We start from the raw sequence: 57,671 nt of genomic DNA on the forward strand, positions 1-57,671 counted from the left end.
TCAGCAGTTGAATTTAGAGACCGAATGTTTAAGGAATATCAGCGATTCTGGAATACTAACAGAAAAGAAAAGGCAACTACACTTGGATTAAATCCTAATGAAGTAAGTATCGTAGCATCTATTGTTCAAAAGGAAACAGCTAAGTCTGACGAAAGGCCTCGGGTTGCAGGAGTGTACTTAAACCGGTTAAAAGATAAATGGAAATTAGAAGCCGATCCTACGGTTATTTATGCAATTAAACACACAACAAAAAAATGGGATACGGTAATAAAACGGGTTTTGTTTAAAGACCTAGAACTAGATAGTCCTTATAATACATATAAATATATGGGGTTACCACCGGGTCTTATCAGTATGCCGGATATTTCTTCGATTGATGCGGTCCTTAATAAAGAAAACCATGATTACTACTTCTTTGTAGCAGATGTACAAAACTTCGGGTACCACAAATTCGCTAAAAACTTACGACAACATAACAATAACCGGAAAGAATACATTCAATGGATTAACCAGCAAAGAATCCGAAGGTAAAAAGAATTTTATTTGCTTATCTAAAAAATTTCAGGTTATGGTTTGCTTTTTCGCAACCATATAGAACTCAACTTAGTGTAACATATTAGCTTATTTTAAAGTCAATAATAAGTACAAAATAAGTAAGTATGACGTAATCACTACGACTAAAATCATACCTAAAATTAAAGAAAAAGGTATTTTATTTTATAAAGTACCTAGAAATCATTAAAAGGTACAAAATTTGTTCATTTGAAGTAAAAGTATGGTTTTTTTAACAAAATAATTAATTGTAGGAAAGTTTAAGAAAAATCTTACAAATTGTTTAGATGAAAAAGATTTAAAATTCTATATAAGTTAGATTTTTATCTTTAAAATACACAAAAATTGTTTTAAAATGTGAATAAGGGCAAAAGGGTAATCATTAGAACGTAATTAAAATTTTCTTATAATTTATTATAAACAATTGATAATTAGAATTTTAATAATTTTACGTTTTTGTCTTCTACATTAAAAAAAACCTTGTATCTTTGCAAATCCAAATTTAGAGTAGTGGGGAACATTCATTTGAATGACTACTTAAAATTTTTTATATGAAGAAAAAGTTGATCGGAATATCTGTGATTCTTACAACAGCAGGAATTATAGCAACGGGTTTTACCACAAAGAAACAACCGAATTACAGTTCTTATAGCACAGCTGGTTTGGATCTTTATTACCTGGCTCCTAATTTTAATGAAGTAGATGATTCTGAAACCAATACGTTTGTCACACCGGTATTAGGTAAAACATTCGATGGGTTTAAGGAAGCATTAGCTTTTAAAGAATCAAGGGGTAGTTATAAGGTGATTAATCAATTTGGTTATATGGGTAAATACCAATTTAGTAAAGGAACACTGGCACTAGTTGGAATTAAGAGTACACGGGAGTTTATGGCAAATCCTGAGTTGCAGGAAAAGGCATTCTATGCGTATGTATCCAGAAACAAATGGGTGCTTCGGAAGTATATCGAAAAGTATTCCGGTAAAATGATGAATGGTATTAAAGTGACAGAATCTGGGATTTTAGCTGCGGCACATCTGGCAGGGCCGGGTGCAGTCAAGGATTATTTAAAAAGCGGAGGAGTTGCTGGTTTTGAAGATGCCTACGGCACAACTATTCGTTATTATATGAAACGTTTTGGTGGATATGACACTTCTATCATTGTTCCAAATAGAAAAGCTAAAGCAAAAGTAAAAATCATATCTAAGGAAATTGTTTAATAATCCCTTTGTATAATAAAAATAGTCGGTCGCTTATGGAGTTCAATGGTCTCCATCTTCCAGTCTTCAATAGTTTTAGTAGCAATAAATTCGGTAGTCAGGGTGATATCGCTAGCAATGCATAACCTGGTATTTACATTAAGGTAGGTTATCAAATCCGTAACCATTTTATCGTTACGGTAAGGAGTTTCAATAAAAATCTGAGCTTGGTTTTTATCTAACGAAAGCTTTTCCAAAGCCTTAATTTTATTTTTCCTATCGTTTTTATCGATGGGTAAATATCCGTTAAAGGCAAAATTTTGACCGTTCATACCACTGCTCATCAACGCCAAAAAAATTGAAGAAGGTCCTACTAACGGTACTACTTTAATATCTTTTTCATGGGCTAGCTTTACGATCTCTGCTCCCGGATCTGCAATCCCCGGGCAACCGGCATCAGATAAGAGCCCAATAGATATTCCATTAAGACAAGGATTTAAATACTCAGGAATCTCTAGAGCATCGGTAAATTTATTTACCGTATGTACTATTAAAGAGCGTTGTGATTTACTAGGACTTACTTTTTTAATAAATCTTCTAGCGGGTTTTTCATTTTCTACGATGTAGTGATTTACCTGTTCTAATACTTTTTTTATTGAAATGGGCAACACTTCTAAAGGGACATCATCACCAAGCCGGGTAGGTATTAAGTATAATTTTCCTTTTGGGTCTAAAGGTTTGCTTTCCATAAAGTTATTCTATAACTATCTTTTTAGACAGTTTATTTTGCTCATAGTCTGTTAACTGAACAAAATATACACCTGAATTTAAATTGTCAATTATAAATTCGTTAGCCTTTTTATTTTTAAAATTCACCTTCTTTACTTGCTTACCCTGCACATCAAAAATAATAATATTTTTAATATTCTTTTCATAGGTAATACGAATTTGATCAGTCGCAGGATTAGGGTAAATTGAAAAATCGACAATATCCGGATTTTCAGATCCCAGCGTATTTTCATCAATAACCCGGTAAACTACTCCTCCGTAATCAATTATATAAAGTTCGTTTTTACTATCGATGCCAAAAGAAGAAATACCTCTGGTAATAGAAGAATTTACCCATGTAATCCCATCGTTCGTATTGTTACTATCAATGGTACCTATTTCATTAGTTAAATAATCACCAAAGATATACAATCCCTGTAAAGAAGGATATTGCGTACCTCTATACACATAACCTCCGGTAACAGACTTAGCCGAACCTACATGATTGTACGTGGCAATAGGATCAATTAAGGTTGTAAGATCGCTAGGACAGGCAGTGTCATCTCTTGTCGGATTAAACTTCTCACCACCTTCACGACAATCCCACCCAAAGTTTTGACCAGCTATATTACCCGGAGTTTTATTAATTTCTTCAAACGCATTTTGTCCTACATCAGCAATCCAAAGATCATTAGTTTGACTGTCAAATGAGAATCTCCAGGGATTACGAAGACCATAAGCCCAAATTTCATCAGCTCCTGCTTTATTAACAAAAGGATTATCTGATGGAATATAAGGAGCCGGAGCATCTACGTCTATTCGAAGAATTTTACCCAGGAGGTTATTTATATTTTGTGAATTTTCCATAGGGTCTCCGCCGCTACCTCCATCACCACTGGCAATGTAGAGTAGTCCATCTGTACCGAAGGTAATATCTCCTCCGTTGTGATTGCTAAAAGGTTGATTGAATTCTAATAGTATCAATTCAGAATTAGGGTCTGCCAGGTTCGGATTATTAGTATTTCTGGAAAATCTAGAAATACGAGTTGAAATTTGATTATTTGCTGAATGGGTATAGTTTACATAAAAAAAGCCGTTAGTAGCATACTCCGGATGAAAAGCTAGTCCCAATAAACCGGGTTCTCCACCTCTTCTTATAAAAAATACTCTGTCTTGGATATTTAAAAAATCAGCAATAGCGACCGTACCATTCTCTTCTATAATTTTGATAGCACCTTCCTGTTCAACTACAAATAATCTTTCGTCACCTGCATTTGTGACAAAAACAGGAAAGCTAAAACCATCTGCAACTAATTCAATATCAATATCTTGAGCGTATATAAAAGGAGATAAACATAACAGTATTATATAGATACAAGTTTTCATAGTGTTGTAAGTTTTAGAGATTGCAATTTTAAATATACTAAAACTTAAAGCTAAGCATGTTCTTTTTGGATTATATTATCAATATTGACCTGACTTCCAAAATTTTTGTTAAGATCTATAAAGCTAAATTCCAAACTTTATAAAAGGTTTATTCGGGTTTCTGTATATCTTCGGCAATCATATCGCAGGCCTGATTAATTATTTTAAAAACGTAGGTAAATCCCTGTTCTCCGCCATAATAAGGATCGGGAACTTCTTTTAAAGTTGGATCAGCAAGTACATCTAGTAATGAATGAACTTTATCTCTATCTTCCTGGGTTGAGGCTAAGGCTAGAACATTATGATAATTATCCTCGTCCATCGTATAAATCATATCATAAATTTCAAAATACTCAATTTTGAATTGATCTGCCTTTTGATTTGAAATATCAATATGATTAGCTTTGGCTACTTTAATAGACCTGGAATCCGGTGCTTTACCAACGTGGTAATTACCTGTTCCGCAGGAAGCCACTTTAAAGTTATCTGGATCCAGTTTAGATCGTAAGATACCTTCAGCTAGGGGAGAACGACAAATATTTCCTAAGCAAACCATTAAAATTTTAGTCTTCATAAAAAGAAATATTTAAGTCTTATCGATGATAAGACTAATACTTAAAGTTACTTTACCTGTATAAATTATAAAGTCAATTTTTTACCCAGGTCTTCTACGTATTTTTTAAACTGCTTATCTGTTGAAGATAGATTGTCTACGGTTTTACAGGCATGAAGTACCGTAGCATGATCACGTTTACCAATTTGAGTACCAATACTGGCAAGTGAAGCTTTGGTTAGTTTTTTTGCAAAAAACATGGCTAATTGGCGTGCCTGGACAATATGTCTTTTTCTTGTTTTGGATTGTAGGGTCTCTACATCCATTTGGAAATAATCACTTACTACTTTCTGAATATAATCAATAGATACTTCCCGTTTTGTGTTTTTTACGTAGTTATCTACAATAGCTTTAGCCAAATCAATAGTGATATCTTTTTTATTAAAAGAAGAGTGTGCGATTAACGAGATGATTGCCCCCTCTAACTCCCGGATGTTTGTTTTAATATTGTTAGCTAAAAATTCTACAATATTTTCGGGCATCTCTACACCATCCCGGTATAGTTTGTTTTTAATTATAGAAATTCGAGTATCAAAATCCGGTTGATGTAATTCTGCGGATAACCCCCATTTAAAACGAGAGAGTAAACGTTGCTCAATATCCTGCATATCTACCGGTGCTTTATCACTGGTTAGAATTACCTGTTTGCCATTTTGGTGCAAATGATTAAAAATATGAAAAAATACATCCTGAGTTCCAGCCTTACCTGATAATAATTGAATATCATCCACAATTAAAACATCAATGATCTGGTAGAAATGGATAAAGTCGTTTCTATTATTCTTTTTTACGGATTCAATATATTGCTGTGTAAATTTTTCAGCAGAAATATAAAGTACGGTTTTCTCCGGATAGTTATCTTTAATATTTACCCCAATAGCATGAGCTAAATGGGTTTTACCAAGTCCTACTCCTCCAAATATTAACAAGGGGTTGAAAGAAGTTCCGCCAGGTTTATTAGCAACCGCCATTCCGGCAGATCTTGCTAGCCGGTTGGAGTCTCCTTCCAGAAAGTTTTCAAAATTATAACTTGGATTGAGTTGCGACTCTACCTTTACATTTCTAATGCCTGGAATTACAAATGGATTACGTAATTCGGGATTTTTACTTTTGATAGGTACATCTACTTCCTGAGAACTTACGGCAGTACGATTTGCACTGGGTATCTTTTCAGTAAAAGGTTTTTTGTTACCGTAGGTGTTCTCCATTTTAATCACGTAAACCAATTTGGCCGTATCACCTAACTCACGGGTTAAAGAAACTTTTAAAAGATTTACATAATGTTCTTCCAACCATTCGTAAAAAAATTTACTGGGTACCTGAATACTCAATGCACACTCGGTAAGTTTAACTGCTTTTATAGGTTCAAACCAGGTTTTATATGCTTGTGGCGTAATATTATCTTCAATAAAAGACAGACAATTATCCCAGACTGATTGTGCAGTACTATTCATTGAAAGGTTGGATTATTTTTTAGGTATTAATATAAAAAGTCGGTTAATAACTTTTTCTCTTTCTGCCAGACAAATATGTGAACAAAAAATGTAAAAAAAAAACAAATTTAGGGTTGAATATTAATTATTTTTTTTGCATCATTGATCAAATTGCGAAACCATCAGGTAAATAATTTAATTCATAAAAATATGCAAATTAATTCGGAAACTCAAATAAAAGTTCGGTATTCTGAAACGGATCAGATGGGAGTGGTATATCACGGCAATTACGCACAGTACCTGGAATTAGCAAGAATTGATTGGTTAGCAAAGTTGGGTATCTCTTATAAAGAAATGGAAGCGGAAGGGATTATGTTACCAGTTTATGAAATTAGCTTTAAATTTAAAAAATCCGCTTTTTTTGATGACACATTAACAGTAAAAACGTACCTTAGGAAAATTCCTACTGTATCAATAATTTTTTCCTATGAAATCCTTAATCAACATGGCAAGTTATTAACAATTGCAACGACAACTTTGGTTTTTGTCAACAGTAAAACCCGTAAACCTATTACGTGTCCGGATTACATTTTAAAGGTTATTTCCGCAAAATTTAAGAATTTTTAAAGGATGTTTTTTAAAGTTAAATCCGTAAAAAACATTTTTAGATTAAAGAAGATAAACGAAGCGTTTGTTTTCTTTTAAGCTGGTTTTTTACAAGTAATCTTGTTTAATTTTGAAAATAAATTAAAAATAAGATCCAGATCTGATCGTAAAACTTCAATTTTAAAATTACATTCTTCCTCCATTTGCTTTTGAACGATCTTCAGACTATGCTTTTTTAAAATTCTCATTATCGTATTTAATTCTGAATAAGGAAAAATCAGAAGTAAAGAGCGGGTGATAGGTCTTTTTACTATAGAGCTTCCTTCAATAGCTAATTTTGCAGTCTTTTTATATGCTTGAATTAGTCCGCCAACCCCCAGTTTAGTTCCCCCGAAGTATCTGACTACGACTATGAAGATATTGGTAGTTTTACTAGCCTGTATCTGTCCATAGATGGGTAATCCTGCAGAATTAGAAGGTTCACCATCATCATTGACCCGAAAATAACTGTTTTCAATCCCTAACTGAAAAGCATAGCAGAAATGACCGGCATTTTTATGCTTCTTTTTTAATAACGCCAGATTAGTTTTTAAATCATCCTCGTTTTTTATAGGAAAGGTATACCCAAAGAACTTACTGGCTTTTTCTTTAAGAAGCACTTCCGGTCCTGGGGATGGTATGGTAAAGTAATAATCTATAGTTGTTTTTATTTTATAGCTAAAGCTACTAATAGAATACTTATTATTGCTAATCCGATTCCTATCCAATTTTTTAAGTGTAGCTTTTCTTTAAAAAAAAGCATTCCCATGAGGGTGGAGGTAATAAGTATTCCGACATTATTGATAGTAAAAGTAGTTGAACTATCCATACCCTCAAAGCGTAAAGCCCGGATCAAACAGTAAATAGATCCGTAATTAACAATACCTAGTGTCATACCGGCAATGATATTCTTTAGTTTTATAACAAGTGTTTTTCGAACTGCTTTATACAATAGAATTAGTAAACCAATGAAAGCAGCAACTCCAAATATAGTAGCCGAAAATATAGAAACCTCATCCTGAGAAACGTATTTATATTCTAAGTATTTAAGGCTGGTATCTATAATTCCGCTTCCTAAAAATACGAGTAAGGGATACATTAAATTTTTTCGGCTTACCTGTACCGTATCCTTACTTTTCATGGCAGTTAAATAAACCGAAATCAAGGCAGTGATAATACCAAATATTTTAATCCATTCAGTACTTTCTTTATATAATAAAATACCTACGATTATAGGAATGGCTAAACTCATTTTTGAAGCAACTGCGGCTACGGACAATCCGTTTTTTTGAGTGGTAATTGCCATTAGGTTAAAAACCGTAATAAAGATAATACCCAAAAGAAAAGCTCCGGTAAACCAATCTCTATAGGGAAATTCCTGTAGCGAGATCACCGTATCAGTAGCTAACCAACCGGATAGGCATGCTATAAAATAATTAAATATAATAGCTTGTAAATTATCTACTTCAAACCGGTGGAAAAGCTTAAAAAGTATAAAAATAACCGTAGAAGCAGTGATACTTAAGGCCAGATATATCAACGTAATGTAGTTTTTACCTTAAACAAATCAATAATGTCATCAGTTCCGGGGCGTAAGTTCCAGGTTTGAATCCCTAGTTTTTTAGCAACATCCGTATTTTCTTTGGTATCGTCAATAAATAAAACTTCGGTGGCTTTTAGGTCTTGTTGGTCCAGTACATATTTATATATTGCAGTGTCGGGTTTTCTTAAATGAATTTCATAAGAAAGATAAAAAACATCAAAGTAGGACTTAAACTCTTCGAAGTAAGGCACCTTCTTTTTTACCCAATTAATATGAGCTTCATTCGTGTTGCTCAGTAGTATTAACTTATATTCTTTAATAGCGGCCAGTTGTTTTAAAAATTCCAATCGGTACAATGGGAAGTCTTTTAAAATTGCATTCCAGGCGGTGCTTATCTGATCCGAGGTAGCTTCCGGAAACAGTTGTCCCATTGCTTCATAAAATTCCGAAGTACTCATCTTTCCAACCTCATAAGATTCTGCCAGGGAATGGATTTGTTGGTAATTATCTGCATTGCCTAGTTTCAAAAATTCTCGTTCGGTCGCTGTTTTGTCCAGGTTAATAAATACGTCTCCAAAATCAAAAAGTAAAGTTTTAATCATTATAGTATATAGTTAAGTGATCACCGTGAATGGTGGCAGTGTTTATCTTTCTTCCATTTGATAATACCGGTGCTTTTACCCCGGAAAATAAATTGCTATTTCCCCTGAATATTCGAGCTTCATCCCATATTCCGGATTCGATAAAAGATTGTAAAGTACGTCGTCCACCTTCAATAATTACCGATTGTAAATTCCGCTTATAAAGTTTTTTACAAAGTTGCTCTACAAAGTTTTCTTGGGGCGGTAAATGTATATATTTTAAGTTATTTATTTCTTTATCTTCTTTATTTGTGAAAATGTAAGTAGTCGCCTGGTCATTTAGAATTTTTGCAGTATCAAGGATACGGTTATTTCGGTCAATAGTAATACGTACGGGATGAGCTCCTTTCCAGTTCCGGGCTGTAAGTTCCGGGTCGTCTTTAAGTACGGTATTGGTTCCTACGAAGATGCCTTGCTCTTGTGTTCGCCATTGATGCACAAGTTGGCGTGAATAGGGGTTTGAGATCCAAAAAGGTTTGCCGTCAGCTTGTTGATTGGGAGCTATAAAACCATCTGAGGTTTCTGCCCACTTCAATATAAGATAAGGTCTTTTTTTTTGATGAAAGGTAAAAAACCTTTTATTCAGGTCGTCACAGATTTCTTTAAGGACATCCGTAACTACTTCGCAACCGGCATCTTTTAATTTTTGGATTCCGCTTCCGGCAACTTTAGCAAAAGGGTCTGTAGTACCTATGACTACCTTTTTAATTTGGCTTGCAATAATTAAATCCGCACAGGGCGGGGTACGTCCGTAATGGCTACAAGGTTCCAGGCTTACGTATAAGGTTGCTTTTTTTAAAATGTTTTTATCGGTAACACTTTGGATAGCGTGTACTTCTGCATGAGGTTTTCCTGCTTTTTGATGCCAACCTTCTCCGACAATTTTTTGATCATATACTACAACCGCACCTACCATAGGATTAGGATACGTAGTACCTAGTCCCTGTCGGGCAAGTTGTAAACATCTTTGCATAAATTTAGGATTTACTTCCATAGAGAAGAGACTTGTATAAAAGTTAAAAGATGTTGATAATATCTATTTTATAAGGTTGTCCTATGTAACGAATAGCAGTATATTTCAAAATTAAAAAATAAGTATATTCATGGATGATTGCCGGTTGTAAACAAAAGTAAATAACCATATTTAGATAAAGGCAATTTTTAGTAATAATAAGCAATGATGGATAGAGATTCTGTAGTAATCAGGCCCGTACAACCAGAAGATAATAAAGTGCTGGCAAAAGTGCTTCGTAAAGTATTAGTAGAAATGGGAGTACCCAAAAAGGGAACGGCTTATGAAGATACGGCCTTGAATTGTATGTATGAAACTTACCAGCATCCGCGAATGGCATATTTTGTAGCAGTTGATAAAGGAGAAATTTTAGGTGGAGCCGGAATCGCACCCTTACCCAATGAGGAAGAAGGAATTTGTGAATTACAAAAGATGTATTTTTTACCGGAACTCCGGGGAAAGGGCATAGGTAGCCGGATGATGGAAACCTGTCTGGATTATGCAAAACAGCAAAAATTCGAGAAGTGTTATCTGGAAACCATGCCTACCATGACCGAAGCCAGAAAGTTATACAAAAGAACCGGTTTTACGGATATCACCGGACCGATGGGAAATACCGGACATTACAATTGTCAGGCCTGGATGCTAAAAACACTTTAAAGTTGAATGTAAGAGAACTACGAGAAGCCTTTATAAAGCAATTAATACCTATATACGGTATTGATGAGGCACAATCCTTTTTTTATCTGGCAAGCGAAAAATGGTTAAAAAAATCGCGTGTTCAAATTGTTATTGATAGTTCTGAAGAAATTGATTTACAAGAAGCATCTCTTTTTAAGGATGCTTTAGAACGACTTAAAAAAGAAGAACCTATTCAATATATCCTGGGAGAAGCTTTTTTTTATGATACTTATTTTAAAGTAAATAAAAATGTCCTAATTCCACGACCGGAAACCGAAGAACTGGTACGTTGGATTATACAAGATGTAAAATCTATAGGAAATTATAAAACGAACATCCTGGATATTGGTACAGGAAGCGGATGTATTGCTGTTACCTTAGCCAAAAAATTAAAACAAGCGAGTGTAAGTGCTATGGATATTTCAAAAGAAGCTTTACACATTGCAGTTAAAAATGCAGAAGCACAAGAACAAAGAATGCATTGGATCCAAAAAAATATTTTAACTACGGATCAGTTACCGGACACCTATCAGGTTATCGTTTCAAATCCCCCTTATGTGAGATGTATGGAAAAAGAACAGATGCAGGCAAACGTTCTTGCATATGAACCCGGGTTAGCACTATTTGTAGAAGATCATAATCCGTTGTTATTTTATCAAAAAATAGCCGAACTTGGTACAAAACATTTAGTAAAAGGCGGGCATCTTTATTTTGAAATCAACGAATACTTAGGATCGGAGACTATGAGGCTTTTAGAGAAAATAGGATATCAGGATATACAATTAAGAAAAGATATGTACGGAAAGCATCGATTTATTCGGGCAACTAATAAATAAACAATGAAACAATTCAAATCCATCTGTGTATTTTGCGGAAGTAGTGAAGGTAAAGACCCTGACATTCTTCAAGCTGCATATGAATTAGGAACCATATTGGCCGAGCGTAACATTGAACTGATTTATGGCGCGGCCAAAATTGGGGTTATGGCACGGGTGGCTAAGGGCGTTCAGGATCATCAAGGTAAAGTTACCGGGGTTATTCCTAAATTTCTAACCACCAAAGAAGTAGTTCACGAGGGGTTAGATGATTTAATAGTGACCACAACTATGCATGAACGTAAAACAAAAATGCATGAGCTCAGTGATGCTTTTATTACCTTGCCGGGAGGTTTTGGTACCTTAGAAGAGCTTTTTGAAATTATTACCTGGGCGCAACTAGGATTGCATCAAAAACCGATAGGATTGTTAAACATAAACGGATTTTACGATCCGCTGGTAAACATGTTATCTACTATGGTTTCCCAGAAATTCTTAAAACAAGAAAATATGGATTTACTCTTAGTTGCAGATACTAACAAAGAGTTATTCCGTAAAATAGAAGCGTATCAACCTACGGTAGTACCTAAATGGTTAAATTCTTTACCAAAAACCTAATAAATAGCATCAAGGGTTTATGAACATTCAAGAAAAAATACAATCGCTCAGGGAAGAGTTGCGTAAGCATAATTATCAATATTATATTTTAGACCAACCTACCTTAAGTGACTACGAATTTGACCTTAAATTAAAAGAACTACAGGATTTAGAGCGTGCACACCCTGAATTTTTTGATGAAAATTCGCCTACACAAAGGGTAGGGGGCAGTATTACTAAAAACTTTGAAACCGTAGTACATGAATACCGAATGTACTCTTTGGATAATTCATATTCTCTTGAAGATTTGTTGAATTGGGAAAAGCGTATAGAAAAGATTGTTGATGGTCAGATTACCTTTACCTGCGAACTAAAGTACGATGGTGCTTCTATTAGCTTGTTGTATGAAAATGGGAAATTAATGAATGCCGTGACTCGTGGTGACGGGATACAGGGAGATAACGTAACGGCTAATGTAAAAACCATCCCCTCCGTACCATTACAATTACAAGGCGACTATCCTAAGCGTTTCTATATCAGGGGAGAAATTGTACTTCCGTATGAAGGTTTTGCTACATTAAATAAAGAACGGATAGAAGCCGGAGAAGAGCCGTATGCAAACCCACGTAATACGGCTTCCGGAAGTTTAAAGTTGCAAGATAGTGCAGAAACTGCCAAGAGGCCGTTGGATTGCCTGTTATATAACATTAAAGGAGAGCGATTGTCAATTACTACACAATTTGAAAGTCTTCAAAAAGCCAAGGCATGGGGTTTTAAAGTTCCGGATACGGCAAAATTGGCAACCTCTGTTGAAGATATTATGAAATTTGTTGAATATTGGGATACGCATCGCTATGATTTACCTTATGAAACGGATGGAGTAGTGATTAAAGTAAATAATTTGTATCAGCAGGAAGAACTTGGTTTTACCGCTAAAGCTCCCAGATGGGCGATGGCCTATAAATTTAAAGCCGAACAGGCAACTGCAATCCTACGAGAAATAACTTACCAGGTAGGTAGGACCGGAGCCATCACCCCAGTGGCAAATTTGACTCCGGTACAATTGGCAGGAACTACGGTAAAGAGAGCTTCTCTGCATAATGCAGATCAGATTGAAAAGTTAGATATACGTGAAGGGGATTCGGTTTATGTAGAAAAAGGAGGTGAAATTATTCCGAAAATTGTAGGAGTTGACTTTACATCCAGACCAGCGGATTCACAGCCAACTCAATATATCCACCAGTGCCCGGAATGTGCTACGCTACTTATCAGAAAAGAAGGTGAAGCGCAACATTATTGCCCTAATTTTGAAGGTTGTCCGCCACAGATCATTGGGCGTATACAACATTTCATATCCAGAAAAGCCATGGATATTGACGGAATGGGAGCAGAAACAGTAACTCTTTTAGTCAAGGAAGGTCTAATTATTAACTACGCTGATCTTTACCAATTACAAAAAGAACAATTATTGCCCCTGGAAAGAATGGCAGAAAAGAGTGTGGATAACCTAATAAAAGGTATTGAAGCTTCTAAAAATATTCCTTTTGAAAGAGTCTTGTTTGCATTAGGTATTCGTTATGTAGGAGAAACCGTAGCTAAAAAACTGGCAAATCATTTTAAAAATATACATACTTTATCAATAGCTCTACCAGAAGAAATGGAACAGGTAAACGAAATCGGAAGTCGTATTGCAGAAAGTGTGTTTGAATTTTTCCAAAACCCGGAAAATCGTAAGACCGTTGATCGATTACAGTCTTACGAACTACAGTTAGCCATATCCGAAGAGACTCTAGCCAATCGATCCGATAAATTACAGGGTAAAACTTTTGTGATTTCAGGAGTGTTCAGTCAGGTTTCCAGGAATGAATTAAAAAAGATACTGGAAGATAACGGAGGAAAAGTAGCCAGTGCGATTTCTTCTAAAACAAGTTATCTTGTTGCAGGGGAGAATATGGGACCAAGTAAATTAGCTAAAGCCGAAAAATTAAAAGTGCCTATGCTAAACGAAAGTGAAATTCTGGAAATGATCGCAACCGTTTAAAAGCAAGTAGGTTTCTCAATAGCTCTAATGGTACCATACTTCTTCTTCTTCTTTTTCCTTAAATTATAATTCTCTTGTAGTAAGCGCGGATTTTACCATTTTCATGGACCATTTATAAGCTTATTTTCAAACCTATATTATTAAAAACCAATAAGTCTACGGTTTTGAATTGATTTTTTCCCATAATTATACATGAGATCACTTCATATATTAAGAATATAATAGTTTGAAATTTTTAGTTAAAATAAAGCTATATTTTTAATATTTTTACAACTTAATTATGGATTAACCGTAAAAATTTTATATTTTTCCGTTTTATTTTATTCTTACAAAGAATCATAAATATATAAATGCTTTTACACAAATCTTGGGACTCTTTCAACTTAAAATACCGTACCTTTTATTCTACAGTTCTTTATTTATAATAGCTACAACCATAGCTGTTTTTGAAAAGTTAACTCTAGTATATGTCAAACCTTTTGCTATTATTGCATTAATGTATCTATACCTTTCTCAAACCAGAAAGGTAAATCCATGGTATCTAGTCGGGATGGTAGCCTTATTCATAAGCGATATTTTTATTTCCATAAATTTTGAATATTATTTTGCTATGATCTCCCTGTTAATTACGTTCTTTTATATCAGTTTTTCTATGGTATTAAAAGATTTTATAACCTTTAAAGATTTCAAACTAGCAGACCTGGTTTCTTTTCCGATTATCATCAGTTTATTACTGGTATTTTATATGATATATTCTATTACAGAATTGATTTGGCCTCATGTTTTAAGTTCTTTACTCTATCTGGTCATAATTTTACTTAGTCTCCTGGTGTTTGTAGGCTTATGTTTTTTAATTTATATCAGAGATCGTTATCAACATAATGTCTTATTGTTTGCATCTGCTTGTTGTTGCCTATTTGTTAATTCGCTATTGCCTATTAATGAATTATATTATTACACCAGGGTTTTTAGTATTATCCTCGCTATAACGCAGTTTACCAGTATCTTCCTGTTAACTCAATTTTTGATTGTTACTGACTTAAAGAAGCAATTTATATGAACTAAAAAGTTGTATGTTTCAATGATAACCTCATTTTTATAAAGTTTGCCTATTTGTACATAGGCTTAGGTACTGTTATCATAGTTAAAATAGCTACCTTTGTAGTTTATCCGTAACTTATGATCTTAAAAGGTTTTAAACAAAACGCATTAAAGCGAAGTATAGAATCTTATATTACAAAACGTAAAAAAGAAGCTTTCCATAAAAAAGGTATTGATAGTCTGGGGGTTCTGATTGACGCTTCGGCACCTGTTAATGTAGTATTATTATTAAAATTGGCTAATGAATTGGGAGTGCCGTCAGAAAAGTTAACGGTACTGGGGTATCAGGAAGATCAAAAGGAAATTACAGAAAGTCCCGATTCTTCTTATTATAATGATAAAGCAATTGGTGTAAACGGGAGCTTTAAAAGTAATACAGTCAATAATTTTATAAATCAACCTTTTGATGTATTGATTAACTTTTACGGTGAATCCAAACCTGCTTTGGATATTGTAGCCTCAGCCAGTAAAGCCCGGTTTAAGGTAGGGTTTGCGGCAATTGATCATCGAATTAATGATTTGGTCATTGGGGGTGCGGAAGGAGATAATAATTTGTTTATAAACGAGTTAAAGAAGTACTTAAAAATTTTAGAAATAATTTAAATGAAAGGTTTTTTACAAGGTACGGGAGTTGCATTGGTGACCCCTTTTTCAAGCGATTTATCAATTGATTATCCTGCACTGACTAATTTGATAGAATATAACATTGCCAGAAATGTAGACTACCTGGTAGTAATGGGAACTACTGCCGAATCTGCTACCTTATCAAAACCTGAAAAGAAAGAGGTAATTGCTCACATTCGGAAGGTAAACAGTAATCGTGTTCCTATGGTACTGGGCATAGGAGGAAACAATACGGAACAAGTACTTCAGGAAATTGAAGAAACGGATTTAGCTGATTTTTCGGCGATTTTATCTGTAGTTCCTATGTATAATAAACCAACACAAGAAGGTATATATCAGCATTATAAAAAGATTGCAGAATATGCTCCCCTTCCTATTTTATTATATAACGTACCTTCACGTACAGGTACTAATATGGAAGCTGATACCACCTTACGATTATCTAGTTTAACTAATATTATAGGGATTAAAGAGGCTACATCAGATATAGGTCAGGTATTAGCCATACTTAAAGACCGTCCTGAAGACTTTTTGGTAATATCCGGCGATGATATGCTTGCTTTATCCTTAGTGGCAGCAGGGGGTGACGGAGTGATCAGTGTGGTAGGTCAAGGCTTTCCAAAACAATTCTCTGAACTGATAAGTAACGGGATCGAAGGAGATCTTGCTAATAGTTATGAGCAGTTATTTCAGTTATTACCAGCTATAAATTACGCCTTTGAAGAGGGAAATCCGGCAGGTATTAAAAGTATTCTGGCAGCTAAAGATATTTGTAAACCATACGTTCGTTTACCTTTAGTAAAAGCTTCAAAAAAATTGGAGACTACTATTAAAGAATTTGTAAACCGCCTTCCTGTACAATAAGGTATGTTTAAAAAGGTAAAAGATCCGGGGATTGGAATTTCTTCTGATGAAAGAGCTAAACGCTTTATCAATCCGGATGGTACTTTTAACATTAGGCATATCAACAGAAGAACTTCTTTTTCCCGAAGTTATTCCTACCTGATTGGAATTAGTTGGTTAAAATTCTTTGGCTGGGTGACCCTGGGCTATATCGTAATTAATTTAATTTTCGCAGTAATTTATGTATTGCTGGGAATATCGGCAATTACTAAGCCTACAGGTAGTTACGTTCTCGATCTTTTAAATGCTTTTTTCTTTTCAGCTCAAACCATCACCACCGTTGGTTATGGGGCCATGGCACCTAAAGGATTATGGTTTGGTATCATATCATCATTTGAAGCTTTAATCGGATTGTTAAGCTTTTCTTTTGTAACCGGACTTTTATACGGTAGGTTTTCCCGACCTAAGGCGAATGTCCGCTTTAGCAGCACTATTATTATTAAAGAGCATAAAGGGCAGGATAGTTTAATGTTTCGTTTAATGAGTAGAACTACAAACGTAATGATTCGACCAAAAATTCAGGTTACTTTGTCTTTGTCAAAAGAATCTAATAAAAAATATATTAACGAGTTTTATAATTTGGATTTACAGCGAAGTAATATCACATACTTACCCACAACCTGGACGGTAGTACATCCCATTAATAAAAACAGCCCATTATGTCAATTTAAAAGAAATGAAATTCCTAAGCTTAACGGAGAGATTTTAATTTTAGTTAGTTATTACGATCGTTCCTTTAATCAGGAGGTTCACCAGGCACATTCTTACGTTTTAAATAATATTATATTGGACAAGTCCTTTATTCCGGCTTTTTATTATGGAGAAGAAGGATACACCATTCTTGATCATACCAAGTTAAGTAAACTTGATTAAAACCGGTAAGTATTGTCACATCTTTTTAATTATGCCGTATTTACGCAATAATAGCCGTATTAGTATAAGTAAAGTTTTGAGATAAAGTAGAATTACCTATTTTTGCCAAACGTTTGAAATTTATGAAGAAATTATTAATTTTTGTTCTTTTAGGAAGCGTCTTTTTTAGCTGTAGCGAATACCAGAAAGTATTAAAGAATGAAGATATTGCGCCAAAGTATAAAATGGCGGAAAGTCTTTATAAAGAAGGTAAGTATAAAAAAGCCTTACGTTTATTTGAACAAATAGTGCCCCAATATCGAGGTAAACCTCAAGCGGAACGGGTGATGTATTATTATGCGGATACGTATTATCAATTACGTGACTATTACCTGGCGGGATATCAATACGAGCGTTTTGTAAAATCATATCCGCAAAGTGCTAAAGCAGAAGAAGCCGCTTTTAAATCGGCAAAGAGCTATTACGAGAATTCTCCAAGATTTTCCCTCGATCAGGCAGATACTGATAAAGCTATAGAAAAACTACAGGGGTTTATTAATAAATATCCTGAAAGTGATAATCTGGCAATTGCTAACGAGTTAGTTCTGGAACTAAGAACAAAAAAAGAACAAAAAGCTTTTGAGGTGGCCAAAGGATATCACCATCGTGAAGATTATAAAGTAGCAATCAAAACTTTTGACAACTATTTAATTGATTATCCCGGGTCTAAGTTTAAAGAAGATGTTTTATATTACCGCTTGGAATCGGAGTATCTTCTTGCTATTGGTAGTTATGAAAGCCTGGTAAAAGACAGGCTAACAACAGCTCAGGAATTTTATAAGAATTATAGAAAATATTACAATGAAGAAGGGGCTTATTATGACCGTGCCCAGGATATAAAAGAAGATTTAGAAAAACGATTAGAACAACTTAATTAAGTTATATAGAAGATGGATTTAAAGAAGAGTAGTGCCCCGGTAAACACCATTACCATTGATAAAAATTTAATTGATCAACCTACCAGTAATATTTACGAAGCGATTTCGATTATCTCTAAAAGAGCAAATCAGATCAATACGGATATTAAAAAGGAATTATTAGAAAAACTGGATGAGTTTGCTACCTACAATGATAGTCTGGAAGAGGTTTTTGAAAATAAGGAACAAATAGAAGTTTCTAAATTTTATGAAAGATTACCCAAACCTCATGCTCTTGCCATTCAAGAATGGGTAGATGGAAAAATTTATTACCGTAACACAAAAGCGGACGGAAGTACAGAATCATTCTAATATTTGAAACCTTCTTTTCTTAATAATAAGAAAGTACTTTTAGGAGTAACTGCAGGAATAGCCGCTTATAAAACAGCGGCTTTAGTGCGTTTATTTATAAAAGCAGGAGCTCAGGTTAGAGTCATTATGACTCCTGCGGCTAAAGATTTTGTAACTCCTTTAACCCTGTCTACCTTATCAAAAAACCCGGTAGAAAGCGAATTTTATAATAAGAATGACGAAAATGCTGTTTGGAATAACCATGTAGAACTAGGGCTTTGGGCGGATGTGTTTTTAATAGCCCCTGCTACTGCAAATACCCTGTCTAAAATGGTTAACGGGGTGAGTGATAACTTATTACTGGCTACCTATCTTTCAGCCAAATGCAAGGTGTATTTTGCTCCGGCTATGGATTTGGATATGTATAAACATCCCTCCACAACTATAAGTTTAACCTCATTACAGGAATATGGTAATCGTATGATACCAGCTACAAGCGGAGAATTGGCCAGTGGTTTATCTGGTAAAGGTCGTATGGCAGAGCCCGAAGATATTATTTCTTTTATCGAAAAAGATCTGAGTACAGGTTTGCCATTGCACGGTAAAACTATTCTAATTACCGCAGGTCCTACCTACGAAGCTATTGATCCTGTACGATTTATTGGGAATCATTCCAGTGGTAAAATGGGAATAGCCATAGCAAAAAATGCAGCTGACCTGGGGGCTACGGTTCATTTGATCCTAGGACCATCTTCTGAAACAATCGAACATCCTTTAATAAGTGTAACCCCGATAATAAGCGCTCAGGAAATGTTTGAAACCGTACAAAATCTATATACAAAAGTTGATATCGCTATTGCCGCTGCCGCAGTTGCTGATTACCGTCCTAAAGAGGTGGCTCACCAGAAGATAAAAAAGAAAACCGAAGAGTTCGTTTTAGAGTTAGAAAAAACAGTGGACATTTTAAAATGGATGGGTTCTCAAAAAGAACATCAATTTCTGGTAGGATTTGCATTAGAAACTCAGAATGAACTGGAGAATGCGAAGAAAAAATTACAAAACAAAAACCTGGACCTTATCGTTTTAAATTCTCTTAATGACAAGGGGGCGGGTTTTAAAAAGTCCACAAATAAAGTTACCTTAGTAAATCATAAATTAGAAGTTCAAGCGTTTTCTTTAAAAACAAAAAACGAAGTCGCTCAAGATATTTTATCTGCTATACAAAAGGATTTACATGACTAGAATATTAGTTGTTATATTGTTTTCTTTTTCTTCAGTGTTATTGGCACAGGAGTTCAATGCTACCGTTGTAGTCAATGCACAACAAACGGCTAACCCCAATTTGCAGGTATTTAAAACCCTTGAACGTTCCTTAACTGAGTTTGTAAACAATACAAAATGGACGGACGTTGACTACAGGACAGAAGAGCGTATTGATTGTAACTTTATTATCAATATCCTGGATTTTAATAATGATTCTTTTACTGGAACCCTACAGGTGCAGGCAGCAAGGCCGGTATTTCAGTCGGATTATAAAACTAATTTATTGAATATTGTTGATAACAACCTTAGTTTTCAATACGTAGAGTTTCAACCTTTGAACTATAATCCGAATAGTTTTGAAAACAACCTGATCTCCGTATTTGCGTATTACCTGTACACCATACTGGCAGTAGAAGCAGATAGTTTTGAACGTAAGTCAGGAACAGATTATTATGAACAGGCAAGAATTGTAATAAACAGTGTTACCGATCCGAATCTAAGCGGATGGAAGCGAGAAAGAAACCCTAACCGGTTTAGTTTTAACGACGATATACTTTCCGGTACGTACGATGGGTATCGAGAAGCTATGTATACCTATCATAGAGAAGGACTGGACCTTATGAGTACGCAGTTAAAAGAGGGAAAATTAGCCGTTATTGCCAGTCTTGATAATTTAATGGAAATGCATAGCAACCGCCCTAATTCTTATCCGATGCGGGTATGGTTTGATGCTAAAGTAGATGAATTTTCAAAGATTATGTCCGGAGGACCTCCAGTCAATATAGCGGATGTAAAAACCAAATTATCCCGTATAGCACCTTTTTATTCCGATAAATGGAGTTCCATAGAATCCAAGTAATTCTACAGAACTTTGCTATGTGTAGGTTTAAATGTTTAGAAGTTTGTAATTGAAATTACCGGTTTACATCTTTTTATCAACAGTAATAATATATAAATTTAGTACACAATCCTACTTCCTTTTAAAAGAAAGTAAAGTTATTTCCTAATATGTATCACGCATCATAATCGATCTAACTATTTTATTTACAGATATCTATCTTATTATAAATCCTTTTCAAAGGAAAGGGTTTTTAGCTACCTTCCCTTTGGGAAGGGCAGGGGATGGGATTAATTTATAAGGATTAGAATTATCTAAGCTATTTTAAACTAAAGCCAATAATTTTGACTCTTAATTCTAGAAGCGAGAACGACCTACCCGTCTACAGGCGGGTCTTAAGTCTCCACCAGACTGACACTAATAAGTGCGTTTTAAAATTCTTCTTTTGATAGTAATATTATATTTGATAGAGTTTTAAATCTGTAGTATCTTTAGCTGTTTAATAGATGTTTTATTCGCTTAAAACAAAATCTTAAAAATTGTTTTTTTAAAGAAAAATACGACTTTAGCTATTACTTTTGATAGCGGTTAGTTGTACTAACTTTATGAAGTGGTTTAAACTTTTCTGATTGAAGCGAAAAATAGGTATTTTTTGCTTAATTGAAATCGTTTTTCAGTTGCATAGCCATAGCTACGGAACTTAAAAATGATAAAAAGTAAGTGAAAAAGAACATTTTGCAGCCAATTAAGGAAAGTTTAAACAACTTCTATTTATAAGATACTAAAAAGTAAAGAAATAACTTTTGATTAAAAGCCTTACCATACGTAATTATGCATTGATTGAGCAATTAGAAGTTTCTTTTGATGCAGGTTTGACTACAATTACCGGAGAAACCGGTGCGGGAAAGTCTTTATTGCTAGGAGCTCTGGGTTTATTATTAGGAAAAAGAGCAGACCTTAATAGTATTCGGGATAAAGATAAAAAATGTGCTATTGAAGGAGTTTATAATATTAAAAATTATAATCTGACTTCTGTTTTTGAAAAGGAAGATTTGGATTATGAAGAAGAAACAATTATCCGAAGAGAAATATTGCCTTCTGGTAAATCCCGTGCTTTTATCAATGATACTCCGGTAACTCTACAATCTCTACAAACTATAGGTTCGTATTTAATTGATATTCATAGCCAGCATCAAACAATGGCGGTAACTACCAATACCTTTCAAATGCAGGTATTGGATGCTTTAGCTAGTAACGAAAAAATCCTTACTTCCTATAAAAGAGGATTGGTTATTTTAAAAAACAAAGAAAAAGAAAAACTTCAGCTGGAAGCTAATAAATCAGAATTTGTAAAAGAATACGATTATAATTCTTTTCTATTAAAAGAATTGGATGAAGCAAAGCTTAAAGAAAACGAACAAACCGAACTCGAAGAGCAAATTGAAACCTTAAGCAATGTTGAAGAAATCAGGGAACGTTTAACTACTTCGTTGGCAATCACTTCAAATGAAGAAGTAGGGGTGTTGGATATGCTAAACACGGTAAAAGCGAATTTAACCAAAATCGAAAGTTACAGCGCGGATTTCCAGGAATTATCTACAAGATTACAAAGTGCTTATTTGGAGTTAGAAGATATTACCGAAAATATCAGTGAAGCTGTTGAAAAACTGGATGCTGATCCGCAACAGTTAGAACAATTAAATGACCGCTTACAGTTTATACATAATTTACACCTTAAACATACTACGGGTACCGTTTCTGAATTACTGATTATTCAAAAAGAATTACAGGAAAAAGTAAGTAAAACGGACTCGCTGGATGAAGAGATCGGAATACTTGAAAAAGAAATTATAAAAATTAAGGGTCAATTAAACCAGGTGGCAGAAAAACTTCATGTACGAAGGTCTAAAGCCTTACCAAAATTAACCAAAGAATTAGAGAAGTTGCTTAGTGGTTTGGGAATGCCCAATGCCCGTTTTAAAGCTAGCATCACATTAAATGATAGCTACGGAGATTCAGGTAAAGACACGCTTGAGTTTCTCTTTTCTGCTAATAAAGGAGGTAATTTTGACGAACTGAAAAAGGTAGCTTCGGGTGGAGAGTTGTCTCGAATCATGATTGCTATTAAAGCCGTTTTATCTAACTATCAAAAGTTGCCCACCATAATTTTTGATGAGATAGATACCGGGGTTTCCGGTGAGGTGGCTCAAAAAATGGCAGATATGATGATGGATATGAGCAAAAATCTACAAGTTTTTAGTATTACGCATCTACCTCAAATCGCTGCTAATGGTCAACACCAGTTTAAAGTGTATAAAGAAGATATTAATAACGTAACAGTTACTCAACTTCGGTTGTTAAATCAAGAAGACCGGATTAAAGAAATCGCCGAGATGATCGGGGGTAAAGATATCTCAGAGTCCGCACTTACCCATGCTAAAGCACTTTTGCTAGCACATTAATAGTTTTTTGATTATTGCGTAATTCTCTTTTAGGAGTAAAGGGTGCTTTTAGTATATTTGGCGATTCATTCCAATAGATACAATTATGGCTTATCATTTACTAAAAGGAAAACGTGGAATTATTTTCGGAGCTTTAGATGAAAATTCTATTGCCTGGAAAACTGCGGAAAAGGTTTATGAAGAAGGAGGGAAGTTTGTATTGACAAATGCCCCTGTAGCACTTCGTATGGGTACGTTACAAAGCCTGGCAGAAAAAACCGAATCAAAAATTATTGGTGCCGATGCCACTTCTGTTGAAGATCTTGAAAAACTGGTAGATGCTGCGGTTGAAGAATTAGGAGGGCCTTTGGATTTTGTATTGCATTCTATAGGAATGTCGGTAAATGTTCGTAAAGGCCGTCATTATACGGATCAAAAATACGATTGGACTGCAAAAGGTTGGGATATTTCAGCCTTATCTTTCCATAAAACCATGCAGGTATTATACAAAAAGAAAGCCATGAGGGAATGGGGTAGTATTGTTGCCCTATCATATATGGCGGCACAACGTGTATTTCCGGATTATAATGACATGGCAGATAATAAAGCTTATCTGGAATCTATTGCCCGTAGTTTTGGTTATTTTTTCGGCAGGGATCATAAAGTAAGGGTGAATACCATTTCGCAATCACCCACACCTACTACAGCTGGAAAAGGAGTAAAAGGTTTTGATAGCTTTATTGCTTATGCAGATAAGATGTCCCCGCTAGGAAATGCAACGGCAGATGAATGTGCTGCTTATACCATAACGTTGTTTTCTGACTTAACCCGAAAGGTGACGCTACAGAACTTATACCACGACGGCGGCTTTGCAAATGTAGGAGTCAGTGACCGGGTTATGGATCTTTTTGAAAGTGAAGATGTATAAATTAATACTTAGCAGTAAAGGAAATAGGGTTTTTGTAAAGATACTTTTTTGTATTTCTCATTTATAATACCAGTATACAACCGGCCGGAAGAAATTGATGAACTTCTGGAAAGCATGTCTTATCTACAGTACAATGAGCCTTTTGAAGTTGTAATTGTTGAAGATGGTTCCACCTTAGCATCAGACCAGGTGATTGCTAACTATAATGATACATTAGCTATAAGTTATTATGTAAAGAAAAATACAGGACCGGGGGATTCCAGAAACTACGGAATGCAAAAAGCACGGGGGGAATATTTTTTAATTTTGGATAGCGACGTTATACTTCCTTCCAACTATCTGCTGGAAGTTGCTTCCTTTTTAAAGAAAGAATATGTTTCCTGTTTTGGAGGGCCGGATGATGCACATGCAGACTTTACTGCTTTGCAAAAAGCCATCAATTACAGTATGACTTCTTATTTGACGACCGGGGGTATTCGTGGGAAGAAAAAAGTAGTGGATAAATTTCAACCCCGAAGTTTTAATATGGGTTTGTCAAAAGAAGCTTTTCTTGCCTCACAAGGATTCGGGAATATCCATCCCGGCGAAGACCCGGATCTGACGATACGTTTATGGAAGTTAGGATATCATACGGCATTTATTCCTGAGGCTAAAGTATTTCATAAACGGCGAATTTCCTGGAAAAAGTTTTTTCAACAGGTGAAGAAATTCGGTTTGGTACGTCCCATCCTTACTAAATGGCACCCGGAAACGAGTAAAATTACCTATTGGTTTCCAAGTGTATTTATCTTGTGTAGTATAGTGGCTCTCGTTCTTTTATTATTTGGTGTACAGTTTCCGGTGTATGTGTTGCTTTTATACATTATAGGTATTTTCATTGAAGCTACCTTAAAAAATAACTCGGTAAGAATAGGAAGCTTAGCTATTATTGCCGTAGGTATTCAATTTTACGGATATGGCACTGGATTTTTACAATCTTATTTTAAAATACATCTTTTACATAAAAATCCGGAAACTACTTTCCCTAAATTATTTTTTAGAAAAAAATAAGACCCATGTTGTATGTTAATTTTGTATTTTAAATTTTACTGAACAGTATAGAACTGTTATAAAAGAATTTCATAACTAAAATGCTGGTACGATATTATGAAGAAGAAACTACATAAATTATCTTTCAGAAGGCATAATGTAAAGGTGTTCTTATTTTTCTTATTGTTTACCTCTGTACTCTGGGTGGTCATTCAGTTTTCTAAAAATTATACGCAAGAAATTGAGGTATTACTGGCTTATCAAAATTTACCGGAAAATGAAGTAATAGATATTTCAAATAGTGACCAACAACTAAAATTACTTTTAAGTGGTAATGGCTTCCGTTTTATCAACTATTTATTTGATCAACCTGTCGTTAAAATGGATATTAAAGAAGCAATAAGTAATGAAAGTAATACGTATGAGTTTAAAATCAACAAAGAAGATCCTGACTTAAAGAGTCAATTGAACTTTAAAGGGAACATTATCAATATTCAAAAAGACATAGTACAGGTAAAAACGACGACTAATACCGAAAAAAAAGTACCTATTGTGGTAAAAACCAAAATTAAGTACGCTCCCGGTTACGGTACGGATCAACCTATTTCTTCAAGTCCGGATTCTATATTAATTCGCGGACCTAAAAGGAGCCTGGATACTATTCGCGTTTTAGCTACTGAATTACTAACTATTCGGGACCTTAAATCTGATTTTAAAGGAAATTTAAAAATTGACATATCTGCAATCCCGGATGATATTGATATTTCCCGGGAATTTGTAACGGCTTCTATCGATGTATCTAAGATTACGGAAGGTAATAAAGAGGTACCGGTTCAATTAATCAATGTGCCTAAGAATATTCAGGTAACTATATTTCCTAAAACCGTACAGGTAGTTTATCGTATTAACCTGGATAAAATAGATGATATTACTGCCTCAGATTTTGTAGTGGAAGCTGATTTTAGCGAAGCCGTAGTTTCCAGTGAATTTTTAGTTTTAAACCTTAAAGTAGTTCCAAAAGAAGTAAAAGATGTTCGTTTAATGACTAATAAAATACAGTACGTTATTATTAATTCACCAGAACCTAAAAACAATTAAATGCTGACAGTAGGTTTAACCGGAGGTATTGGCAGCGGTAAGTCTACCGTAGCCCGAATGTTTTCAGACTTGGGGATTCCAGTATATATCGCAGATATCAAAGCAAAAATTATCATGCAGGAAGATGAAGAAGTTAAAAAAGCAATCCAAAATTTAATTGGAGAGGATGCTTATCTTCCGGATGGAAAACTCAACCGAACATTTATTGCAGATAAAGTATTTAAAAATAAAGAAAGCTTACAATCTTTAAATCATATTGTTCACCCGGCAGTAGCAAAAGATTTCAATAAATGGAAAGAAAACCAGAATACCCCTTATGTAATTAAAGAAGCTGCTATTCTTTTTGAAAACGGGGGGTACAAAGCCTGCGATCAGGTAATATTGGTGATAGCTCCTAGCAAATTACGTTTGGAAAGAGTGGTAAAAAGAGATCAAATTAGCGAGGAATCCATAAAAGAACGGATGCAACATCAATGGGAAGATGTCAGAAAAATACCTTTAGCAGATTATGTGCTAAATAATGAGGATTTAGAGAAAACTTTACAACAAGTTCGTAAAATCCACAATAAATTGACTACTTTTTAGTTAAAAATTAAAAATATCTTATTTTGTTAACATTTGGTTAAACGTGAAAGTTGTTAAATGTTAAAGTTTTAATTTTGAACTATGAATAAACGGCTTTTTGTCCTACTCATTGCTTTAATGAGTTTGTCACTAATCGGAATTATTTTTGTTCAGGGATATTGGATTCAAAATACCGTTGAAAACAACGAAGTTCAGTTTTCATTTAATGCAAAACAGATTTTAAGTTCCGTATCAAAAAAGATACAATATAGAGAGTTTGAAGAGATTTATTATCCGCTTCAGGATATATTAGACAGTATTGAAGAACCAGATGATAAAACGATACAACAACTCTTAGATATTAGTATTGACCGGGCATCTTATACATTTGGAGATGGTTTTTTAGAAGACAATTATAAATTGTCTACTTCTGTTTCTAACCTGGATAATATTGATACGATCAAGCTTAAAAACTTATTAAACCGTAATGCTGAAATAAATGAGGTGAAGGATGCAAAAGATTCCTACCGCAGTAAATTAGATCGTTTGAGTGGTCTTACGGATTTACAGCGAAGGGATTTTGAAGTAGTCGTAGGAGAATTAGCAGATTTAATTCCTATACGCCGCAGGGTAAAAAAGGAAGAAGTGCAGCAACTATTGGCACAGGAACTGGAAGAGAGAGATATGAATATTGATTTCGAATATGCAATTTACAGCAACGCGTTAGCCACACGAGTTCGATCTGAGGACTTTAGTCTTGACTCTCCTTCAACGTATGGAGTGCCATTATTTATAGATCAGGAAGGGTTAAGTAAATACCAGTTATACGTTAATTTTACCGGAAAGAAAAAGTATATATTATCTTCTATTAAGGGGATGGCTATCTTATCAGTCATTTTTACATTGATTATTGTAGTTGCTTATTCCAGTGCGCTATCACAGTTGCTTCAGCAAAGACAGATATCCCAAATCAAGACGGATTTTATTAATAACATGACGCATGAATTAAAAACGCCGATCGCCACTATCAACCTTGCTTTGGATGCTATTAAAAATCCAAAAATAGCCGGCGATGCTGAAAAAACGAAGCGGTATATTAATATGATCCGGGAAGAAAATAAGCGTATGCTCGCCCAGGTAGAAAATGTACTACGTATCTCACAGCTGGAAAAAAACGAACTGAATATCACTAAAGAGAAGCTTGAGTTACATGATATCATTGAAGATGCCATTACCCATGTTTCTCTGATTGTAGAAAATCGGGAAGGTTATATCAAAACACATTTAGGCGCCCTAAAATCTTCAATATTAGCTAATGATAGTCATATGACTAATGTGGTTGTAAACATGCTGGATAATGCTATCAAATATTCTGAAGAACAACCTAAAATTGACATTTATACGGAAAATGTCAAAAATAGTATTGTATTGAAGGTAAGGGATCAGGGTATTGGTATGAGTAAAGTTGCCGTAAAAAAGATTTTTGAAAAGTTTTTTAGAGAACATACAGGTGACCTTCACAATGTAAAAGGTCATGGGCTTGGGCTTACGTACGTAAAGAGAATAGTAGACGACCATCACGGTCAAATATCAGTAGAGAGCGAAAGGGGAAAAGGCTCTACGTTCATTATTAAATTACCGTTAATATCTTAAACATGGAGACAGAAAACAAAAAGATTTTATTAGTTGAAGACGATCCGAATTTCGGAACTGTCTTAAAAGATTACCTTGTTATGAATGACTATGATGTAGTTCATGCCAAGAATGGAATGGAAGGATTTGAAAAGTTTAAAAAGGATGACTATGATATGTGTATCCTTGATGTAATGATGCCTTATAAAGACGGATTTACATTAGCTAAAGAAATTCGAGAGAAAAATGAAGATGTTCCTATTATCTTTTTAACAGCTAAGGCTATGAAAGAAGATGTGTTAAAAGGATATAAAGTTGGGGCAGATGACTATCTTAACAAGCCTTTTGATAGTGAAGTATTACTCATGAAGATACAGGCAATCATGCAACGTAAAAATACGGAGTCTGTGGCGGATAGTAAACAATTTGAATTTAAAATTGGTAATTTTCACTTGAATTCAAAACTTCGTTTTTTAACCTATCATGATCAGGAGCCAATTAAATTATCTCCTAAAGAAAACGAATTGTTACGTCTGTTAGCTTTACATCTTAACGATCTGATGCCTAGAGAGTTGGCGCTAACTAAAATATGGAGGGATGATAATTATTTTACTTCTCGAAGTATGGATGTGTATATTGCTAAATTGCGAAAGTACCTTAAAAAAGATGAAGACGTAGAGATTCTTAACATTCACGGAGAAGGTTTCAGACTGGTTGTAAGAGAACCAGTAGCTGCTAATTAAGTAGTATAGAATTTAATAGAAATAAACGGTAACTTTTATGGTCACTTCGTTGCAAGCTGTTGTAGCGAAGTGTCTATATGGGTTATAATATCTTCAATTGGAGTTGTATAGTCAAACCATCGAATATCCTTATTTTTTCTAAACCAGGTGCCCTGACGTTTGGCAAACCTTCGGGTATTTTTTTGTATCTCGTTTATAGTAAAATCCAAGCTATAATTCCTTTCTAAATATTTAAAAACTTCTTTGTATCCTACGGTATTCAAAGCGTTTAAATGTTGATAAGCTTGTAAGGATTTTACTTCTTCAATCAATCCTTCAGTAATCATTTTTTCAACTCTTTTATTTATTCTTTCATAAATAACGGTCCGGTCAGCGGTTAAGCCTATAAAAACCGGTGTGAAATTTCGCGTTTTTACCGCATTTGTTAGAAAAGAAGAGTAAGGTTGAGAGGAACTCAAGGTAACTTCAAGAGCTCGCAATACCCTTTGTATATTCTGTAGGTCCACTATTTTACTATATTCCGGATCATTTTCAATTAGCAACTTCTGTACGGAGGCAAATCCTTCATTTTTGTATAATGCGGCAACCTCTTCTTTTATTTCAGGTCGTACCACAGGAAATACATCTAAACCTTTGGTAACTGCGTCTATATATAAGCCTGACCCACCAACCAATATAGCCGTATTGTTTTTATTATATAAAGTGTCTAAAAGTTGTATGGCATCGGTTTCATAATCTCCTACAGAGTAGGTAGGTTCATGAATACTACGATGTTGGATAAAATGGTGTGTTGCAGCAGCCAGTTCAGAAGGAGTAGGAACTGCAGTACCTATATTCATTTCCTTATAAAATTGCCGGCTATCTGCGGATATGATCTCGCATTTATAATGTTGTGCCAACTGTATGGCCACATTCGTTTTTCCGATAGCGGTAGGCCCTACAACAACCAGAAGTGTTTTTTTAGCCATTTCGCAAACTTTCTCCGCAATTATAACAATGTTTAGCCATGTCCTGATGCTTTTTTGCATTACAATTCCAACAGGACTGTGTGTTTACGTGAACGATATTTTTGTTAGTTGCAGCAGCATATTCGGCACTCACAATTCCGGTAGGTACGGCAATAATACCATATCCTAATATCATAATGACCGCAGCAAGAAATTGTCCGAAGGGTGTAACGGGAGCAATATCACCAAAACCAACGGTGGTTAAGGTTACAATACACCAGTATACACTTACCGGAATATTTTTAAATCCGCTTTCTTCCCCTTCTACAATGTACATCAGCGTTCCCATCATAATACAAACTATAAGTACGGCAAACAAAAAGACAAGTATTTTTGCTTTACTATCCTTAATAGCTTTCGCCAGTTTATTCGATTCCCCGACATACCTAGTAACTTTTAATACCCGGAAAACGCGAAGTAAGCGCAAGGCCCGAACGGTAAGTAAAGCTGCGGTACCCGTCATAAAGAAGGATAAATAAAGTGGGAGGGTAGATAATAAGTCAATAATACCGTAAAAACTAAAAATATATTTAGAAGGTCGGTTAATAGAGACAATTCTCGCAAAATATTCTAAGGTGAAGAAAATAGTAATAATCCATTCGGCAACGTAAAGATAATCGTAGGTTTTTTCTTCAAAACCTTTAACGCTCTCTAACATTACAAAAATAATACTCAGGATAATCATAATAAGTAGTAGCACGTCAAAAAGTTTACCTGCAGGAGTGTCTGCCTCGTAAATAATTTCATGGACTTTTTGTTTCCATCCGGTAATTTTATCTTTAGATATGGACATTGCTTTAAAGTTGCGTTACTACAATAGTATAACTAAAATTAGATTTTTTTGATCTTTAAACGCTTGTTTTTTCTCAAGTAGTTTTGAAAAATATGTTTGGTATTAGCAGTATGTGCAATTGGTGTGAGAATAGTTTTCAAAATCTCGGTATTTTGTATTTGATGGTATAGGGTAAAATAGGTGTATCCTATTAATTTTCCGTTTTCTACGTACACAAGGCTTTGTTCTCCGGGAACCCTTCCTTTATCAAAAACCATAAAGGTTTTGTCCTGTAAGGATTGTTCTTCCATTAGCCTGATTACTTTTTGATTATAAACCTTGACATCCTCCTCTTGAGAGTGATCCTTCTTTGTATTAAAAGCAGATTTCTTGTGATTACGATTTATTTTTTGAAAAGTAACTTTAGACGGATCAAGATCGTACTTTTTAATCCATTGGGAGAGTAACATTTGCGCTTGCGGACGATTGGTAAACGTTGTAATTTCCGATTCCAAATACGAAGGCTTTTGTATTAAAAGCTCAAGGTAGCCTTCCGTCTCCTCTTTACTGTATAAAGCCTGGTTAAACTTGGGTTTATGGGCATGCGTATTAAATTTCGGACGATTTTTTGAAACTTCCTCATTTTCCTTAAGCAAGGCTATAAGTTCGCTTCCGGTTAGGTCATAACTAACATTTGCTACATGTTCCTGTAGGTTTTGTGATTTTCTATTAGTGTTAGTAAAATGTTGGGTAATTTTCCTTTTTAAATTTCTGCTTTTCCCCAGATAGATAATTGTTCCTCTTTTATCAAAAAGATAATATACTCCTGTAGCTGAAGGTATATTTTCTAATAATTGTACTAATCGCTGATCAATTTCTTTAAAAGTTTGGGTCTGGATGGTTTGAGTAACAATAGTTTTGGTTACATCTTTACTTAACAGAAGTTTAAACAGTTGTACGGTAGCCAAAGCATCTCCAGTAGCTCGATGCCTATCAGCCAGTGGGATACCTAAGCTACGAACAAGTTTACCCAAACTATAGGATTTTTGATTAGGGAGTAATTTTTGTGCTAATTCAACGGTACAGAGCGATTGCCGTTCAAAAGGAAAACCTAAACGTTCAAACTCCGTTCGTAAAATCCGATAATCAAACACCGCATTGTGCGCAACAATAATGCAATCTTCGGTAATCTCGACAATACGTTTGGCCACCTCATAAAATTTGGGAGCCGTTTTTAACATATCATTATTGATTCCGGTAAGGTTAATTACAAAAGGTTGAATCGGAATTTCCGGATTGACCAGGCTGATAAATTGGTCAGTAATCTCGTGTCCGTCAAACTTGTAAATAGCAATTTCAGTAATTCCTTCTTCATTATATTTACCTCCGGTGGTTTCTATGTCTAAAATTGCGTAATTCAAAAAAACTAAATGCTGTTTAAGTGTTTAAAATACGGAAAGCATTTATAAAATACCCTAAATCCATTGATTAAAATTTACATAACTTTAGTAAATAATAATTGATTTATTTTTAAAGGTAACCTTGATATCTGTAATTATCTAGTTTACCTTTCTCCAAAAATAGCACTTCCAATTCGTACCATGGTACTCCCTTTTGTAATCGCAATCTGATAATCCCCACTCATTCCTGTGGAAAGCTCATTTAAAAACGGATATTTCGGTTGTAAGTCCTGCATCAAGTTGGCAATTTTATTAAATTCATTTTTAATTATTGAAGTATCCGCAGTAAAGGTAGCCATTCCCATAAGTCCATTGATTTCCAGGTGTTTCATATCCTTAAAAATCTCAGAATCAAGAATTTCGATTAACTCTTCTCCGTTTAAACCGAATTTCTCTTCTTCCTTTGCAATTTTAAGTTGTAATAAGCATTTAATAGTCCGGTTGTACTTACTTGCTTGTTTATTAATTTCTTTTAATAATTTCAAGCTATCTACTGCATGAATCATATAGACATAAGGAGCCATGTACTTTACCTTGTTAGTTTGTACATGTCCGATCATATGCCATCTGATATCCTTAGGTAATTGTTCGGATTTTTCGGTCATTTCCTGAATTTTATTTTCACCGAAATCCCGTTGACCAGCGTCATAAGCTTCCTGTAAATCAGCAATAGGTTTGGTTTTAGAAACAGCAATTAGGCGTATGTTTTCGGAAAGCGTTTTATAAATTGCCTCAATATTCTTTTGAATAGTACTCATACCTGCAAAGATACTTGAACTAAAAGAAATTTTTTAATTCAAACGCTAAGAAGGATGGATTATTTATTTACCACCCATAACACGCAATCTTTCCAGGCACTCATTATCCAGTTGAAGTACTGTGTTTTTTGTACCGTCATATTGAGTGAAGTCCATATGTGCCGCCATTAAGCATTTTGTATTAGCACAATGTTCAGGAACCTTTGATAACGTTACATTCTCATTGTGAGAAGAAGAAGTATTGACTAATCCTAACAAATGCGAAAATTCATGTTGCAAAGTAGCAGAGGTAATGGTTTGAGCAGTAACTGCTACTAATGAATCAGAAACTTCATTAATGGTCTTTCCAAAAAGAACAATGGAGGTATTCAAATATGCTGTACCTAAGGTTTTCTGTTCTGTAGAGTCATCAATATGCCGGGCATCCGAAAAATAGATAAAAACCCTTATTTCTTCCTGATTGGTAAAAGCCGTCCGGTGTTTTTGTTCGATTTCTATAATTCGGTCTAAGGAATAATTAGAACCCTCCGTTGAAGGTATTAATTTTTTAGTAATATTAATTTCAGATTTATAAAGTCTATCTTCTAAAAAAGTAGTGAAATCTGAAATAACTTGAGTAGAAGGTAAAAAGCCTTCTTCATAAACAATTTCAACACTAAGCTTTTTAAATTTAGAATCAGTTAATAAATCTTCTGCCGAAGAACCTAAAATCTTAAAGTTTTCAGATTTGGTAAAATCAGTAAAACCATCATCGTCCGCACAAGCTACTAAAAATAGAGAGGTAAAGAGAAAGATTCCAACATTTTTGAGCCAATTCATAGGACATACTGATTGGGATACAATATCCTCAAAATTTAAAAACAAAGTAAATTTTACCATATAATTAACATGTTAATTAACAAAATGGATGCCACAAATAAAATTACTTGCAACAATGATTTGGACTAGGTAATCCTTGTTAAGCGTGCAAGGTAATCGCAATGAGTTCCTTCTTGTACATATTCGCAATAAAAACCATTAGTGATGGCAGCATTTTGTAAAGTTTTAAAGTCAATATACAACCAGTCAAACCAGTCCGATTTTAAATTTTTATAGGCTATTTGGTACTTTAATTCACCATAATAGTTTTGGAAAGCATCTATCCAAAAAGATCCATCTTCTTCTTGAAATAAATAAGATACGTCTGATGAGTCTAGTAGAAGTTGACCCTGAGGTGCTAATAGTTTTTTAACTTGTAGAAAGAAAGTATCAATATGTTCCAATTTACCTATAATACCTGCGCCGTTCATTAAAAATAAAAGCGTATCAAATTCTCCTGTTGAACAATCATAAAAATTTTGTTGTATAGTATTAATGACACCTCTTTTTCGTGCAACTTTAATTGCAACTTTAGACATATCATTAGCAGTAACCTCGCAGCCAGTATAATTTTGAAGATATAAGGAATGGCTTCCGGCTCCGCAACCTACATCAAGTACCCGCCCCTTACATAAATCCAGTGCTTTTTTTTCAATTTCAGGCATTTCCTCATAATTCCTGAATAAATGCTTTACAGGAATGCAATCATCGTCAAAATCCGGTGATATTACTGTGATTTTTTGGTCTGCCGGAATATGATAAAAATCTTCAATCGCTTTTCCAAAAACATCTGGTTGCATAGTAACTAATTAAACCTCAAAAGTAATCTAAATATGTTGGGTTGAAAAAGAAGACCCTATAGTAATTTATTAAAAATATTAGTCCTAGTTCTAGATTCTAGAAGCAACAACGATCATGATTCTCTACTTGATATTAATAAACCAAAATAACAAATTTTTAAAAATATAAGACTCTTTTAAATCACTTCCATACTGCTTAATCATTCTTTAATGTATTTTTGAGTATGTCAACGGATATGGAACAATTAAAAAAGGCAGCTAAAGCACTTCGTAAAGAGAATGAACGCTTCTTTAAGAATTTAAAGAAAAAACCACCTAAAGATTTAGATCAAACTATGGAGCGATTGCACGAAGAAGAATTTCGAAAAACGGATTGCTTGACCTGTGCCAACTGTTGTAAAACCACCGGACCACTATTTACAAATAAGGATATTGTTCGGATTGCCAAACATCTCAAATTAAGACCATCTCAATTTGAGTCCACTTATTTAAAAAAAGATGAAGACGGAGATTTGGTATTACAAGAAACCCCCTGTGCTTTTCTAGCGTCAGATAATTATTGTTTAATTTACGAAGTACGACCCAAAGCCTGTAAAGAATATCCGCATACCAATCGGAAGAACTTTCAGCAAATTTCAAACCTGACACTTCAAAACATAGCCATCTGCCCAGCAACATTTAATATTGTAGAAAACATGAAAAAGAACATCGCAATAGGGTATAAAGGGAAAAGAAATTAAAATTTAAATAAATAGTAAAAAGGCACTAGGCAGAAGTTGACGTTTGTAAAGCCAGAAGTTATTTGTTACTAAGTTATTGGTTACCAAGCTTACTATTTCAAGGTACCAAGTATTAAGTATCAAGTATTTTTCCTATAATAAATAAAACCCTCAAAACTTAACATGGGCTGAGGCTCTCGAAGCACATATCGTGGGCTGAGGCTCTCGAAGCCCATATCGCCGGCTGCGGCTTTCAAAGCACATATCATGGGCTGAGGTTCTCGAAGCCCTCGAAGCCCTCGAAGCCCATTAAGTAGGCTGAGGTACTCGAAGCCTAATACAATAAATACCGCTCCCGAACTTTTAAAAACGCTTCCAAATCAGGTTTCCATAAAGCTTCCACTTCAGATAAAGGCGTGTTGTTTTCGATTGCTTTTTGTAAAGAAGTATTTCCGGCGTGTAACGTAAAAGAAGCAGTTTTAAAAAAATCCTTTTTATTAGTAGTATTTTGATACGCATCAAACAACCATTGTAAGTTCACTTTATTTAAGGGTTGTACGCTTCGTAAATCCATACCGTAGCATAATTGATTCTTGTATTTAGGACTTTTTGAACCAAAGTTGGGTTGTGGAGTATAGGTATACGTATATTTCTCCTTAAGAAGATAGGGAGACCCAAAAATTTGAAATTGCATTTCAGTTCCTCTTCCGGCGTTCATTGTAGTTCCTTCAAATAATCCTAGGCTTGGGTATAACATGATTGACTGATCATTCGGTAAATTAGGAGAAGGCCGGATCGGTAAATGATAGCTTTTTTTTCGATCATAATTTTTTAATGGAATTACAGTTAGGTCGCATTTTGCATCCAATGTAAGCCAATTTTCTCCGTTAATCATTTGTGCATATTCTCCTATGGTCATTCCATAAACTAACGGGACAGGATGCATCCCAATAAAACTGGAATGTTCCGGTTCTAAAACCGGCCCGTCAACATAATGAATATTAGGGTTCGGACGATCCAGTACCATAACCGGAATATTATTTTCGGCGCAAGCCTGCATAACATAATGTAACGTAGAAATATAAGTATAAAACCGAACCCCAACGTCTTGTATATCAAAAACTACCAGGTCTATACCTTGTAACATTTCGATATTAGGTTTTTTGTTTTTTCCATATAATGAAATGATAGGTAATCCGGTGATTGCATCTTTTCCATCAACCACCACTTCCGCAGCATCTTGTTTTCCTCTAAAGCCGTGTTCAGGGGCAAAAACCTTAATAATATTTACTTCTAATCTAAGCAAAGAATCTACCAAGTGAGTAAAAGGCAAACCACCATCTATTTCTTTCTTAAAAATTACCGAAGTCTGGTTTCCCACAATAGCAATCTTTTTATTTTTTAGCAATGGTAGATAAGCTTCCGGTTGATTTGCAGCAACTATAATATCATCAGGTGCCTGATCTGGTGGTAAAAGGGGTAATTGTTTGGATAATGTATCCTGATAAGGTGTCTCAGTATTCTTATGGCTTAAAGAATCTTTAGAAGTAGTCGTTTTATGACAACTTGTATAAAGTAGGCAAACAGCAAAAAATAAAAGAGTATTTTTGGAAAGAATAGAAAACAAAATCATCGTACTTTTTGAATTTTGAATATTTTATTGCCAAAAGGCTTATCAAAGGTAAGGAACATAAAAGTAGCATTTCTTCTACGATTATTAGAATTGCCATTTTTGCTATAGCCGTGGGTACTATTATGATGCTGATTACCATTGCCACCGGTATTGGTTTGCAGCGTAAAATTAGAGAAAAAGTTTCTGCCTTTAATGGACATGTAAGTATTACCAGTTTTGATAATAACCAGAGTGCTGAATCCCTTAAACCTATTTTGCTACAGCAACCTTTTTACCCTGTTTTTAAAGAGGTAGAAGGTATTGCTAATAGCTATCCTTATGCCAATAAGGCGGGTGTTATTCGTACTGCCACTGATTTTGAAGGGATTGTAATTAAAGGAGTAGATACCAGCTATAATTGGCAGTATTTTGAACCTTATTTAATAGAAGGGCGTCTTCCGGACTTTTCAAAAGCTAAAAATAGCGAAACTCTCATTTCCAATTACACTGCAAACCGAATGGGTTTTTCACTAGGAGATAAAGTAAATGTTTTTTTTCTAAAAAAAGGCTCAAAAACAAGTGCCAACATCCGGGTATTTACTATTGTAGGTATCTTTGATTCGGGTTTACGTGAATTTGACGAAACTTATATTTTCGCCGATATCGAACATATCCGACGGATGAACAAATGGAAAGAAAATGAAGTAGGGGGATTTGAAATCTTCCTGGAAAATTTTGATGAAATTGAATCGAAGGGGCTTGAGATTTATCAAAACATTCCTTCAAACCTTGAAGCTGAAACCATTACGTATAAATATGCTAATATTTTTGAATGGCTTAAATTGTTTGACCTTAATATCTTTGGGATTATCAGCATCATAATTATAGTAGCAGGTATTAATATTATAACTGCTCTCCTGGTACTAATCCTGGAACGTACACCTATGATAGGAATTTTAAAGGCTGCCGGGGCTTCGGATTGGAGTATCCGGAAAATCTTTTTGTACAATGCAGGGTATCTTATTTTGGTAGGACTTTTTTGGGGGAATCTATTAGGTATGACCCTACTTTTACTTCAGAAGTATTTCGGGATTATCAGCTTAAATCCTGAGACTTATCATGTAGATACTGCTCCGGTTCATATAGACCTGTTTTTAATTTTCTTACTCAATTTGGGTACGATGGTGTTATGCCTATTAATGTTATTAATTCCTTCTTATATAATTTCAAAAATAGCGCCTTCCAAAGCTATAAAGTTTGATTAATACTATAAGCACTCAGATTATTTAATAGGAATTTGATAGTTAATAAAGATTATTAGCTATTTAATATAGATTCGGCTATAGTTAAAAGTTTAAAACTTTCTAAACACTTTTACTTTTTCAAACCTGTACCTTAGCATCACAACTATTACAATACTAATTACGTGGAGTACGCAAATAATATCCTGGAAACCATAGGGAACACCCCAATGGTAAAAATGAATGCTTTAGTTAAAGAAATTGATGCGCTGGTTCTGGCAAAATATGAAACTTTTAACCCCGGTAATTCCGTAAAAGACCGTATGGCCGTGCAAATGATAGAAGATGCAGAAGCAGATGGACGTTTGCAACCGGGCGGAACTATTATTGAAGGTACTTCCGGAAATACAGGAATGGGCTTAGCTCTGGCTGCAATCATTAAGGGCTATAAGTTAATTTGTGTAATGGCAGATAAACAATCCAAAGAAAAAATGGATATTCTAAGGGCGGTAGGAGCCAAGGTAATGGTTTGCCCAACAAATGTAGAACCTGATGATCCACGTTCTTACTATTCCGTTTCAAAAAGATTAGCCGATGAAACACCTAATAGTTGGTATGTAAATCAATACGATAATCCGTCTAATTGCAAAGCACACTTTCAAAGTACAGGACCTGAAATCTGGGAACAAACAGATGGTAAAGTTACTCATTTTGTAGTAGGAGTAGGAACCGGCGGAACCATTTCAGGAGTAGGCTCTTACCTAAAGATGAAAAACCCAAACGTTAAAATTTGGGGGGTAGATACTTATGGTTCTGTATTTAAAAAGTACCATGAAACCGGTATTTTTGATGAAAACGAGATATACTCTTACATCACAGAGGGGATCGGAGAAGATATATTACCTAAAAATGTTCGTTTTGAAATTATAGATGGCTTTACTAAAGTGACAGACAAAGATGCCGCTATATATACACAGCGACTAGCCAAAGAAGAAGGAATGTTTCTGGGAAACAGTGCTGGTGCAGCCATCAAAGGGGTGTTACAGCTAAAGGAACATTTTAAAAAAGATGACGTAGTTGTAGTATTATTTCATGATCATGGAAGTAGGTATGTGGGTAAAATGTTTAATGATGAATGGATGCGCGAACGTGGTTTTCTGGAAGAAGAAGTGACAACTGTTTCGGATTTAATCAATAATCATGATGAAAAAGAATTAATCACTGTTAAAACCGAAGAGCTGGTTTCACATGCGATTGAACGAATGCGAAAATTTAAAATTTCACAATTACCGGTTGAAGATAGCGAGGGAATTGTAGGGTCAGTAGATGAAAGTGCCTTATTTTCAGCTTTTATTGATAATCAAAATTCCGGTGATACTCCTATTAAAGAAATTATGAAGCCTTCTTTTCCTATAGTTAAAGAAGATACTTCGCTAGAAGAAGTATTTAAAATGATAAAGAAAGGAAATCCCGCCGTACTTGTTGCTATTCTTGAAAATAAGTATAAGATCATTACAAAATATGATGTAATAAGCCATATGAAATAATTGATTATTTTCGCTCTACAAAATAGCTTCATTTTTTTTAAAAGTAATCCTTTACCGTAAGGAAAGTAGTGTTGTACTGACTGAACAAAACGCTAATTCATTATAAATAGAGGGATAAAACTAATAAATACGTTTGGGATGATTCAATATTCATTTGATTTTGCTGATATTGATGCGTTGAGAGAATACTATCGGTCAGAATTAAACGCTGATGAAAATGCTGATCGGATTTTCTTTCCTGAATCTATTGCAGACGGATACCTTTCTTACTACAAAATATCTCCCGAAGTTTTTTTATTGATCAATAATTATGTTGCGAATACGGATATTGAATACGAGCGAAAAGCAATTAAGGAAAAAGATTTAATCCTTCATTTTAGAAAATATGCGGTAAGCCATGATACGAATAACGGATTTTTAAAGAGTGATTATATTAATGACTATACGCCTGGCAATATGCGTTGTATCGACGCACAACAGGGAGAGAAGGTTTTTATCCCTAAAGGAGCGACTGTAAAATCAACGATGATTGTGCTAAAGAGATCATATACAGAGGCTTATCTTAATCAAAATAAAGATATTGCTCAAAAGGTTGCAAGTTATATCAAGTATTCACACGAACACATAAATAAGTTATATTTTAACTACAAACAAACCAAGTTATTTGATCAAATTGTAGATCCTGATTTAAATCGAGTAGAACATCAATTGTATTACATTTCTCGTGGAATCCGGTTATTAGAAACGTTTTGGCGGGATGTACTGTTATGGGATGCAGGTCAAAACCCTTTTGGAATAGATAGTAGTCAGGTCAATCATATATATAAAGTAACTAATTTTTTAGATAAAAATCTAAAAGAAGCATTTGTAGGGGTTGATAAACTTGCAAGTATGGCATATATGAGCCGAACTAATTTTTTTACCATTTTTAAAGAAATTCATAATAAAACACCGTTGGAATATTTTAATAGTAAACGTCTGGAAAAAGCATTTAACCTCATTTTTACAAACAGAATGTCCGTACGCGACGTTATGGATGAATTAAATTATTCAAATTCTTCAAAATTTAGGAAAGCGTTTTTTAACAAGTTTAATATGTATCCTGAAATTAAAGAATAATTTTTAAAAATACCAGGTAAGATATTCAATAGGACATATAACGATGAAGTAATTAATATAATAAGCTACAATTAGTTAAAGTAATATTACTACAAAAACAAAAAACCAGATAAATCTGGTTTTCTATTACCTAACACAAACTCAACTAAGCTTAGGATTTATAAATTATATTGTTATATTCAGTCAGTATCTCTTTTTGTTGACACAAAGAAAGCACAAGTAAGTAAATTATGGATTTCCAATAATACATAAATCATTTCCAATAGTACAGAATTGTAAATCTTATCGTTTTTTAGGATAATTACTATTTTTGAAACCACCTACAGCCTATGAAAGAAGACTTTTTACATTATATCTGGAAATTTCAAAAATTTAATACTCGGTCACTTACTACCACAACTCAAGAGACTATTAAAATCAAAAGAGTAGGAGATTACAATACTACTCGTTCCGGTCCTGATTTCTTTAATTCGCAAATTTATATAGACGAACAACTTTGGGCAGGCACCGTAGAAATTCATATCAATTCCAGTGACTGGTATGTACATCATCATGAGGCGGATGCAGCTTATGATAATGTTATTTTACACGTAGTCTGGCAGGATGATGTAGAATTGTATCGAAAAGATGGTACTCAGGTACCTACCTTAAGTCTTAAAGAAAAAGTTTCTCCTGAACTCCTTAATAATTATCAAAACTTACTACAAACTTCTACAAACAAGTGGATCTATTGTGAAGGTCAATTAGAAGAAATACCACAAATCGCTAAAACCCTTTGGAAAGAACAATTGTACATTCAACGCTTGATCCGTAAATCCGAGAATCTTAAAGAATTAGTTACTTCGCTAAAAGGTGATTGGGAAGCAGTTTTATACCAACAATTATTTCAAAACTTCGGTTTAAATGTAAATGGTAATGCTTTTAAAAGTATTGCAAGAGCAACTGATTTTTCTATTGTACGAAAAGTAAATCGCAATAATGAAAATATAGAAGCGCTATTTTTTGGACAGGCGCAACTACTAAGGAAGACTACAGAAATAGAAGACGTATCTTATAAAATAGAACTTCTAAACCAATACACCTATTACCAGTCAAAATATAAGCTGTCCAATAATGGAGTTTTACCAGTCGAATTTTTTAGATTACGACCTCCTAATTTTCCTACCATTCGTATCGCTCAGTTCTCTGCATTGTATAGCATGCACAAAGATTTATTCTTTAAAATTATCGAGGCTAAAAATGTAGATGAATTGTATAAATTATTTGAAGTAACTCCTGGCGAATTTTGGAATACTCATTACACCTTTTACAAAGAATCAAAACCCCGTAAAAAGAAGCTTTCTAAAGCTTTTGTAGACTTAATTATCATTAATACCGTTATCCCGGTTAAGTTCTTATATGCTCAAAGCATAGGAAATGATATTGTTGAAGAAATAATAACTATAATCGGAGAATTACCTCCGGAACATAACAATATAACTAAAGGTTTTGCTAACAATAGCATTTCAATTGCTTCTGCCCTGGATAGTCAGGCAGTAATTGAATTAAAGAAGGAGTACTGTAATAATAAAAAATGTTTGCATTGCTCCTTTGGCAATTATTTGCTTAATAAAGGAAAAAAAGTCTAATTTTTATACCTATTTTGCAGTATGTTTTCCAATCTGAGACATATTTTAGAAAGAAACGGATATTATGTTTCTAACCGGTTAGCCGATCGGTTAGGAATGCGCACTAAAAATGTTCGGCTATTTTTTATCTATCTTACTTTTGCAACGGCGGGATTGGGCTTTGCTATTTATCTTACCTTGGCTTTTTGGTTAAAATTAAAAGATCTAATTTATACTAAAAGAACTTCCGTTTTCGATATTTAGATGAGAGCAATATTTGGTTCTAAAATCACCACTGCATTTACACTACTGCTAATTGTCAGTTTAATTGGTATTATTGGTTTTCGCTATGTCTCTCAATATAGTTGGATAGATGCCGTTTACATGACGGTTATTACCATGTCGACCGTAGGTTTTGGCGAAGTGCAACCTTTAGATGATTCCGCAAAACTATTTACCGTTGTTCTTATTATATTTAGTGTGATTATTTTTGCCTATGCCATTTCTGTAGTAACCGAATATATTTTTAGTAAAAGTGATCCGGAACGCTTGCAAAATAAACGTTTACAAAAAATCATGAACAAAATTGAAAATCATATTATTATTGTAGGCTATGGCCGAAATGGAAGACAGGCCGCAGATAAACTACTAGCTTACAGAAAACCCTTTTTAGTTATAGAAAATAACCGACAGGTAATTGAAAAAAATCAAAATGAGGATTTCAATTTTATCGAAGGAAATGCTACCGAAGATGAAGTATTACTTGCAGCCAAGATCAAAAATGCCTCCTGCTTAATCTGTACCTTGCCGGAAGATGCAGATAACTTATTTATTGTTCTTTCTGCACGACAGATAAATAAGGATCTTAAAATTATAAGCCGTGCTTCTCAAGATACTTCCTATAAAAAAATCCGTTTAGCTGGAGCCGATAATGTAATCATGCCCGATCGAATAGGAGGGGATCATATGGCTAGTTTAGTTGTAGTTCCTGATTTGATTGAATTTTTGGATAATCTGTCAATAATAGGTAAAAGGTCGATAAATATTGAAGAAGTTACTTTTGAAGCCATGTTTGATGATCAAAAATCCCGAACAATCAAGGATATAGATCTCAGGTCGCGTACCGGATGTACAATCATAGGTTATAAATCTGCAGATGGTGAATATACCGTAAACCCCGAAGCTGACTTATCCTTAACTCCCGGTTCCAAAATTGTAGTCTTAGGACGCCCGGAACAGATCAATTCCTTAAATAAAGAATTTGATTTATAAGTAAACTTCCACATTTAACAAATAAAATTTTGTTCCACACTATTTTTTTTATGATCTTGCTCGTTTGATACATTAAACAATAACAAATTCACGCAATATGAATAGGGTGCTACCTTTTTTTCTATTTATTTTTTCTTCAATACTATCTGCGCAGGAAGAACCTGCAGAAATTGGACTGGACCAGCAAATTGATCAAGCTTTTGCACCTATATCAGATTTCTTTTCGGCTTTGATCTTTTTTGAAATTGGCGGAATTCCTTTTGTATTAATTGTATTGGTATTGAGTGCCCTGTTTTTTACAGTGTATTTTGGTTTTCCCAACGTACGCTATTTCGGTACAGCAATTAATGTAGTGCGAGGAAAATACGATGATGTTGAGAAACCAGGAGTTGGAGATCCTAATGCCGCAGTAGATGGTGATATTCCGGATACTATTCGCGATGAAAGTGAAGAAGGTGAAGTTTCACATTTTCAGGCTTTGGCAACTGCCGTTTCGGGTACCGTAGGTAACGGTAACATTGCAGGAGTAGCATTGGCTATAGCTTTGGGGGGTCCCGGGGCTACCTTCTGGATGATTATATGCGGATTATTAGGTATGTCAACTAAATTTGTCGAATGTACATTGGGTTTACAATATAGGGATATTGGAGAAGACGGTACGGTATATGGAGGTCCTATGTATTACCTTAGTAAAGGGTTAAAAGAACGTGGGTTTACGGTACTTGGTAAAATTACAGCAGTTTTATTTGCTATCTTCTGTATTGGAGGTTCTTTCGGAGGGGGTAATGCAGCACAGTCTAATCAGGCAACCATCGTTATCAAAGATATACTTGGGTTAAGCAGTACGGGTGCTGGATTTTGGATAGGAGTGGCTTTGGCGGTTCTTGTGGGTGTTATAATTATTGGTGGAATTAAAAGAATTGCCTCTGTTACGGAGAAAGTAGTACCTTTTATGGCAGTTATGTATTTATTAGCTTGTCTATATATAATTTTTAGCAATTTTTCGTTGGTAGATGATGCTATAGGATTGATTTTTAAAGAAGCATTTAGTCCTACGGCTATTGGAGTAGGTACCATTATTGGGGTACTCCTTGTTGGTTTTAAAAGAGCAGCATTCTCAAATGAAGCTGGAGCAGGGTCTGCTTCTATTGCACACTCTGCGGTACGAACAAAATTTTCAGCAAGTGAAGGTTTGGTAGCATTATTAGAACCTTTTATTGATACGGTGGTTATTTGTACCATGACTGCATTAGTTATTGTTATTTTTAACTTTGGCGGTGCTTTTGAATATGGAGGAGATGGTAGCGGTATGGTATTTATTAATGGAGAAGGCTATGAAGGAGCCGGCATAACCTCTATTGCCTTTGCGGAATACATCCCTTATTCAAACGTATTTTTAACTATAGCCGTAGTGCTATTTGCGGTTTCTACTATGATATCATGGTCTTATTACGGATTACAGTCATGGAAATATTTATTTGGTCGGGGAAAAGTTGCCGATATGGTTTATAAACTACTATTTTTAACTTTTATCATTATCGGTGCGGCAGCTAGTATGAAATCTATCTGGGATTTTTCAGATGCTATGATTTTTGCTATGGTATTTCCTAATATGGTAGGATTATTTATTTTATTCCCAGTTGTTAAAAAGCAGCTAGCCAGGTATTTTGAAGCTATTCGAATTTCAAAAGGAAATTAGCATAATATGAAAATAAAAAAATCCCATTTCGAATTTCACGATCGTGTTCGAAATGGGATTTTACTTTTTGCCGTTTTACTCTTAGGAATTATCGTATTTACTTGGAATTATCCATTTACAACCTCTCAAAAAAGTGTTTTTTCTGAAAATATTGTTTACCAGGCTAAGGTAGACAGTCTTAAAAGAATACTGGAAAGGAAACAAAAAGAAAAAATCATACTTAAACCTTTTAATCCTAACTTTATTAATGACTATCGGGGAGATCAATTAGGGATTTCCGCAGAAGCTTTAGATAAAGTATATCAATACAGAAAACAAGAAAAATGGATCAATTCTGCTGAACAATTTCAGCTGGTAACCGGAGTTTCAGATAGTCTTCTTCAAAAAATTAAACCCTATTTTAAATTTCCGGAATGGAAAACAGACTATGCTGCAGTAAAAAATAAAAATCGAACAGTTCACAACCTTCCTTTTCACAAAAAAGGAGATTTAAATAAAGTTACTGCGCTGCAGTTACAAGAGGAAATTGGTATTCCCGACTTCGTTGCAGAAAAAATTATAACTTATCGAGAAGAAATAGGAGGTTTCCGTGATGCTATTCAGCTCCAGGATATACCTTCTCTTTACACTAAGCAGAGAAAAAAACTAAACTCTTTATATAATGTTAAAAACAAAAATAACCTTAACTACATTAATATTAAAGAAGCTTCGGTAAAAGAACTGCTTTCCGTACCTTATTTCGATTTTGAGATGGCACTGGCTATTCACGATTTTATACTACAATTCCCAAATTTTTCCAAAATTGAAGAATTAAAAGAAATTGAAGGTTTTCCGTTTGAAAAAATTGATAGAATAGCGTTATATTTGAAGTGAATTAAATTTTTAATAGAAAATACTTGATTTTATAAGAATAATGCAATAAAAATTGCCATTATTAGAAATTTATTTTCAAGTAACAAACTCTATACCTTCTACCTATGTATTTCACTGAAGAACATCAGTTATTTAGAGAAAGTCTTCAGGATTTTCTGAAAAAAGAAGTAGTGCCTCATATTGATAAATGGGAAAAAACCGGAACCATTGAACGTTTTATTTGGAAAAAGTTCGGCGAAATGGGATATTTCGGAATTACCTACCCCGAACAATACGGAGGTATGGATTTAGATATCTTCTACATGATTATATGGTTAGAAGAAATGCAAAAAATAAATTCAGGCGGTTTTGCAGCAGCGATGTGGGCACATGCTTATTTGGCAATGACGCACTTAAATGTAGAGGGAACTCCTTATATTAAAGAGAAATACTTGGAGCCAAGTATTGCCGGTGAAAAAATTGGATGTTTATGTATATCAGAACCCTTTGGTGGCTCAGATGTTGCAGGTATGCGAACGGTAGCAATCGAAAAAGAAGATCATTTCTTAATTTCCGGATCTAAAATTTTTATCACTAACGGAGTTTATAGTGATTATCTGGTAGTAGCAGCAAAAACAAATCCTGAACTAGAACATAAAGGAATTAGTATGTTTGTAATGGATAGGGAAGCGGCCGGAATTAATGCAACTAAACTGGATAAATTAGGTTGGAGGGCTTCGGATACAGCCGAATTAGCTTTTGATCAAGTGAAAGTGCCAAAGGAAAATTTGTTAGGTGAAGTAAATAAAGGTTTTGCTTATATCATGCAACATTTTGCATCAGAACGCCTGATCATGGGGGTCAATGCACATGCTAGGGCACAATATGCACTGGATTATACCATAGATTATATGGGGCAAAGAGAAGCCTTTGGTAAGAAAATTGATCAATTTCAGGCTTTACGACATACGATTGCTGAACTAGTTAGTGAAGTGGAAGTAATTAAAGAGTTTAATTATACCGTTGCAAAAAGGCTGGATGCTGGAGAATATGTGGTTAAAGAAGCTAGTATGTCAAAATTGTTAGGAACTAAAATTGCAGATGAAGTTATCACAAAGTGTTTACAAATGCTGGGGGGATACGGGTATACAGAAGAATATCCGTTAGCTCGAATGTTTAGAGATAGCAGGTTAGGGCCTATAGGAGGTGGAACTTCTGAAATTTTAAGAGAGATTATTGCAAAAATGGTGATCGATAAAAAGGACTATAAACCGGCTACTTAATTTATTTTTATATAAAATTTTACTTTTAATCACTTCTTAAATAAAAAGTAAAAGTATTATGTTATATTTGCAATCTAATTTTTAAAGAAAGGAGGTTTATCTATGTTAATTATACCAGTAAAAGACGGAGAAAATATTGATAGAGCGCTAAAGCGTTTTAAACGTAAATTTGATAGAACCGGGACGATGCGCCAGCTTCGTAAACGACAACAATTTACTAAACCTTCTGTAGAGCGAAGAGCTCAAATTCAAAAAGCGCAGTATATACAGCACTTAAGAGATCAGGAAGATATTTAAAACGTAAAATGGTTCTAGGTAAGGATAGTTCCTTCCTCCGTTTTACACCGTATAAGTATAGCCGTTGGGATTCAAAAAAATCTTATTTTTGAACCTCAACGGTTTTTTATGTTAATAGAAAAGTTTTTAGAATATCTGACTTTAGAAAAAAAATATGCGCAGCATACGATAACTGCATACAGAGCTGATATTACCTCATTCCAACAATTTTGTATAGAAGAGTTTCAAACTTCGGATATATCCAAAGTTAATTATGTAGAAATTCGAAACTGGATTACCAGTTTAATTACTAAAGATATAAGTAATCGCTCGGTAAATCGAAAGATAACTTCCCTTAAATCCTTTTTTAGATACCTGGTTCAGATCGAACATCTTGACAAATCACCATTAGACAAACACAAAGCGCTTAAAACATCTAAAAAAGTACAGATTCCATTTTCTGTAGATGAAGTTCGAACAGTACTTGATAGTTTAGAAACAGATTCTGAGAATATATTTAAATCTAAACGAGATCGGCTAATTATCGAATTATTATATACTACTGGTATTAGGCGTACAGAATTAGTAAATATAAAATTAAAAGATGTTGACCTTGCGAATTTAAAACTTAAGGTAATTGGTAAACGCAATAAAGAAAGAATTATTCCCTTATTATTAACTATAGAAAAATCCTTTAAAGCGTATCTAAATCAGCGTAAATTACTGGAAAACAGTAACAATACAGATTTCTTATTTTTAACTGAACGTGGAGTTAAAATTTATGAAATGCTTGTTTATCGTGTTGTAAATTCATACTTTAGTTATGCTTCCACAAAATTAAAAAAGAGTCCTCACATGTTGCGACATTCATTTGCAACACACTTGTTGGGCAACGGAGCGGATTTAAATGCAATAAAAGAATTACTGGGACATGCTAGTCTGGCATCTACTCAGATATATACACATCAAAGTATAGTAAAGTTGAAGGAAATGCATAAAAATGCACATCCGCGTAATAATCGCTGACACCTTCCTTCCAATAGTGTTTAATTTTAAATCTTTTTTTATGAAAGTAAATCTTCAGTCTGTAAACTTTAACGTTGATCAAAAGTTAGTAGTTTTTACACAACATAAGTTGGATAAGTTAGAAAATCATTTTAGTAAAATTATTTATGCGGATGTATTTTTAAAAGTAATGAATACAAAAGGTAGAGAAAACAAAATAACAGAGATTTTACTAAGTGTTCCGGGAGATGAATTTATTACAAAGAAGATCAATAAATCCTTTGAAGAAGGTGTAGATGAATGTGTTACTTCTTTAGAGCGACAATTGCGAAAAAGAAAGGAAAAATTAAATGCACATGTTTAAATAAAATATTTTAAAATTTATTTGGTTAAAAAAATAAATTATATACATTTGCAGTCCGTTAGAAATAGCGGACTTTTTTGTTCTTAAACATAATAAAAGCCGATGTAGCTCAGCTGGCTAGAGCAGCTGATTTGTAATCAGCAGGTCGTGGGTTCGAGTCCCTCCATCGGCTCTTGATTTTGATAATCGTAAAGGATGTATGAGTAATATATTATTTGTACAGTTAGGGGCGAGAAACTTATCCCAAAAAAGATAAAGAGAGTTCTTCCATCGGTTATTAACTGAAAGTAAAGGTACAGTTCTGATATTTGTTTCTGAAGTTGAAAATGATTTTTAATTTTTGATTGAATAAGATATATTTTTGTACTTTTGCACAGCTTTAAAAAAATGTATCGTAATTATTTTAAAGTTGTTTGAAATTGGGGAGATACTCAAGCGGCCAACGAGGACAGACTGTAACTCTGTTGTCTTTCGACTTCGCAGGTTCGAATCCTGCTCTCCCCACGAATTTGAAATAATGAATACCTTTAATTTCTGTAGATAGAAATTATAAATGCGGGAGTAGCTCAGTTGGTAGAGCGTCAGCCTTCCAAGCTGAATGTCGCCGGTTCGAACCCGGTCTCCCGCTCAAAAGTTCATTGATTGTTGAAATTTATATTTTATATATGTTTTATTAAGAAATGAACAACTTGGGTGAGAAGCCTGTGCCGAACTTGTTGAGGTAAACCCGGTCTCCCGCTCAAAAGTTCATTGATTGTTAAAATTTACATTTATATGTAGGTTTTATTGAAAAATGAAAAATTGGGGTGAGAAGCCTGTACCGAACTTGTTGAGGTAAACCCGGTCTCCCGCTCTGATTAAAATTACAATCTCGATGCTATTTAGGCATTAGGTTTTTAAAAAAGAAGCACATTTGTTTAAAGCATTACTTCAATAAAATGGCTTTAAATGAATGTTTTAGTACTTTAAAAAGCCGGTGTAGCTCAGGGGTAGAGCGTTTCCTTGGTAAGGAAGAGGTCACGAGTTCAAATCTCGTCATTGGCTCATAAAGTATAGATATAAAGTAAACACTAATATATAACTAAGATTAAATAAAACTAATTATGGCAAAGGAAACTTTTGATCGTTCCAAACCGCACTTAAATATTGGTACTATTGGACATGTTGATCACGGTAAAACAACGTTAACCGCAGCAATTACCAAGGTGTTGTCTGATGCGGGTCTTTCTGAAGCAAGAGATTTCGATACGATCGATAATGCTCCTGAAGAAAAAGAAAGAGGTATCACTATTAACACATCTCACGTAGAGTATCAGACTGAGAACCGTCACTATGCACACGTAGATTGTCCGGGTCACGCCGATTATGTTAAGAACATGGTAACAGGAGCTGCTCAGATGGATGGAGCAATATTAGTTGTTGCTGCTACTGATGGTCCGATGCCGCAAACAAGAGAGCATATCCTTTTAGGACGCCAGGTAGGTATTCCAAGAATCGTAGTATTCTTGAATAAAGTAGATATGGTTGATGATGAAGAGCTTTTAGAATTAGTTGAAATGGAAGTAAGAGATTTACTTTCTTTCTATGAATATGATGGTGATAATGGTCCGGTAATCGCTGGTTCAGCTTTAGGTGCACTTAATGGTGAACAAAAGTGGGTAGACACAGTTTTAGAGTTGATGAAGAATGTTGACGAATGGATCGAATTACCAAAACGTGATGTAGATAAAGATTTCTTAATGCCAATAGAAGATGTATTCTCTATCACAGGTCGTGGTACAGTTGCAACTGGTCGTATCGAAACTGGAATTGCAAACACAGGAGACCCGGTAGAAATTATTGGAATGGGAGCTGAAAAGTTAACATCAACGATCACTGGTATTGAAATGTTCCGTCAGATATTGGATAGAGGAGAAGCAGGTGATAATGCAGGTATTCTTTTAAGGGGTATTGAAAAAACTCAGATTTCAAGAGGAATGGTAATTACCAAACCAGGTTCTGTAACACCTCATAAGAATTTTAAAGCTGAGGTTTATATCCTGAAGAAAGAAGAAGGTGGTCGTCACACACCATTTCATAACAACTACCGTCCTCAGTTCTATGTAAGAACAACAGACGTAACAGGAAATATTGCACTTCCTGATGGAGTTGAGATGGTAATGCCTGGAGATAACTTGACCATTACAGTTGAATTAATTCAACCTATTGCAATGAACGTAGGTCTTCGTTTTGCAATACGTGAAGGAGGAAGAACAGTAGGTGCAGGTCAGGTAACTGAAATTCTGGACTAAGAATTATAATAATAAGTAAGCGTAAGGTATTCACAATTTGTGAATACCTTACCTTATGTTATAAATATACAAACGGGTTTAGCTCAGTTGGTAGAGCACTGGTCTCCAAAACCAGGTGTCGGGAGTTCGAGCCTCTCAACCCGTGCGAATTAGAGCAGTAACTTTGAATTAAACTTTAAGGTTATTTAATTGAAATATTGTATTGGCGAGAAGCCTGTCCTGAGCGAGACGTAAGTTGTTCAAGCTTGCGTTGAGTTTAACCGAAGCGAAGGGAGCCTCTCAACCCGTGCGAATTAGAGCAGTAACTTTGAATTAAACTTTAAGGTTATTTAATTGAAATATTATATTAGCGAGAAGTCTGTCCCGAACAGAGACGATAGTCGAAGTTGAAGCTGGTTTTGGGTGTGGCTTAGGCAGAGGAAGCTTTTCGAACTAATTTAAATTTATTAATCTAGGATAAGAATCCGGTTATAAACTAAGGTAGTAGTTAAAGGAGATTGTTTTTACTAATCTATTAAGTTTACATTAAAAAACTAGGGTTTTGGTAAAACTAGGATATATAAAGAGTAATATAGTATGCAAATGGTACAGAGTACCGTTTAATAATAAAATCCGCATCTTTAGTAGATGTATAATTTTTAAATAATGGCTGGACTTACAGAATATCTATCAGAATCATATAATGAATTAAAAAACCATGTCACCTGGACTCCGTGGCCGGAAGCACAGCGACTAACGTTAATAGTGATTATTTTTTCGGTTTTGTTTTCTTTGGCAATATGGGGAGTAGATACGGTATTTAGTAACGCAATCGAGTATTATTTTACTTTAGTTAAATCATAATGAGTATGGCAGAAGTAAATAATATGAAAAAATGGTATGTGGTCCGTTCCGTGAGCGGTCAGGAAAATAAGATTAAAGACTATATCGAACGAGAAATCGCGCATATGGGGCTTGAAGATCATGTATCTCAAATCTTAGTACCGACAGAGAAAGTGATCCAGATAAGAAACGGAAAGAAAATAAATAAAGAAAGAGTTTATTTTCCCGGATATATTATGATTGAAGCAAACCTATCCGGAGAAGTTCCACATATCATTAAATCCATTAATGGGGTGATTGGTTTCTTAGGGGAAGTAAAAGGTGGTGATCCGGTTCCTTTAAGAAAGTCAGAGATTAACCGGATGTTAGGTAAGGTAGACGAATTAGCGGTTAAAACAGATAACGTTGCCATTCCATACACAGTTGGAGAAACCGTTAAAGTAATTGATGGTCCGTTCAACGGATTCAATGGCACAGTTGAAAAAGTTAATGAAGAAAAGCGTAAACTTGAAGTTATGGTTAAAATTTTCGGTAGAAAAACGCCATTAGAATTAAGTTATATGCAAGTAGAAAAAGTATAAGTGTTACATAAAATAATTGGGTAGGGTTCTTATGCTTTCACATAGAATCGTATCAGGTTTAAATTAGAAAAATGGCTAAAGAATTAAGTAAAGTAGTAAAACTACAAGTTCGTGGGGGAGCGGCTAATCCGTCTCCACCTGTTGGGCCTGCTCTGGGTGCTGCCGGAGTAAATATTATGGAGTTCTGTAAGCAGTTTAATGCAAGAACACAGGATAAAGCAGGTAAAGTATTACCGGTAGCAATAAGTGTTTATAAGGATAAGTCTTTTGACTTTGTAATTAAAACGCCACCCGCAGCAGTTCAAATATTGGAAGCAGCAAAACAGAAAAAAGGTTCGGGAGAACCCAATCGTAAAAAAGTTGCCAGTGTAACCTGGGATCAGGTACGTGCTATAGCTGAAGATAAAATGCAGGATTTAAATGCATTTACAGTTGAATCTGCTATGAAAATGGTAGCTGGTACGGCAAGGTCAATGGGTGTTAATGTTAAAGGACAAGCTCCTTTTTAAACCTCTAAACTGTATAAAATGGCAAAATTGACAAAAAAACAAAAAGAAGCTCAGGCAAAAGTTGATAAGAACAAAGCCTATAGTTTAGATGAAGCCTCCTCTTTAGTAAAAGAAGTTACCTCGGTAAATTTTGATGCTTCGGTAGATATTGCGGTTCGCTTAAATGTAGATCCTAGAAAGGCAAATCAGATGGTTCGTGGAGTGGTAACACTACCTCATGGAACTGGTAAAGATGTTAAAGTATTAGCATTAGTGACTCCTGATAAAGAAGCAGAAGCTAAAGAAGCAGGCGCCGATTATGTGGGGCTTGATGAGTATTTGGATAAGATCAAAGGTGGATGGACCGATGTAGATGTGATCATAACCATGCCTAGCGTAATGGGTAAATTAGGTCCTTTAGGGCGAGTACTAGGTCCCCGAGGTTTAATGCCTAACCCAAAAACAGGAACCGTAACAATGGATGTTGCTAAAGCTGTATCTGATGTAAAAGCAGGTAAAATTGATTTTAAAGTTGACAAGACCGGAATCGTACATGCTGCAATAGGTAAATCTTCTTTTTCTGCTGATAAAATAGCAGGAAATGCTAAAGAATTAATTACAACTTTAGTAAAATTAAAGCCGCAAACAGCAAAAGGTGTGTATATCAAATCTATTTTTATGTCTTCGACGATGAGTCCGGGATTACAAATAGATGCTAAAAACTTTGTTGGATAAGTAAGAGATACAATTATGACAAGAGAAGAAAAATCAAAAGTAATTGACGACTTAACCGCTCAATTAGCAGATAATTCAAATATTTATCTGGCAGATATATCAGGTTTGGATGCGGGAACAACTTCTAATTTAAGAAGAGCATGTTACAAAGCAAATGTTTCCTTAGCAGTAGTTAAAAACACTTTGTTATCAAAGGCAATGGAAAGCTCTGATAAGGATTTTGGCAACTTACCTGAAGTTCTTAAAGGCAATACATCCATTATGTTTTCCGAAACAGGAAACGGTCCGGCTAAGGTAATTAAAGAATTTCGCAAGAAAGCTGAGAAACCTCTTCTAAAAGGTGCCTTCATTGAAGAAGCCATCTTTGTAGGAGATGAGATGTTAGATACTTTAGTAAGTATTAAATCTAAAGAAGAAGTTATTGGAGATATCATTGGATTATTACAGTCACCAGCTAAGAATGTAGTCTCTGCATTAAAGTCCGGAGGTGGTAAGATCGCAGGTATCTTAAAAACCTTATCCGAAAAAGAAGGGTAAGTATAAAGTAGTACGCACTTTTTAACAAATATATTTCAATTAAAAATTTTATTTAAAACGATAGAAAATGGCAGATTTAAAAGATTTCGCAGAACAATTAGTTAATTTAACCGTAAAAGAGGTGAATGAATTAGCTGATATATTAAAAGAAGAATATGGTATTGAGCCAGCTGCAGCTGCTGTAGCAGTAGCAGGCGGTGGTGCCGGAGCAGGTGATGGAGCTGCTGCCGAAGAGCAATCAGAATTTGATGTAATTTTGAAAGCTCCGGGTGGTGCAAAATTAGCTGTTGTTAAATTAGTAAAAGAATTAACTGGTCTTGGTCTTAAAGATGCCAAGGGATTAGTTGATGGTGCTCCTAGCCCAATCAAAGAAGGAGTATCAAAAGATGAAGCAGAAGCTCTAAAATCACAATTAGAAGAGGCAGGAGCTGAGGTTGAGCTTAAGTAAGCTAACCACATATTGATCATTTAGGTTTAGGCCTGTCGTACTGTAAAGTAGGATATGGCCTAAACCATTTTGCGTATATAGCCATTTGACTATTACGCCACCCATATTTTTTATAGTTTTAATCTAATTCCGTCCATTGATGTTAGCAACGCAAACTGAAAGATTGAATTTCTCTTCGGTAAAGAACAGGCCTGATTATCCAGACTTTTTGGATATACAGATCAAATCTTTTCAAGATTTTTTTCAATTAGAAACCAAGTCCGAAGAAAGAGGAAATGAAGGTTTATACAATACCTTCATGGAAAATTTTCCAATTACGGATACCCGTAATCAATTTGTATTAGAATTTTTAGATTACTTTGTAGACCCCCCCAGATATGATCTTCAGGAATGTATAGAGAGAGGGCTTACCTATAGTGTACCTTTAAAAGCAAGGTTAAAGCTTTTCTGTACTGATCCGGAACATGAAGATTTTGAAACTATTGTTCAGGATGTATATTTAGGAACCATTCCTTATATGACACCGAGCGGTACTTTTTGTATCAACGGTGCGGAACGAGTAGTAGTATCACAATTACACAGATCGCCTGGGGTATTTTTCGGACAGTCCTTTCATGCAAACGGTACAAAATTATACTCGGCTCGAGTAATTCCTTTTAAAGGTTCCTGGATTGAATTTGCAACGGATATTAATAGCGTAATGTACGCTTATATTGACCGGAAGAAAAAGCTACCGGTAACTACCTTATTCCGTGCGATTGGTTTTGAAAGAGATAAAGATATATTAGAGATTTTTGATCTTGCAGAAGAAGTAAAGGTTTCAAAATCTGGACTGAAAAAAGTTTTAGGGCGTAAGCTGGCTGCAAGGGTATTAAATACCTGGCATGAAGATTTTGTAGATGAAGATACGGGAGAAGTTGTTTCTATAGAACGGAATGAAATTGTTATTGACCGTGATACGATTCTGGACAAAGATCATTTGGAAGAAATCATCGAATCAGGAGCCAAAACAATCTTACTTCATAAAGAAGATAACCAAAAAGGGGATTATGCTATTATTCATAACACCCTTCAAAAAGATCCTACCAATTCTGAAAAAGAAGCGGTAGAACATATTTATCGTCAATTACGAAATGCAGAGCCGCCTGATGAAGAAACGGCAAGGGGTATTATTGACAAGCTTTTCTTCTCTGACCAGCGTTATAACCTGGGAGAAGTTGGTCGATACCGGATGAATAAAAAATTAGGTCTTAATATCGAAATGGATAAGCAAGTACTTACCAAAGAAGATATTATTACCATTATAAAATATTTAATTGAGTTGATTAACTCAAAAGCTGAGATTGATGATATTGATCACTTGTCTAACCGTAGAGTTAGAACTGTAGGGGAGCAGCTATCACAGCAATTCGGAGTAGGTCTGGCTCGTATGGCTAGAACCATAAGAGAGCGGATGAATGTCAGGGATAATGAAGTTTTTACTCCTATTGATTTAATTAATGCGAAAACTTTATCATCCGTAATTAATTCCTTTTTTGGAACCAATCAGTTGTCTCAGTTTATGGATCAAACCAATCCGTTAGCTGAAATTACTCATAAACGTAGATTATCTGCGTTAGGTCCAGGAGGTTTATCCAGAGAAAGAGCAGGTTTTGAAGTTCGTGATGTTCATTATACACATTATGGACGATTATGTCCGATTGAAACTCCGGAAGGTCCGAATATCGGATTAATATCATCGCTATCTGTTTTTGCCAAGGTGAATTCTATGGGATTCTTGGAGACTCCCTATCGTAAGGTAGAAGATGGAAAAGTAGATCTTGAAAAATTCTCTTATTTAAGTGCAGAAGAAGAAGAAGAAAAACTAATTGCACAGGCAAATATTCCGTTAAAAGAAGATGGTACGATCGATTCAGATAAAGTTATTGCCCGTATGGAAGGCGATTTCCCGGTAATTGATCCTGCCAATGTAAATTATGCGGATGTGGCACCGAATCAGATTGCCTCTATATCAGCTTCATTAATTCCGTTCTTAGAACATGATGATGCTAACCGGGCGCTGATGGGGTCAAATATGATGCGTCAGGCAGTTCCTTTATTAAGAGTGGACGCTCCAATTGTAGGTACAGGTCTTGAAAGACAAGTAGCATCTGATTCCAGAGTATTGATAAATGCTGAAGGAGCAGGTGAGGTGGAGTATGTAGACGCTCAGAAGATTGTTATCAAATACGATCGTTCTGAAGAAGAACGAATGGTAAGTTTTGACGAA

58 protein-coding genes and 5 tRNA genes (2 of these 63 cut by a window edge) are annotated in these 57,671 nt (G+C 34.7%); 48 read left to right on the forward strand and 15 right to left on the reverse strand.

What is annotated here, in order from left to right:
* Both mltG and NBT05_RS10250 read left to right on the forward strand, forming a co-directional pair.
* Positions 1–531, forward strand: partial view of an endolytic transglycosylase MltG gene (gene mltG / locus NBT05_RS10245; protein WP_265769773.1) — the 3' portion only. The gene continues 513 nt to the left of window position 1, outside the view; the window shows 531 of its 1,044 coding nt (coding positions 514–1,044); the start codon falls outside the window, past its left edge; the stop codon is at positions 529–531.
* Between the two features lie 572 nt (positions 532–1,103).
* On the forward strand, positions 1,104–1,772 hold the full coding sequence (locus NBT05_RS10250) for a peptidoglycan-binding protein LysM (RefSeq protein ID WP_265769774.1): 669 nt from the start codon (positions 1,104–1,106) through the stop codon (positions 1,770–1,772).
* Here the strand turns inward: NBT05_RS10250 and NBT05_RS10255 are convergent.
* The 4 genes from NBT05_RS10255 to dnaA form a co-directional block, all read right to left on the reverse strand.
* Positions 1,769–2,500 (reverse strand): SAM-dependent methyltransferase, encoded by a 732-nt coding sequence (locus NBT05_RS10255; protein ID WP_265769775.1) that lies wholly within the window; start codon positions 2,498–2,500, stop codon positions 1,769–1,771. The genes NBT05_RS10250 and NBT05_RS10255 overlap by 4 nt on opposite strands.
* A 4-nt stretch (positions 2,501–2,504) precedes the next feature.
* Positions 2,505–3,905: a PQQ-dependent sugar dehydrogenase gene (locus NBT05_RS10260; protein WP_265769776.1), complete on the reverse strand. Its 1,401-nt coding sequence runs from the start codon at positions 3,903–3,905 to the stop codon at positions 2,505–2,507.
* Between the two features lie 148 nt (positions 3,906–4,053).
* On the reverse strand, positions 4,054–4,518 hold the full coding sequence (locus NBT05_RS10265; RefSeq protein WP_265769777.1) for a low molecular weight protein-tyrosine-phosphatase: 465 nt from the start codon (positions 4,516–4,518) through the stop codon (positions 4,054–4,056).
* Positions 4,519–4,583: 65 nt separating this feature from the next.
* Positions 4,584–6,011, reverse strand: coding sequence for a chromosomal replication initiator protein DnaA (gene dnaA / locus NBT05_RS10270; protein WP_265769778.1), 1,428 nt, complete (start codon positions 6,009–6,011; stop codon positions 4,584–4,586).
* Between the two features lie 189 nt (positions 6,012–6,200).
* Here dnaA and NBT05_RS10275 point away from each other — a divergent pair, with 189 nt between their 5' ends.
* The gene (locus tag NBT05_RS10275; protein ID WP_265769779.1) at positions 6,201–6,617 is read left to right on the forward strand and encodes an acyl-CoA thioesterase; all 417 of its coding nucleotides are present in this window, start codon (positions 6,201–6,203) and stop codon (positions 6,615–6,617) included.
* Positions 6,618–6,691: 74 nt separating this feature from the next.
* Here the strand turns inward: NBT05_RS10275 and NBT05_RS10280 are convergent, their stop codons facing one another.
* The 4 genes from NBT05_RS10280 to ribD are packed head-to-tail and all read right to left on the reverse strand — an operon-like array spanning position 6,692 to position 9,792.
* Complete coding sequence (locus tag NBT05_RS10280; protein WP_265769780.1) at positions 6,692–7,363, reverse strand: IMPACT family protein; 672 nt, start codon at positions 7,361–7,363, stop codon at positions 6,692–6,694.
* Entirely contained in the window at positions 7,303–8,175 is an 873-nt protein-coding gene (locus NBT05_RS10285) for an EamA family transporter (RefSeq protein WP_265769781.1), read from the reverse strand. Before NBT05_RS10285 ends, NBT05_RS10280 begins: the two co-directional genes overlap by 61 nt.
* On the reverse strand, positions 8,172–8,780 hold the full coding sequence (locus tag NBT05_RS10290; RefSeq protein WP_265769782.1) for an HAD family hydrolase: 609 nt from the start codon (positions 8,778–8,780) through the stop codon (positions 8,172–8,174). The genes NBT05_RS10285 and NBT05_RS10290 overlap by 4 nt, the downstream gene beginning before the upstream one ends.
* Positions 8,773–9,792 (reverse strand): bifunctional diaminohydroxyphosphoribosylaminopyrimidine deaminase/5-amino-6-(5-phosphoribosylamino)uracil reductase RibD, encoded by a 1,020-nt coding sequence (ribD, locus tag NBT05_RS10295; protein ID WP_265769783.1) that lies wholly within the window; start codon positions 9,790–9,792, stop codon positions 8,773–8,775. Before ribD ends, NBT05_RS10290 begins: the two co-directional genes overlap by 8 nt.
* A gap of 204 nt (positions 9,793–9,996) precedes the next feature.
* Here ribD and NBT05_RS10300 point away from each other — a divergent pair, with 204 nt between their 5' ends.
* From NBT05_RS10300 to NBT05_RS10390, 19 genes are all read left to right on the forward strand, one after another.
* Entirely contained in the window at positions 9,997–10,491 is a 495-nt protein-coding gene (locus NBT05_RS10300) for a GNAT family N-acetyltransferase (protein ID WP_322874172.1), read from the forward strand.
* A gap of 2 nt (positions 10,492–10,493) precedes the next feature.
* Complete coding sequence (gene prmC / locus NBT05_RS10305; RefSeq protein WP_265773234.1) at positions 10,494–11,348, forward strand: peptide chain release factor N(5)-glutamine methyltransferase; 855 nt, start codon at positions 10,494–10,496, stop codon at positions 11,346–11,348.
* A gap of 3 nt (positions 11,349–11,351) precedes the next feature.
* Positions 11,352–11,945 carry a TIGR00730 family Rossman fold protein gene (locus NBT05_RS10310; RefSeq protein WP_265769784.1) on the forward strand — a complete coding sequence of 198 codons (594 nt, stop codon included), beginning with the start codon at positions 11,352–11,354 and terminating at the stop codon, positions 11,943–11,945.
* Between the two features lie 19 nt (positions 11,946–11,964).
* Entirely contained in the window at positions 11,965–13,965 is a 2,001-nt protein-coding gene (gene ligA / locus NBT05_RS10315) for an NAD-dependent DNA ligase LigA (RefSeq protein ID WP_265769785.1), read from the forward strand.
* Between the two features lie 367 nt (positions 13,966–14,332).
* Positions 14,333–15,025, forward strand: a complete 693-nt coding sequence (locus NBT05_RS10320) for a hypothetical protein (protein WP_265769786.1) — start codon at positions 14,333–14,335, stop codon at positions 15,023–15,025.
* A gap of 119 nt (positions 15,026–15,144) precedes the next feature.
* Positions 15,145–15,669 carry a DUF6913 domain-containing protein gene (locus NBT05_RS10325; RefSeq protein ID WP_265769787.1) on the forward strand — a complete coding sequence of 175 codons (525 nt, stop codon included), beginning with the start codon at positions 15,145–15,147 and terminating at the stop codon, positions 15,667–15,669.
* A complete protein-coding gene (gene dapA, locus NBT05_RS10330) occupies positions 15,670–16,554 on the forward strand; it encodes a 4-hydroxy-tetrahydrodipicolinate synthase (RefSeq protein WP_265769788.1) in 885 nt (294 codons plus the stop codon).
* 3 nt (positions 16,555–16,557) lie between these two features.
* Entirely contained in the window at positions 16,558–17,466 is a 909-nt protein-coding gene (locus NBT05_RS10335; RefSeq protein ID WP_265769789.1) for an ion channel, read from the forward strand.
* 122 nt (positions 17,467–17,588) lie between these two features.
* Positions 17,589–18,383: an outer membrane protein assembly factor BamD gene (locus NBT05_RS10340; RefSeq protein WP_265769790.1), complete on the forward strand. Its 795-nt coding sequence runs from the start codon at positions 17,589–17,591 to the stop codon at positions 18,381–18,383.
* Between the two features lie 12 nt (positions 18,384–18,395).
* Positions 18,396–18,734, forward strand: a complete 339-nt coding sequence (locus tag NBT05_RS10345) for a DNA-directed RNA polymerase subunit omega (protein ID WP_265769791.1) — start codon at positions 18,396–18,398, stop codon at positions 18,732–18,734.
* A gap of 3 nt (positions 18,735–18,737) precedes the next feature.
* Positions 18,738–19,955 (forward strand): bifunctional phosphopantothenoylcysteine decarboxylase/phosphopantothenate--cysteine ligase CoaBC, encoded by a 1,218-nt coding sequence (gene coaBC / locus NBT05_RS10350; protein ID WP_265769792.1) that lies wholly within the window; start codon positions 18,738–18,740, stop codon positions 19,953–19,955.
* Complete coding sequence (locus NBT05_RS10355; RefSeq protein WP_265769793.1) at positions 19,948–20,835, forward strand: DUF4835 family protein; 888 nt, start codon at positions 19,948–19,950, stop codon at positions 20,833–20,835. Before coaBC ends, NBT05_RS10355 begins: the two co-directional genes overlap by 8 nt.
* A 782-nt stretch (positions 20,836–21,617) precedes the next feature.
* Entirely contained in the window at positions 21,618–23,276 is a 1,659-nt protein-coding gene (recN, locus tag NBT05_RS10360) for a DNA repair protein RecN (protein WP_265769794.1), read from the forward strand.
* A gap of 85 nt (positions 23,277–23,361) precedes the next feature.
* A complete protein-coding gene (locus tag NBT05_RS10365; protein WP_265769795.1) occupies positions 23,362–24,183 on the forward strand; it encodes an enoyl-ACP reductase FabI in 822 nt (273 codons plus the stop codon).
* Between the two features lie 48 nt (positions 24,184–24,231).
* Positions 24,232–25,233: a glycosyltransferase gene (locus tag NBT05_RS10370; RefSeq protein WP_265769796.1), complete on the forward strand. Its 1,002-nt coding sequence runs from the start codon at positions 24,232–24,234 to the stop codon at positions 25,231–25,233.
* Between the two features lie 96 nt (positions 25,234–25,329).
* Positions 25,330–26,310 carry a CdaR family protein gene (locus NBT05_RS10375; protein ID WP_265769797.1) on the forward strand — a complete coding sequence of 327 codons (981 nt, stop codon included), beginning with the start codon at positions 25,330–25,332 and terminating at the stop codon, positions 26,308–26,310.
* Positions 26,311–26,895, forward strand: a complete 585-nt coding sequence (coaE, locus tag NBT05_RS10380) for a dephospho-CoA kinase (protein WP_265769798.1) — start codon at positions 26,311–26,313, stop codon at positions 26,893–26,895.
* 81 nt (positions 26,896–26,976) lie between these two features.
* On the forward strand, positions 26,977–28,527 hold the full coding sequence (locus NBT05_RS10385; RefSeq protein WP_265769799.1) for a sensor histidine kinase: 1,551 nt from the start codon (positions 26,977–26,979) through the stop codon (positions 28,525–28,527).
* 2 nt (positions 28,528–28,529) lie between these two features.
* Positions 28,530–29,249 (forward strand): response regulator transcription factor, encoded by a 720-nt coding sequence (locus tag NBT05_RS10390; RefSeq protein ID WP_265769800.1) that lies wholly within the window; start codon positions 28,530–28,532, stop codon positions 29,247–29,249.
* 41 nt (positions 29,250–29,290) lie between these two features.
* On the opposite strand, the gene miaA is transcribed toward NBT05_RS10390, so the two are convergent.
* The 6 genes from miaA to NBT05_RS10420 form a co-directional block, all read right to left on the reverse strand.
* Positions 29,291–30,217: a tRNA (adenosine(37)-N6)-dimethylallyltransferase MiaA gene (miaA, locus tag NBT05_RS10395; protein ID WP_265769801.1), complete on the reverse strand. Its 927-nt coding sequence runs from the start codon at positions 30,215–30,217 to the stop codon at positions 29,291–29,293.
* Positions 30,210–31,049 (reverse strand): ion transporter, encoded by an 840-nt coding sequence (locus NBT05_RS10400; protein WP_265769802.1) that lies wholly within the window; start codon positions 31,047–31,049, stop codon positions 30,210–30,212. The genes miaA and NBT05_RS10400 overlap by 8 nt, the downstream gene beginning before the upstream one ends.
* A gap of 38 nt (positions 31,050–31,087) precedes the next feature.
* Positions 31,088–32,449 (reverse strand): exonuclease domain-containing protein, encoded by a 1,362-nt coding sequence (locus NBT05_RS10405; protein ID WP_265769803.1) that lies wholly within the window; start codon positions 32,447–32,449, stop codon positions 31,088–31,090.
* Positions 32,450–32,592: 143 nt separating this feature from the next.
* Positions 32,593–33,246: a YggS family pyridoxal phosphate-dependent enzyme gene (locus tag NBT05_RS10410; RefSeq protein ID WP_265769804.1), complete on the reverse strand. Its 654-nt coding sequence runs from the start codon at positions 33,244–33,246 to the stop codon at positions 32,593–32,595.
* A 63-nt stretch (positions 33,247–33,309) separates the two neighbouring features.
* Complete coding sequence (locus NBT05_RS10415) at positions 33,310–34,125, reverse strand: hypothetical protein (protein ID WP_265769805.1); 816 nt, start codon at positions 34,123–34,125, stop codon at positions 33,310–33,312.
* 65 nt (positions 34,126–34,190) lie between these two features.
* Positions 34,191–34,904, reverse strand: coding sequence for a class I SAM-dependent methyltransferase (locus NBT05_RS10420; protein ID WP_265769806.1), 714 nt, complete (start codon positions 34,902–34,904; stop codon positions 34,191–34,193).
* Between the two features lie 224 nt (positions 34,905–35,128).
* On the opposite strand from NBT05_RS10420, the gene NBT05_RS10425 reads away from it, so the two are divergent.
* Positions 35,129–35,644, forward strand: a complete 516-nt coding sequence (locus NBT05_RS10425) for a YkgJ family cysteine cluster protein (RefSeq protein ID WP_265769807.1) — start codon at positions 35,129–35,131, stop codon at positions 35,642–35,644.
* A gap of 313 nt (positions 35,645–35,957) precedes the next feature.
* On the opposite strand, the gene NBT05_RS10430 is transcribed toward NBT05_RS10425, so the two are convergent.
* Complete coding sequence (locus tag NBT05_RS10430; protein WP_265769808.1) at positions 35,958–37,256, reverse strand: DUF1343 domain-containing protein; 1,299 nt, start codon at positions 37,254–37,256, stop codon at positions 35,958–35,960.
* Positions 37,257–37,264: 8 nt separating this feature from the next.
* Between NBT05_RS10430 and NBT05_RS10435 the strand changes: the two genes are divergently transcribed.
* From NBT05_RS10435 to rpoB, 25 genes are all read left to right on the forward strand, one after another.
* Entirely contained in the window at positions 37,265–38,500 is a 1,236-nt protein-coding gene (locus tag NBT05_RS10435; protein WP_265769809.1) for an ABC transporter permease, read from the forward strand.
* Positions 38,501–38,661: 161 nt separating this feature from the next.
* Positions 38,662–40,023, forward strand: coding sequence for a pyridoxal-phosphate dependent enzyme (locus NBT05_RS10440; RefSeq protein WP_265769810.1), 1,362 nt, complete (start codon positions 38,662–38,664; stop codon positions 40,021–40,023).
* 138 nt (positions 40,024–40,161) lie between these two features.
* Positions 40,162–41,142 carry a helix-turn-helix domain-containing protein gene (locus tag NBT05_RS10445; RefSeq protein ID WP_265769811.1) on the forward strand — a complete coding sequence of 327 codons (981 nt, stop codon included), beginning with the start codon at positions 40,162–40,164 and terminating at the stop codon, positions 41,140–41,142.
* A gap of 329 nt (positions 41,143–41,471) precedes the next feature.
* Positions 41,472–42,770 carry a DUF2851 family protein gene (locus NBT05_RS10450; RefSeq protein WP_265769812.1) on the forward strand — a complete coding sequence of 433 codons (1,299 nt, stop codon included), beginning with the start codon at positions 41,472–41,474 and terminating at the stop codon, positions 42,768–42,770.
* 21 nt (positions 42,771–42,791) lie between these two features.
* The gene (locus tag NBT05_RS10455; protein WP_265769813.1) at positions 42,792–43,013 is read left to right on the forward strand and encodes a PspC domain-containing protein; all 222 of its coding nucleotides are present in this window, start codon (positions 42,792–42,794) and stop codon (positions 43,011–43,013) included.
* Positions 43,014–44,021 carry a potassium channel family protein gene (locus NBT05_RS10460; RefSeq protein WP_265769814.1) on the forward strand — a complete coding sequence of 336 codons (1,008 nt, stop codon included), beginning with the start codon at positions 43,014–43,016 and terminating at the stop codon, positions 44,019–44,021. It begins immediately after the preceding gene.
* A 97-nt stretch (positions 44,022–44,118) separates the two neighbouring features.
* Positions 44,119–45,720 carry an alanine/glycine:cation symporter family protein gene (locus NBT05_RS10465; RefSeq protein WP_265769815.1) on the forward strand — a complete coding sequence of 534 codons (1,602 nt, stop codon included), beginning with the start codon at positions 44,119–44,121 and terminating at the stop codon, positions 45,718–45,720.
* A 6-nt stretch (positions 45,721–45,726) separates the two neighbouring features.
* Positions 45,727–46,593 (forward strand): helix-hairpin-helix domain-containing protein, encoded by an 867-nt coding sequence (locus NBT05_RS10470; protein ID WP_265769816.1) that lies wholly within the window; start codon positions 45,727–45,729, stop codon positions 46,591–46,593.
* Between the two features lie 104 nt (positions 46,594–46,697).
* Positions 46,698–47,855, forward strand: coding sequence for an acyl-CoA dehydrogenase family protein (locus tag NBT05_RS10475; RefSeq protein ID WP_265769817.1), 1,158 nt, complete (start codon positions 46,698–46,700; stop codon positions 47,853–47,855).
* A 102-nt stretch (positions 47,856–47,957) separates the two neighbouring features.
* On the forward strand, positions 47,958–48,152 hold the full coding sequence (rpsU, locus tag NBT05_RS10480) for a 30S ribosomal protein S21 (RefSeq protein WP_265769818.1): 195 nt from the start codon (positions 47,958–47,960) through the stop codon (positions 48,150–48,152).
* Positions 48,153–48,260: 108 nt separating this feature from the next.
* A complete protein-coding gene (locus NBT05_RS10485) occupies positions 48,261–49,157 on the forward strand; it encodes a tyrosine-type recombinase/integrase (RefSeq protein WP_265769819.1) in 897 nt (298 codons plus the stop codon).
* Positions 49,158–49,197: 40 nt separating this feature from the next.
* Positions 49,198–49,500, forward strand: coding sequence for a ribosome hibernation-promoting factor, HPF/YfiA family (gene hpf / locus NBT05_RS10490; protein ID WP_265769820.1), 303 nt, complete (start codon positions 49,198–49,200; stop codon positions 49,498–49,500).
* A 98-nt stretch (positions 49,501–49,598) separates the two neighbouring features.
* Positions 49,599–49,672: transfer RNA gene (locus NBT05_RS10495), tRNA-Thr, on the forward strand.
* Positions 49,673–49,921: 249 nt separating this feature from the next.
* Positions 49,922–50,004 (forward strand) — tRNA-Tyr (locus NBT05_RS10500).
* 51 nt (positions 50,005–50,055) lie between these two features.
* Positions 50,056–50,128: transfer RNA gene (locus NBT05_RS10505), tRNA-Gly, on the forward strand.
* 344 nt (positions 50,129–50,472) lie between these two features.
* A tRNA-Thr gene (locus tag NBT05_RS10510) sits at positions 50,473–50,544 on the forward strand.
* Between the two features lie 59 nt (positions 50,545–50,603).
* Positions 50,604–51,791 (forward strand): elongation factor Tu, encoded by a 1,188-nt coding sequence (gene tuf, locus NBT05_RS10515; RefSeq protein ID WP_265769821.1) that lies wholly within the window; start codon positions 50,604–50,606, stop codon positions 51,789–51,791.
* Between the two features lie 72 nt (positions 51,792–51,863).
* Positions 51,864–51,936: transfer RNA gene (locus NBT05_RS10520), tRNA-Trp, on the forward strand.
* 500 nt (positions 51,937–52,436) lie between these two features.
* A complete protein-coding gene (gene secE, locus NBT05_RS10525) occupies positions 52,437–52,634 on the forward strand; it encodes a preprotein translocase subunit SecE (protein ID WP_265769822.1) in 198 nt (65 codons plus the stop codon).
* A gap of 5 nt (positions 52,635–52,639) precedes the next feature.
* Positions 52,640–53,194, forward strand: coding sequence for a transcription termination/antitermination protein NusG (gene nusG / locus NBT05_RS10530; protein ID WP_265769823.1), 555 nt, complete (start codon positions 52,640–52,642; stop codon positions 53,192–53,194).
* Positions 53,195–53,265: 71 nt separating this feature from the next.
* Positions 53,266–53,703, forward strand: a complete 438-nt coding sequence (rplK, locus tag NBT05_RS10535; protein WP_265769824.1) for a 50S ribosomal protein L11 — start codon at positions 53,266–53,268, stop codon at positions 53,701–53,703.
* Between the two features lie 18 nt (positions 53,704–53,721).
* Positions 53,722–54,417 (forward strand): 50S ribosomal protein L1, encoded by a 696-nt coding sequence (gene rplA, locus NBT05_RS10540; protein WP_265769825.1) that lies wholly within the window; start codon positions 53,722–53,724, stop codon positions 54,415–54,417.
* A gap of 15 nt (positions 54,418–54,432) precedes the next feature.
* Positions 54,433–54,954, forward strand: a complete 522-nt coding sequence (gene rplJ, locus NBT05_RS10545; protein WP_265769826.1) for a 50S ribosomal protein L10 — start codon at positions 54,433–54,435, stop codon at positions 54,952–54,954.
* A gap of 67 nt (positions 54,955–55,021) precedes the next feature.
* Positions 55,022–55,402 (forward strand): 50S ribosomal protein L7/L12, encoded by a 381-nt coding sequence (rplL, locus tag NBT05_RS10550; protein ID WP_265769827.1) that lies wholly within the window; start codon positions 55,022–55,024, stop codon positions 55,400–55,402.
* A gap of 139 nt (positions 55,403–55,541) precedes the next feature.
* Positions 55,542–57,671: the 5' portion of a DNA-directed RNA polymerase subunit beta gene (gene rpoB / locus NBT05_RS10555; RefSeq protein ID WP_265769828.1), read on the forward strand. 1,680 nt of this gene lie beyond the right edge of the window; 2,130 of the gene's 3,810 nt are visible here — the first part of the coding sequence; the start codon lies at positions 55,542–55,544; its stop codon lies beyond the right edge, outside the window.

It is taken from the genome of Aquimarina sp. ERC-38 (assembly GCF_026222555.1).
GTDB lineage: Bacteria > Bacteroidota > Bacteroidia > Flavobacteriales > Flavobacteriaceae > Aquimarina.

Coding starts and splice junctions, on each gene's coding strand:
- NBT05_RS10410 (WP_265769804.1), bottom strand. CDS start 33,246: ATGAGTACTATTCAAAAGAATATTGAGGCAATTTATAAAACGCTTTCC.
- rplL (WP_265769827.1), top strand. CDS start 55,022: ATGGCAGATTTAAAAGATTTCGCAGAACAATTAGTTAATTTAACCGTA.
- NBT05_RS10290 (WP_265769782.1), bottom strand. CDS start 8,780: ATGATTAAAACTTTACTTTTTGATTTTGGAGACGTATTTATTAACCTG.
- NBT05_RS10275 (WP_265769779.1), top strand. CDS start 6,201: ATGCAAATTAATTCGGAAACTCAAATAAAAGTTCGGTATTCTGAAACG.
- hpf (WP_265769820.1), top strand. CDS start 49,198: ATGAAAGTAAATCTTCAGTCTGTAAACTTTAACGTTGATCAAAAGTTA.
- NBT05_RS10345 (WP_265769791.1), top strand. CDS start 18,396: ATGGATTTAAAGAAGAGTAGTGCCCCGGTAAACACCATTACCATTGAT.
- nusG (WP_265769823.1), top strand. CDS start 52,640: ATGGCAGAAGTAAATAATATGAAAAAATGGTATGTGGTCCGTTCCGTG.
- NBT05_RS10485 (WP_265769819.1), top strand. CDS start 48,261: ATGTTAATAGAAAAGTTTTTAGAATATCTGACTTTAGAAAAAAAATAT.
- NBT05_RS10400 (WP_265769802.1), bottom strand. CDS start 31,049: ATGTCCATATCTAAAGATAAAATTACCGGATGGAAACAAAAAGTCCAT.
- NBT05_RS10455 (WP_265769813.1), top strand. CDS start 42,792: ATGTTTTCCAATCTGAGACATATTTTAGAAAGAAACGGATATTATGTT.
- NBT05_RS10420 (WP_265769806.1), bottom strand. CDS start 34,904: ATGCAACCAGATGTTTTTGGAAAAGCGATTGAAGATTTTTATCATATT.
- ribD (WP_265769783.1), bottom strand. CDS start 9,792: ATGCAAAGATGTTTACAACTTGCCCGACAGGGACTAGGTACTACGTAT.
- NBT05_RS10430 (WP_265769808.1), bottom strand. CDS start 37,256: ATGATTTTGTTTTCTATTCTTTCCAAAAATACTCTTTTATTTTTTGCT.
- rplJ (WP_265769826.1), top strand. CDS start 54,433: ATGACAAGAGAAGAAAAATCAAAAGTAATTGACGACTTAACCGCTCAA.
- NBT05_RS10385 (WP_265769799.1), top strand. CDS start 26,977: ATGAATAAACGGCTTTTTGTCCTACTCATTGCTTTAATGAGTTTGTCA.
- NBT05_RS10260 (WP_265769776.1), bottom strand. CDS start 3,905: ATGAAAACTTGTATCTATATAATACTGTTATGTTTATCTCCTTTTATA.
- NBT05_RS10335 (WP_265769789.1), top strand. CDS start 16,558: ATGTTTAAAAAGGTAAAAGATCCGGGGATTGGAATTTCTTCTGATGAA.
- NBT05_RS10255 (WP_265769775.1), bottom strand. CDS start 2,500: ATGGAAAGCAAACCTTTAGACCCAAAAGGAAAATTATACTTAATACCT.
- ligA (WP_265769785.1), top strand. CDS start 11,965: ATGAACATTCAAGAAAAAATACAATCGCTCAGGGAAGAGTTGCGTAAG.
- secE (WP_265769822.1), top strand. CDS start 52,437: ATGGCTGGACTTACAGAATATCTATCAGAATCATATAATGAATTAAAA.
- NBT05_RS10340 (WP_265769790.1), top strand. CDS start 17,589: ATGAAGAAATTATTAATTTTTGTTCTTTTAGGAAGCGTCTTTTTTAGC.
- NBT05_RS10355 (WP_265769793.1), top strand. CDS start 19,948: ATGACTAGAATATTAGTTGTTATATTGTTTTCTTTTTCTTCAGTGTTA.
- NBT05_RS10465 (WP_265769815.1), top strand. CDS start 44,119: ATGAATAGGGTGCTACCTTTTTTTCTATTTATTTTTTCTTCAATACTA.
- NBT05_RS10265 (WP_265769777.1), bottom strand. CDS start 4,518: ATGAAGACTAAAATTTTAATGGTTTGCTTAGGAAATATTTGTCGTTCT.
- NBT05_RS10475 (WP_265769817.1), top strand. CDS start 46,698: ATGTATTTCACTGAAGAACATCAGTTATTTAGAGAAAGTCTTCAGGAT.
- coaE (WP_265769798.1), top strand. CDS start 26,311: ATGCTGACAGTAGGTTTAACCGGAGGTATTGGCAGCGGTAAGTCTACC.
- NBT05_RS10375 (WP_265769797.1), top strand. CDS start 25,330: ATGAAGAAGAAACTACATAAATTATCTTTCAGAAGGCATAATGTAAAG.
- NBT05_RS10300 (WP_322874172.1), top strand. CDS start 9,997: ATGATGGATAGAGATTCTGTAGTAATCAGGCCCGTACAACCAGAAGAT.
- NBT05_RS10460 (WP_265769814.1), top strand. CDS start 43,014: ATGAGAGCAATATTTGGTTCTAAAATCACCACTGCATTTACACTACTG.
- rplA (WP_265769825.1), top strand. CDS start 53,722: ATGGCAAAATTGACAAAAAAACAAAAAGAAGCTCAGGCAAAAGTTGAT.
- NBT05_RS10470 (WP_265769816.1), top strand. CDS start 45,727: ATGAAAATAAAAAAATCCCATTTCGAATTTCACGATCGTGTTCGAAAT.
- NBT05_RS10425 (WP_265769807.1), top strand. CDS start 35,129: ATGTCAACGGATATGGAACAATTAAAAAAGGCAGCTAAAGCACTTCGT.
- rplK (WP_265769824.1), top strand. CDS start 53,266: ATGGCTAAAGAATTAAGTAAAGTAGTAAAACTACAAGTTCGTGGGGGA.
- NBT05_RS10445 (WP_265769811.1), top strand. CDS start 40,162: ATGATTCAATATTCATTTGATTTTGCTGATATTGATGCGTTGAGAGAA.
- miaA (WP_265769801.1), bottom strand. CDS start 30,217: ATGGCTAAAAAAACACTTCTGGTTGTTGTAGGGCCTACCGCTATCGGA.
- NBT05_RS10450 (WP_265769812.1), top strand. CDS start 41,472: ATGAAAGAAGACTTTTTACATTATATCTGGAAATTTCAAAAATTTAAT.
- rpsU (WP_265769818.1), top strand. CDS start 47,958: ATGTTAATTATACCAGTAAAAGACGGAGAAAATATTGATAGAGCGCTA.
- NBT05_RS10310 (WP_265769784.1), top strand. CDS start 11,352: ATGAAACAATTCAAATCCATCTGTGTATTTTGCGGAAGTAGTGAAGGT.
- dnaA (WP_265769778.1), bottom strand. CDS start 6,011: ATGAATAGTACTGCACAATCAGTCTGGGATAATTGTCTGTCTTTTATT.
- NBT05_RS10365 (WP_265769795.1), top strand. CDS start 23,362: ATGGCTTATCATTTACTAAAAGGAAAACGTGGAATTATTTTCGGAGCT.
- dapA (WP_265769788.1), top strand. CDS start 15,670: ATGAAAGGTTTTTTACAAGGTACGGGAGTTGCATTGGTGACCCCTTTT.
- NBT05_RS10390 (WP_265769800.1), top strand. CDS start 28,530: ATGGAGACAGAAAACAAAAAGATTTTATTAGTTGAAGACGATCCGAAT.
- NBT05_RS10325 (WP_265769787.1), top strand. CDS start 15,145: ATGATCTTAAAAGGTTTTAAACAAAACGCATTAAAGCGAAGTATAGAA.
- tuf (WP_265769821.1), top strand. CDS start 50,604: ATGGCAAAGGAAACTTTTGATCGTTCCAAACCGCACTTAAATATTGGT.
- NBT05_RS10250 (WP_265769774.1), top strand. CDS start 1,104: ATGAAGAAAAAGTTGATCGGAATATCTGTGATTCTTACAACAGCAGGA.
- NBT05_RS10415 (WP_265769805.1), bottom strand. CDS start 34,125: ATGGTAAAATTTACTTTGTTTTTAAATTTTGAGGATATTGTATCCCAA.